Here is a 57,671-nt window from a genome sequence, read left to right on the forward strand (position 1 = left end):
ATTTTATCATAATCTGTACCAAATAACCAATGGGCTTCAATAACTTCTAACCCTTTGTTCATCATTGTCGAAGAATCGATCGTGATTTTTTTGCCCATTGACCAGTTTGGATGTTGCAAAGCTTGTTCCAAGGTGACTGTTTTTAACTCATCTCGTGTTAAGTCTCTAAAGCTACCTCCAGATGCTGTAATGACTAATTCGCGCAAGTTCTCAACTTTTTGACCTTCTAAACATTGAAAAATAGCTGAATGTTCACTGTCCACGGGTAATACCTTAACGTTATTTTTTGCAGCAGCTTCCATGACCCATTGACCTGCCATAACGAGCGTTTCTTTATTGGCTAAAGCAATATCTTTGCCTGACTCGATTGCTTTCATCGTTGGCGCTAAACCCACGCTACCTGATATAGCTGTCAATACAACGTCAACCTCATCAAGCGTTGCAGCTTTTATCAAACCTGATTCGCCGACTCCAAATTCTACTGTTGGAAAACGTTTTGATAGTTCTGCTTTAAGTTTTTGCGAACCCACACCAACAAATTTTGGATTCAATTGCTCAATCAACGCTGTGCCTTTTTCTTCATTAGAATGAAAAGTTAGTGATGTTATCTGAAATAACTCTGGATATGCTGTAACAACCTCCACAGTATTTGTACCGATGGAACCCGTAGCACCTAATAATGCAATTTTCTTCATAGTAAAAAGAAAAACCCTGAACATTCAGAGTTTTCCACCTTCCCTTCTTGTCTAGAAATTAAAATAGTCCGAATAAATGCATGATTGGAAAAACAAAAAGTAAGCTGTCAAAACGATCTAATATGCCCCCATGTCCTGGCAAAATAGTACCGGAATCTTTGACATCGTAGTGTCGTTTAATCGAAGATTCCACTAAGTCTCCAAATTGGCCCACAATTGAAAAGACCACTGTAATGAGTAACATAATTGGTAAATTATACGTAAACAATTCTTTGTTTGGTGTTAAGCTTAAAAATAAAAACGCTACAACCACTGCACATAAAATCCCACCTAATGAACCCTCTATTGTTTTGTTTGGTGAAACCTCTGGCCATAGTTTTCTTTTTCCGAAACGTTTTCCAATAAAATAAGCACCAATATCTGTCGACCAGACAACAAACAACGCATAAAGCAAGACGACTAAACCAGTTTGTCTAGCACTCACAAAATTTTGAAAGCCAACGCCTACATACAAACTTGTAATCACTGGAAAACCAGCTTGAGAGATGGTATACATATTTTTTGAGGCAACTAAGCCACCTAATAAGATCATAACGGTCAGGTAAAATAGAATAAAATTATCAGCTTTGTCTGGTAAGAAGAAAAACCAATGATCTTTTGGCAAAACTAAAAATACTGCACCTAACGCAGACAGCACTCCCTCAAAACTAGCGATTTCTAATCCTTTCATTCTAAATAGTTCATATACTCCCACAACAGCTAAAAGAGCTGCTGCTAACTCAATCACAAAACCTCCGTACCAGATGATTGGTATAAAAACGACTAATGCTACGGCGGCTGTAATAATGCGCTGTCTCATTTTTCTTCCTCCTTAGTTTCTTTTAAGCCGCCGAAACGGCGATTTCTATTTTGAAACGACGCTAAAGCAGTTTCTAATAATTCATCACTAAAATCCGGCCAAAGTGCTTCCGTGAAAAACAATTCACTATACGCGATTTGCCATAGCAAAAAATTGCTGATTCGCTCTTCACCACTAGTCCGAATCAATAATTCAGGATCTCTTAGATTTTCCGGTAAAAATCCTGTCATTAAATGCTCGGCAATTATTGCTTCCGTGATGTCTTCAGGCGAAAGTTCAGCTGCCGCCGTTTTTTGAGCAATCTCTTTTACAGCAGTGATGATCTCAGCTCTTGATCCATAGTTTAAGGCAAAGTTTAAAACCATCCCAGTATTATTCTTAGTTTGTGCAATTGCACGCTTCACCGCATCTTGGGTATGTTCAGGTAAAAATTCCTGATAGCCCATCACATGTACTTTAACGTTTTCTTTGATCAACTCTGGCACAAAGGTATCAAAGAAGTCAACAGGTAACTGCATTAAAAAACTCACTTCATCTGTTGGCCTTTTCCAATTTTCGGTTGAAAAAGCATATAAAGTCAAGACTTTGATTCCTAATTTACTGGCATGCTTCGTTATTTTCTTAACAGTGTTCATTCCTTCTTTATGTCCAGCAATTCTTGGCAATCGACGATTTTGTGCCCAGCGTCCATTCCCATCCATAATCACTGCAACATGCTTCGGTATTGGTCCTTCACTATTAAAAGTAAAAGAACTCTCTTCTTGTATGTATTTATTCTTTTGTGGAAAAAAACGTAACATATTTTTCCCTCCATTCCAAAAATCTATCTAGACTATTATAGCAATATCTTTCAGAAATGCCTATGCAAATGAAAAGATTTCGACATTATTTAATAAATTTTTTGCTGATTTGTTGTAATCTAACCAAAACCGAGGTGTTTTAATACTCATTTTCTGTGCCAAATACTCTAAAACGCTGAAAAAAGAAAAGACTAGGACATAACTCCATGAGTCATGTCCTAGTCTAGTCCCTTGTCATCCTAATCCAATAAAGTACAAAAGTTCATCACTCCGTTGCTTTATCGGCTGATTTATTTTCTTCTGGTTTCAAATTCCCTTTACTGATCCCAATTTGAACAACAGAATTAATTGGGATAAACTCATTATATTGACTCATTTTAACCACCGTTCCTTTGGTTACTGTAGAATCAACATAATAAACTTGATACGTGATATTCGCTCCTTTAGACTGATACTCATCATAGAAAATCTTTTGAAGATCACCTTCCAATGTATTATCACGCAAGTCTTTAATATAAGGTTTTCCAATCGAATAACTAACCTGAATCACCGGTTTTTCGTCTTTTTCAGTATATTTTTTGCCAATTTCTACTGATTGGCTGATGAAACGTCCATATGGTATTTCATCGCTAAAGAATTGTTTCACTTGGACTTGCAAGCCATTTGCTTTGCTTTCAGCTTCTTCTGCTGTATATTGAGAAAAATCTGGGACTATTAAAGCCTTGCCCGTTGAAACCGTAACGGCCATAGAATCCCTTTTGGCAACTTTCGTATCTTTTCCGATACTCTGTGAAATAATCTTTCCATTTTCAATGTTATCTGAATCAGATTCATTTACTTTTAGCGTGATTTCATTCTTTTTGGCCCATTCCGTTGTTTCTTCTTTTGTTTTACCTACAAAATCAGGCATTGCAATATCTTTTTCGAAAACTTCTTTTCCTTTAGAGTAATAAACTTTTGCTTTATCTTTGCGTTTGTAGTTTTCAGCTTTTACATCTTTGTTTGTAATTTCAAACTTGATATAATCCTCAGCTGCTAGTTTATCATTATATTCTTCAATGATAGCCAGATTATCCGCTTTTTGTTCATTGATCCATTTTTTTGCCTCTTTAAGTTTCATTGATTTGAAATCTGGTAGTGAAATAGCTTCTTCAGGATCTGCACCCAAGCTCGCATCAACAACTAATTCGTGCCCTTTTTTGATTTTTTTGTTTTTCACCGTTTGATGAATAATCACATTTGCTTCTTTATCAAAATCGTATTTTTGATCCACCTTAAGCTTCACACCATTATCTGCTGTCCATTCACGAACCTCTGATAATTCTTTTCCTTCAAAATTTGGTACTTTAACATGGCTCATTTGAAAATAAGCAAAGTATAATAGTGCTATTGTTAAGATACTTCCTAGAGCGATTAAACTATACTTTCTAATCTTCTTTTGTTGATAGGTTGGATCCGTTTCAATCACTTCATTTGGATTCTTAGTCTGGTTTTCAGAAACAATAGCTACTGGTACAGACTTTTTTTCGGATGTTCTTTTTTGTTCATTTTTTTTCTTTTTTACGCGTTTTTTGGTATAAATTAGGTCTTCTGGGTGTTTTTTTTCAGTCATCGATTCGTTCTGACTAACTTTTTCAGACATATTATCTGGACTGTTTTTAGGCCCCCATACTAATTCTGCAGAAGGCTCATTTTTCTCTACTACGGGAGATTCTTTATTTATTGAATTCTTGTCAAATTTTAGTTTCTTTTTTATGCTTTGATGATCAGTCTTGCTTTGTTGTTCATTTTTTTCTTGGCGGGTTTTTTCATAGTTTTCACCGCTGAAATTTGATAAGAAATCACTCATACTTTTTTAACACACCTTTTTTTAGGTAATAGGTTTCATCAGACTGGTCTGCAATATCATTTGAGTGAGTTACTACAATAACACATTTATTATGAACCTTGGCAAGATTTTGAAAGATGTCGACAATTTCTTGTTCCATCCCTTCATCTAGATTACCTGTTGGTTCATCTGCTAAAATAATGTCTACATTAGTCGCTAAGGCACGAGCAATCGCTACACGTTGTTGCTCTCCACCAGAAAGCTGATTGACAAGTCGATCTGCTTTCTCACTTGTAATACCAATATAATCTAGAAGATTATAGGCTACTTCTCTTTGGTTAGGTGGCAATTCATTATCCGTAATTGACATTGCGACCAACACATTTTCTAAAGCCGTCAAGTAAGGCACTAAATTGTAACTCTGAAAAATAATACTGATATCGTCACGACGATACTTTTCATAACCAATCGTTTTGATATCTTTGCCTTCCAGTAAAACTTGCCCTTCTTTTGGTGTATCTAAAGCACTGATCAAAGAAAGAAACGTTGTTTTTCCTGACCCTGATTGCCCTAAAATAGTGTAAAATTTTCCTTTTTCAAATGAAACATTAGTATCTTTCAAAATGAACCGACGTTGATCACCATCTTGATAGAAATAGCTAAGATTTTTTGTTTCTAAAATCGCCATTTATCTTACCTCCTACATCATAATTTTCTTTGGATTCAAGCGAACAATATACAACAGTGGTAAAATGGCTGCAAATAATACAGTACCTAACCCAACGACTAAATAAGTGACGATATAGCCTACTGAGAATTTCACTTCATATGCATTCATGATGTCATCTGCCGTAAGCTCAGTAGGACTTAAACTCTCCAAGCCCATAAGCATACCTGCTTGATCATTCGTAGTGCTTAGGATATCGCTATTCAATAGGGACTCTGAGACTAGTTTTCCTAAAAAATTACCTGTGATCAATGACAGAATCAGCGCTATACCACTGATTATCAGCATTTCGATGATAATTTGACCCATAACATGACTTCGTTTATCCCCCAATGACAGATAAATACCTAATTCATGCTTACGATCACGCATAAACAATAAAACTACAAGAGAAATAATAAGCAAGGTTGCAATCACAGCAATCATGACAACATAACCTGAAATTTGCGACATTTTCTTCATGCTTCCGCCAATTTTTTCATATTGATCCGTTGAAGCTCTGACTGTATATAATTTTGGCAAAAGTGGTTCTGTTTCTTGTTTGAAAGCCTCTACATCATCTGGGCTTTTCAATACATAGATTGGTGTATAATATTCACCACTATCTTCGTCTGAACCTTCAAAATAGTGGCTGTCTGGAGCTACTTTTTTCATTTTTTCAAGATAATTTTTATTTGATTCGACGACCGTTTTATTGGGTAAATAAATCGTGTTGATTTGTTGCATCGACATAAATTGCTGATTTATAGTTTGATCTTCTGATTTTTTGTCATCAGTATCTTTCATTTCAATTGTGGTCGGTTCAAATATACCAATAATTTGAATTGGTACATCTAATTTAAATAATTCTTTAGTCCCGCCCTCTTCACCATAATCATTTCCACGCATATCTATAACCATCTGATCCCCTACCGACAACCCATTTTCATCGGCAACTTTAGATGAAATCAAGCCGACGTTCTTGCCATTATCGATGTCTTCTTGCGTAAATACTTTCCCATCCACTAATTTAATTTTCTTTTCTTCAACATCTGAAATTTTAGGATAATTTGATCCTTTTAATGAGAAGCCTTCCATCCCACCGAATTCCTCTGAATCTGAAATAACACTTTTCAAATCCTTTGTTTCGGCCCAGCCAGCTGCATTATAATCAAAATATTTTACATACGGTGATTTACCGATTTCCTTGATCAAATCAACTTTTAGTTGTTCAATTTCACTGCCAGCATTCATGATCTCTTCTTGATTGTTTTCATAATCAATTTCAACCGTTGCCATGGCTCCAAGCTGTTTCTTAACACTTTTTTCAACATTTTGTGTTGACTGTTGGATCGCAATCGATCCTGCAATAACATTACCTAACACAAATATCACTGCAAATAAAATCAGTGATTTCCCCTTTTTTCTAGTAACACTACATAATGCACGTTTAATAAAATTCACTTTCTCATCTCCTTTTAAGAAAAATATAGCTAGTATCATTATTCCATAACGCATAAGGTTTAACAAGATGTTTTTTCTAATCTCACTCAACCTTACAATTTCTATAGATTATAATTTTATAATTATATTTTTTTCATTTTAAATAACAAAATTCTTTAATAAAATAAAAAAAGAAACCCCTACTCGTTAAAGTATGATTTCTTCTTTTGGATTCCTATTGTTAAACTTCTAAAAGTTCTTTCTCTTTTTCAGAAGTGATAGTATCTATATTCTTAACACTATCATCTGTTAATTTTTGTGCTTCTTTTTCTAAACTACGTAACTCATCTTCTGTGATATCATTGCTCTTTTGCTGTTTTTTTAATTCATCAATCGCATCACGACGAATATTACGAACGGCAATCTTTGCATTTTCCGCAGCTTTTTTCACGTCTTTTGCTAATTCTTTGCGACGTTCTTCTGTTAATTGCGGAATTACTAAACGAATCACTGTTCCGTCATTCGTAGGGCTGATACCAATATCACTAGCCTGGATTGCTTTCTCGATATCTTCAAGTGAGTTTTTATCAAAAGGTGTGATCATTAAAACTCGTGCTTCTGGAATGTTGATTCCTGCTAATTGGTTAACTGGTGTAAGTGCGCCATAGTAATCTACTTGAATCCGATCTAACAAACTAGCATTGGCACGTCCTGCACGGATTTGACCAAGTTCACGTTGTAAACTTTGTTCTGCTTTACCCATCTTTTCTTTTGCTGTTGCTAATACAGTTCCACTCATTATTTATTTCCCCCTTACGGTTGTTCCAATATTTTCACCAAGACATGCTCGGCGGATGTTGCCTGTTTCGTTTAGATTGAATACCACTAATGGAATGTCATTATCCATACTAAGAGAACTTGCAGTTGAATCCATTACTTGTAGACCTTTTGAGATAACATCTAAATGCGTTAATTCTTCAAATTTGACAGCATTCGCATCTAGTTTAGGATCGGCAGAGTAAACACCATCAACATTATTTTTAGCCATCAAGATTACATCAGCATCGATTTCTGCTGCACGCAAAGCTGCAGTTGTATCCGTTGAAAAATAAGGATTACCTGTTCCACCAGCAAAAATAACAATACGTCCTTTTTCTAAATGACGCTCTGCACGACGACGAATATAAGGTTCTGCGATTTGGCGCATTTCAATAGATGTCTGAACGCGTGTTGGAACACCTAAATTTTCCAATGTATCTTGTAGTGCTAAAGCATTCATTACAGTTGCTAACATTCCCATGTAATCTGCTTGTGCACGTTCCATACCCATTTGAGCACCGATTTGTCCACGCCAGATATTGCCACCACCAACGACGATTGCCATTTCAATTCCTAATTCATGAACTTCTTTGATTTCTTCTACAATCTCTTTGATTGTTGGAGGTTTAATTCCAAACCCTTCTTCTCCGGCCAAAGCTTCGCCACTTAACTTTAATACAACACGTTGATATTTAGGTTTTACCATTTTTGTTTTCCCTCCACCATTTGTCTAAGAACATTTTAACATACTCTAGGTATTCTGCCAGTCTATTTCTTTTGTTTTGCCTAAAAAAAGGGAGCGCATCTCAATGCGTTCCCAACTGTTACACAAGTAACAGATTTATTTTTTAATTTGGCTCATTACTTCATCAGCAAAGTTATCTTCACGTTTTTCGATTCCTTCGCCAACTTCAAAGCGGATAAATGATTTAACAGTTGCACCTTTAGAAGCAACATATTTTTCAACAGTCATATCAGGATCTTTTACGAATGGTTGATCCACTAATGAAATTTCAGCTTTGAATTTGTTTAAACGTCCGACAACCATTTTTTCAACGATATTCGCTGGTTTGCCTTCGTTTAGTGCTTGTTCAGAAAGAATCGCTTTTTCGTGCTCTAATTCTTCTTGAGGAATTTGAGATTCGTTTACATAACGAGGATTGATGGCAGCTACGTGCATTGCTACGTCTTTTGCAACTTCTTCGTCAGTTGTGCCTTCTAATACAGTCAATACTGCAATACGTCCGCCCATGTGTAAATAAGCACCAAATGCTGCATTATCATCTTTTTCAACCAATTCGAAACGACGGAAACTGATTTTTTCACCAATAACAGTTGTAGCTTCGATCAATTCAGTTTCTAAAGTTCCTTTATCTGTTTTAAGCGCTAATGCTTCTTCCATGTTCGCTGGTTTGTTCGTCGCAATTTCAGTTGCAATTTTTTTAACTAAGTCTTGGAACATTTCGTTTTTAGAAACAAAGTCAGTTTCAGAGTTTACTTCAACGATTGCTGCAAAGTTACCGTTTGAAGCAACGTTTGCTAAACCTTCAGCTGCTACACGGTCATTTTTCTTAGCGGCTTTAGCCATACCTTTTTCACGTAGGTAATCAACAGCTGCTTCCATGTTACCTTCTACTTCTACTAATGCTTTTTTTGCATCCATCATACCGACACCAGTCATGTCGCGTAGTTCTTTTACTAATTTTGCTGAAATATCTGCCATTTTTTGTTCCTCCTAAGTTTTGAAAGCTGAATGAGCTCGTCCAGTCTTTTTCCCGAAAGGCTAGCTCATGAAGCTAGACGATTTAAATTCTAAAATCCGTTTAAAAAAAGCTATCTCAAAGGAGAATCAGGCTTTTTTCGCCTAGCCTTCGAGACAGCTCCGTTATTTTAAATTATTCTGCTGAATCGTTGCTGCCTTCAACAACATCAACGATTTCTTCGATTGAAGTTGCAGCTTCAGGAGCTTCTTCAACAAAGATTTCTTCTACAGCTTGATCTTCACCTTGGTTTCCTTCGATGAAAGCATCAGCCATTTTAGCAGTGATCAATTTAACCGCACGAATTGCATCATCATTCGATGGAATTACTACATCGATTTCATCTGGATCACAGTTAGTATCAACCATCGCTACGATTGGGATGTTCAATTTTTGAGCTTCTTGAACCGCAATGCGTTCTTTACGCGGGTCAACGATGTACATTACATCTGGAATTCTAGGCATATCTTGGATACCACCTAAGAATTTTTCAAGACGTTCACGTTGTTTGTTTAAACCAACAACTTCTTTTTTAGGAAGGACTTCAAAAGTTCCGTCTTCTTCCATTTTATTGATATCTTTCAAACGTTTGATACGTTTTTGGATTGTATCCCAGTTTGTTAAGGTTCCACCTAACCAACGGTGGTTTACGAAATATTGACCTGAACGAATCGCTTCGTCTTTGATCGCTTCTTGTGCTTGCTTTTTAGTTCCTACGAATAATGCAACGCCGCCGTCTTCAGCAACATTTTTCATGTAATCGTAAGCAGCATCTACTAATTTAACTGTTTTTTGCAAGTCAATGATGTAGATTCCGTTTCTTTCTGTGAAGATGTATTTCTTCATTTTTGGGTTCCAGCGACGAGTTTGGTGTCCAAAGTGTACGCCGGCTTCTAGTAATTGTTTCATAGAAATTACTGCCATGGGTTGTTTCCTCCAATTTGGTTTTTATTTGTTCCCTCTCCAGTTCTCGTTTTTATAAGGAACTACTAACAGTAGCACCGCCTTACAAATCAAATCTGGATGTGGATTTAGTGTTTTCACACCGTTAACTAGTATAACTTACTCTAAGAAATAATTCAACAATAAAAAAGTCTTTTTTTTGATTCCGTTATTTTTTTCACACTCGCTATGATGCGCAACGAAAAAGAAAGGGGCAGAATACTAAAATTGTTCCGACAATTTCTAAAAATCCACTAGCAGTCTATCTATAGTAATAGTAACTTTTATTATCAGGAAACATGGTTTGAATATCAGTGATTTCATCGTCAGTTTGATTTTTCACGTCATCTAAAACTTCTTAAAAACTTTATTTTCCTTACTTTATTCAAAAAAACACCAATTACAACAATGCGCCCATCTTGGGCCTGATTAACAAAGTACGCTGATTGATGACAGCAGTACCAGAATCAGTAAGTTGGATACTATGTCATTTTTTTACCTTTGTGATTTACGAATTGTACTCTAGAATGATGTTTCCTTGATCAATCATGTCTTGTGCTACTGATGCTGGAATATCAATTAGGTACTGCATTTTTTCTGTAACTTGTTCCCATTCTTCATACGCATCGTAATCAGAGTGACTTGCTTCTTTTTTTGCACTTTCTTATGTGTGTGAAGTGTTTTCGCTTGTCTTAGTTGCTGTTTGCTGCCTTCAAGCTGTTACAATTAACAATGATGGCAACACCCATAACATTAGCAATGTTTTTTCATATTGTTTCTTTCAACTTTAACGTATTTGATTTAAGTCATGTTTCAGTATAATAACCTAGCAGCGATGATCTGATTATTCTTTACCGATTGCAGTATTATAAGGCTTTCGATCACATTTTTATTCAATTTTATTGTGTAAAAAATGATACATTAAAATACCTGCCGCAATCGCAACATTTAACGATTCAGCTTCTCCGATAATCGGAATGTAAATCGATTGGTCCACCATTGTTAATAGCTCTGCTGAAACACCTTTTCCTTCATTTCCCATGATCAAAGCATACTGTTTCTGGCCTGGTAATGTTTGGTAGCTTACTGCACGTTTATTCAGTTCCGTCCCAAAAACTGGAACGTCATGTTGCTTAAATTGATCCACAATTGTTTTAAGAGGTAACTGGAAAATTGGTAGATGGTAATTACTTCCCTGCATGGCCCGTAACACTTTTGTATTATAAATATCAGCACTCCCATCACCTAAAATGACACCTGTCATTCCAGCTGCGTCTGCTGTTCGAATCATCGTTCCTACATTGCCTGGATCTTGAACATTATCCAACAGCAACCAGCGACCAGAATAGCCTAATGTCGTTTCTACATTAGGCATTTTTACTACCGCCATCATCCCCTGTGGTGCTGGGACTTCAGAAAGTGACGATAGTATCTCCTCAGTAACAAGTAAAAAGCGCTCATCCTCATGTGTAGAAACCCACTTAGACCATTCTTCTATCCCCCGCCGACTACACAATATCCATTCAATCTCAGCGTCCGCCTTGACTGCTTCTTCAACTAAATGAAATCCTTCAATTAGATAGCGCTTTTGTGCTTCTCGATGTTTTTTTATTTTTAATTTTTTGAGTTCTTTCACTATTGCATTTTTAGTAGACAGAATTTCTTTCATTATTACACCTCACTTGCCTATTATATCACGACTTTTGACCATCAAACAATGACTAGTTTTACTTGCCAGATGATCAAAAAATCGCTATCATTGATTTAATTAAAAGCGAGGTGTACGAACGATGAGAAAAGTGCGCATGAATGTGCAAGGACGAGTTCAAGGAGTTGGTTTTCGCTATATGACTAAAATGGTTGCGGATGAGTTAGGTATTTATGGTACTGTATGCAATGAAGAAGATGGTTCCGTTTCTATCGAATCTATGGGTGAAGATGCTTCTATGATTACGTTTATCCAAAAAATTAAAGATTCTCCAAGCCCAGCCGGTCGAGTGACTTATGTAGACATTCAAGAAGTCCCAATGATGGAAGACTATACTAGCTTCAAAGTAACAAATTGATGTCGATGAAGAAGAATCGTACTCAGTCTTGAGACGGATTCTTCTGATTTTTATTGAAAAAAAACGCTTTTTCAAGTATAGTTAACCTTGTGCAAATTTTTTAGAAAAGGAAAGAATAAAATGAGAAAATTAAATAAGTGGCTTCTCGGTTCCGGTCTATTCACTTTAGCTCTATTTTTATCTGGATGTGTAAAAACAGGATCAGATGGTCAGCCAACAGGTGAAGGAATCATCTATAATTTTTTAGTAAAACCAATGAGTAATATGATTACATACCTCGTTGATAATTTCGATTGGAATTATGGCTGGGCAATCATCTTTATCACGATCATTGTGCGCTTGATCATCATGCCTTTAGGATTGAATCAATCCAAGAAAAGTATGATCCAAACAGAAAAAATGCAAGCCATCAAACCTCAAATTGATGCGGCCCAAGCAAAAGTGAAAGAAGCAACGACTCGTGAAGAACAAATGCAAGCTCAGGCTGAAATGCAGCAAGTTTACAAAGAAAACAACATGAGTATGATGGGCGGAATTGGCTGTCTACCATTATTAATTCAAATGCCTATTTTCTCTGCCTTATTCTTTGCAGCTCGTTATACTCAAGGAATTAGTGACGCTTCCTTTTTAGGTGTCAATCTTGGGCAACCGAGTATTATATTTGTCGTTTTAGCTGGTGTTGCTTATTTGATTCAAGGATATCTTTCGACTATTGGCATTCCTGAAGAACAAAAGAAAACAATGAAATCAATGTTGATTGTATCTCCATTAATGATTGTCTTCATGTCAATCAGTTCTCCAGCTGGTGTCACTTTGTATTGGGTAGTCGGCGGGATTTTCAGTAGTATCCAAACATTGATCACAAATCAATTCTTGAAGCCAAGAATTAAAGCCCAAGTAGCGGAAGAATTAAAACAAAATCCGCCGAAACAAGTGATTACACCTCGTAAAGATGTAACACCTACAGAAAGAAAAACAGTTGAAAATAGCGCAACGAAAAAAAATACATCAAAAAAAGGCAGAAATGCTGGAAAACAACAAAATAGATAAACTAAAAGCAGAAACGATCACTGATAGCATATGTGATCGTTTCTGCTTTTAGTTACTTTTTGATGAGACGCCATAAATAAAAAAATCTACAACTTGAGCAATAGACAACGCATGATTGCGTTGCTCTGTTTTAATATAGGGAGACAATGTATTAAGAAAATGTGTTGTTATCATTTCTGTTGATAATCCTCTTCGGATCGAAAAATCACTTTCTTCAAACAGTTGTAACAACGGAGCTTTATAAGATTTGTTCCACAGTACAAACAATTTAAGTTGAGTATCTTCCGTTAATTTAGTTTTAAAATCATGCATCATCAAGTCAAAATCAAAGGGATGTTTTATTTTTAAACACTCGGCAAATTCGGTTAATTTACTAATAGTATCCAGTGCCTGATTTCCAACAATTTCCACTAATTCTTTATTCACATCACTTAATAACGCTTCAATAACCCCCACGTATACCTCTTCCTTATTTTTAAAATGATGATATAAATTGGGTTGCGTTACCTCAGCTAATTGCGCAATTTGTCTTGTTGAAGTACTTTGATACCCATTATCCATAAATAATCGTGTTGCTACTTGAATAATCTTAGTTCGCGTATTTTTCGTTTCTTTCTCCATTACCTAGCCACCTATAGTTGATTTCTTCACTATTTTAACAGAAATAGTAGCAGAAACATATATCAGATAACATTCTTTTGATTTTTTATTTCTTGCACTACTTCGTACAAACAAACAACTACTATGATCACCAAACTGATAATAACTGTTGTGATGATCATTGGGTATTTACTATTCCAGCCATCTGCTGCCTGATGTTTTAGCAAAATACCATAATAAGCCCACAGAGTTGCTAAGCCATAAGCTATATTATGATTACGAAGGATTGTTGTACTAATAATGACTAATCCGACAAGTAAAATAATGACTGTCCACAACACTTGATTATTTTGAAAAAGCGGTATTTCTTTATCAACTAAAAAGGCTGTGATATTTGCAATTGTTGCAATGGTGATCCAGCCAAAATAAATACCAAACGGCACTCTTACACAAATAAAACCAATTACTTTGAAAGACATTTTAGCCAATAAATGATTGATGTAAATCAATACACCCAAAAGTCCTAACATAATGATAACTGACAAGTCAATTTGAAGATACTGCCACGCAAATAGCCAAAGACTATTTAATATGGAAGAAAGAATAAATGTCAGTCTTAACGTTTTACGGTTCTTTTGATCTGAAAAAAATGAGCCAGCAGCTGGTTTTAACCATTGATACACCACAAAAGCACCTAAGAATAAGTAAATGACTGACCAAATTGCAAAGGTTAATCCTGCTGGTGCAAATAAGTTCGGATATGTGTCTGATACCTCTTGCGTTGTTAAGCCATTCAATGGTAATAAAACAGCCGCTGCATTTGTACCCAGCATAATAATATAGCTGAGTGTAACCAACCATTTTGCAATACTAGAATCTTCTTTGTTCATTATCTATTCCTCCTTTTATAAACCTTTTTTTTCAATAAATGGAACAACCTTTAGTGTTTTACTTGCATAGTCAATAAAATCAGGACGGTTCTTGTACTTTTTCTCTAATAACGGAACCCCTGATACAAACAACAGTAACAATGTGATTGTAATTGGTCCAATAATTCCCCACAAATTACGCAATTCATTCAGGCTTATAAGAAAAATGCCCCACCAACTAAATGCTTCACCAAAATAATTTGGATTTCTCGTGACAGACCACACACCTGTCGTTAAAAGTTTGCCTTGATTTCGATGATCTTTTTTAAACTGTGTCAACTCATAATCGCCAATCGTTTCAAAACCAAAACCAATGAACCAAACTATAACTCCTATACTATTCCACCAATAAAAATTTGTAGCTGAACTAGTCATTGTAAAAAGAATCGGCATTGAAACAACAAGTAAAAGAACCCCTTGTAGCACAAATACATTTAGATAGGCTTTTAGCCTTGCAAAATGTTTGCCCCAACGCTTTCTCATATTTACATATCGAAAATCCTCTGGTTTGCCAATATTTCGTTTCGCTAAATGTAAAAATAAACGGATACCCCAGATTGCTACTAAAACTAAAATAATCATACTTGTTAAAGTCTTGTCAGGCATCAGTAAATACCCTGTTATAGCTACGATAACAAAACCCAGGCCTCATGCTAAATCGACTATAGAATTGTTGTGAAGATACTGTGCTAAAAAAATAATGTCGTAAAATAAATTAAAACAACTCATTGGCATTCATTACTAGTAGCCCTTGTGCAGCAAAATTTTGCTTAGAATCAATCACCTCTACCTTTGTATTTTTTTTAGAGATTTTTCTAGCAACTTCTTTGACCATTTGAAAAGTACCACTTAGTTTTTGAGCTACTGTAATCACTAAAATCGACTCGTATTTTGTTTCTAAAAAAGAAAAAGATTCTCTACTGTTTTCATTGTTGGCTGAGAACTCGTTGCTCTTGCTCCTTGTTTTTTGTTCATTTAAAAAACTGACTACTTTGAATCGTTATTTTATCAATGTACCTTGTATCCTCAAGTAAGATATTCATCGGTAAGTCATGAATTTGATTGTCCAATAAATAATCAGCTGGCAAGTCTGCAACTGAATCTGTAACTAAAGCGATAGAAGCTTTTTTATGTTGATTGACTTGATATTGTAACAACATATCATCTGCTTTTTGCTGAATAGGTTGCCCAATCTGGCTTAAATAATTTAATACTTGATCAGGTTCATTGGAATGGATATGGATTCTAGCTTTCTCACGATTGACAGCAATAATGAGTGAATCACCATACACACTTAATCCTTTTTGTATTTCTTGTTTTGTTTGAGTAACATTCTCTAATAAAACTTCTGTACAAAAACTATAAGCAGGTTCTGAGTTATATATGTGTTCTGTTTTAGAAATGCTTATATTTATTGCATCATTTGAACCTATTGTTGATTGAGGAACTGTCGTATGATCGACAAAAGCACTAGTAAATCCTTCAATAAAAAGATAAAATCCTTTTGCTCCAGCATCCACTACTTGATTTTTTTGTAGAATTTTTAATTGTCCAGTTGTGCTGTCAAGCGCTATTTTGGCTTCAGCGAGCGCCGTTGGTAGGCTATTCTCCAAACTTGTCATCTGTTCGCTTCTATCAAGCGCTTCAGCCCAAGACCTAATAACCGTGATGATCGTTCCTTCAACTGGATTTTCAATTGCCTGATAGGCTTCATTAACAGCTGATTTTACACTTTTTATGAAACTGCGAACAGAATTTTTCTCCTCTAAAAGCAATAGATGATTATAAATCCCATTAAAATACTGCGCAAAAATAATGCCAGAATTTCCTTGAGCACCTAATAAAGAGGCTTCAGCAATTTTTTCAAAAACATCCGTCATCGAAGTTGAACGCGCTTTTGTTTCTTCAATGATCGTTTGCATCAAAGAAGCTAAATTGCTTCCAGTATCTCCATCTGATACTGGATAAACATTGATTTGGTTTAATTCTTGCTTTCCATTTGTCAACTGGATCGCACCTTGATGTACCGCAAACAACAACTTATCGTAATCAATCATCTGCTCCTTATTCGCTTGCATAAAGCACTTACCTCCAATTAAAAGTTTGTGCTGTAAAAAAGGTGATCCCACTTGTAGCAGCAGTCACGAATGCTCCCCAGACTAGGTCAATACTTGTGATTAAATATGGCAATCTTTGATTGTTGCAAGATTCGTTAAATCGTAGGTGCCATAACATAATAGCCCTAAAAAAGCGCCCGCCGACAACGCATATGACAAACTATTTTTTTCAAGTGCGGGATAAACAATGAAAAAGAGTATCCCGATAAGATACAAAATTTAGAACAGGGCTGCTGGAATTAGTTTTGTTTGACCTAACAAACCACCTAAATGCTCTTGATACATTTTTTTGGCAATCAAAAGTAACCAAGCAAAATCAAGTACTAACAAAGAAACTGCTGCAATGCTAAATAATTTCAAATAATTAATCATAGTATTCCCTCCAACTAAAAATATGGCATGATTACCTTATCAATCGATAAGGTAATCGTACCATGATTTAAAGAATGATGAAAAGATCTTGCTTGAGGTTTATTTAGACTACTATCTTCTGAGTATGAAAAAGGGCGAGTTCGCTACTTCTAACCGTGGAACTCCCCCTCCCCTTTTTTTTATTATTTTACAATCAACAGATCAAGACTTGCTAATGATAAAGCCATTTTAGCAATTCGATTGAGTTCTTTCAAACGATTCACCTTTATCTGTTCATCTTCGACCATCACCATCGTCTCTTCGAAATATCGTTCAATCAATGGACGTAACTCGACTAACGCTTGATAATTTTCTGACATTGTATTTTCAGTAAATTTTGCTTCAATTTCATTAACTGCCTGATGTAAAGCTTGCTCAACCTCATTTTCAAATAATGATGTATCAACAGGATTATCTTGGTTTACTAGCTCACGACCCTTTTTAGCTAAGTTGATCACTCGTGTCAAGGCTTCCATCGAAGGTCTAAAATCGTCATCCAACAGATGATTTTTCAGAATCGTCGCAGAAGAGAATAATTTTGCCAAATCTTTTTGCTCAGAAGAAATGACAGCATCAATTACATCATGACGTACATTTTTGGTCATTAATAATTGACGTAATCGTGCTTTTACAAAATCTATTACCTCCTCTTGTCCGCTAGTCAATTGAATCCCGTATTTTTGATTGTCTGCATTAACTGCTGCATCAATGTCCATTTGTAGCTGCACTAATGGGAACTGCCATCCTTTATTTTCGATGATTCTAATTACGCCATAGGTTTGACGACGTAGTGCATATGGGTCATTCGAACCGCTAGGAATCATACCTACTGCAAAAAATGCAAAGACGCTATCTAATTTATCAGCTAATGCCAATACCGATCCAATTACAGAAATCGGAAGCTCACCGTCACTTGATACTGGTAAATAATGTTCACGAATCGCTTGTGCTACAGCAGGCTTTTCTCCTTGCAGCAATGCATACGTTTCCCCCATGATGCCTTGTAATTCTGGAAATTCACCAACCATATTTGTAACTAAATCAAATTTATAAATTTCAGAAGCACGTGCTAAATCAGTCAATTCACTTTCTGATAAACCAACTTCTTTTCCAATAATTTGTCCAATGATTCCTACACGTTGCATTTTTTCATAAATAGTTCCGATTTTTTCGTGAAAAGTAACTTGTTTCAGTTTTTCAACACATTCATCAATCGTTAATTTTTTATCTTCACTGTAGAAAAATTCCGCATCTTCTAAACGGGCAATTAAAACTTTTTCATTGCCTTTAATGACATTTTCAATGTGAACACTGTCTCCATTTCTTACAGAGATAAAATAAGGAAGCAATAGTCCTTGATCATTTCGAACCTCAAAATAGCGTTGATGTTCCTTCATCGAAGTGACTAATACTTCATCTGGAACAGACAAATATTTCTCATCAAATGCACCGACAAACGCGGTTGGATATTCCACTAAGTTATTGACTTCTTCTAACAAATTAGCATCCAAATCTAGTTTCCAATTATTCTTTCCTGCCAGTTGATTGGCTTGATCGATGATCATTGTTTTTCTTTCGTTTGGATCAACAATCACAAATTGTTCTTTCAATTTTTCTTCGTATTCTTTTGAATGGTCCAAAACCACATCATCACCTAAGAAGCGATGACCGCGAGTGCTTTTACCTGTTTTCACATCTAAAATAGAAAACGGAATGACTTCCTCATCAAGTAAAGCAACGATCCAATGAATGGGACGTATATATTCAAAATCATAATCAGCCCAATGCATGGTAACTGGAAAAGTTAAACTTGTAATTACATCTTTTAATCCGGCTAATACATCAATCGTTTTTTGCCCTTGATTATGTTTTGTTACATAAACATATTCGACCCCATTCAATTCTTTAAACGAGATTGCATCCGTCGTTAATCCTTGACCTCTAACAAATCCCTCAGCTGCTTTACTCCAATTTCCTTCAGCATCTTGTGCAATTTTTTTTGCAGGTCCTTTGACTTCTTCTTGAGTATCTGCCTGTTGGTCTGGTAATTGTGTCACACGAATCGCTAGACGACGTGGTGTCGAAAAGCTTTGGACTGTTTCATAGCTTAAATTATTTTCATCTAAAAATGCGATTACTTTATTTTCTAATTGTAAACGACTTGGGCTGACAATATGGGCTGGCATTTCTTCCAATCCAATTTCAAGTAATAGGTCTTTTGCCATGTTAGTTTGCCTCCTCAGTAGTTTGATTTTCTTTGTTTAGTAGTGGGAATCCAAGTTTTTCACGTTCTGCTACGAAAATTTTAGCGACAGCTTTCGCCAAATTTCTGATACGCGCTAAATATCCAGCACGTTCTGTTACAGATACCGCACCACGTGCATCCAATAAATTAAAGGTATGACTACATTTCAAAATATAGTCATAAGCTGGATGTACCAAATTTTCGTCAATACAGCGCTTCGCTTCTTTTTCAAATTTATCAAAATTTTCCAGTAACATTTCTTGATTGCTTATTTCAAACGAATATTTAGAATGCTCGTATTCAGGTTGATTAAAAATCTCTCCATATTTGACCCCATGCGTCCATTCTAAATCATATACACTTTCAACTTCTTGAATATAAGAAGCTAGTCTCTCGATCCCATAAGTGATTTCTGACGTCACAGGATAACAAGCTAGACCACCAACTTGTTGGAAATACGTAAATTGGGTGATTTCCATCCCATCAAGCCAGACTTCCCATCCCAGACCAGCACAGCCCATAGAAGGATTTTCCCAGTTGTCTTCAACAAAACGAATATCATGAGCTAATGGATCAATGCCTAATAACACCAAACTCTCCAAGTATAATTCCTGAATATTTTCAGGAGAAGGTTTCATAACCACTTGGAATTGATGATGTTGATACAACCGATTTGGGTTTTCGCCGTAGCGGCCGTCTGCTGGACGTCTTGAAGGTTCTACATAAGCTGCATTCCAGGGTTCAGGTCCGATAGCTCGTAAAAAAGTGTACGGGCTCATTGTTCCTGCTCCTTTTTCTGTGTCATAAGATTGCATTAGCATGCAACCATTTGATGACCAGAATTTTTGTAATGTTAAAATCATTTCTTGTACAGTAAGTTTCTTTTCCATTGTGATCCTCCTTATGTTAAAAGCGCAATGTTTTTTAAAAACAAAAAAGTCCCTATGTCTCTAAGAGACATAGGGACGAATAATCGCGGTTCCACCCTACTTCCGATATCAACTATCGGCAGCTTCGTTCAATCATACTCAAAAGCGCCTTTCAAAAGTTGCTTGTATCTGGCTCTCACTATTCCAGACTCGCTCTGACTGCCTCACTTTTTACTCTTCTTTTTCAACGTATTTATTTAATTCTTCTTTATGATAATCTTTGCAGCGTAAGTTGTCAAATCTTTTTCAGTTATTTTAGTGATCTAGAAGTTTTATTTGTTACTATCTCATTATTTCAAGTTAAATTATTGTCTTCAATTTCAGATTTTTTCTCTCTAATTGGTAATTTCAATGTATCTTCCCAACTTTTCATCTGGTCAATAAATTTTTTGCTCTTCAGCTGAATTCCAACATATTCATCGTATAATTCATCAATTGTTTTTCTAATAGCCGCTTTGGTCTCTGATTTAACATTGATATCTTGCACTTTATCATAGGAGACAGATGAGAAAAGTCGAATAAAATGAATAGCTCTAGGATCAGCATGGTATCGGTGATCATCAAGTGACCAATGACGTTCACACAACACACCACTATATTTTGACGAATAATCAAATTTCCCCTGCGTTTGTTGGCAAACACTACAATGTCTCCACTCGGGAGAAATGCCAAAACGACTTAGCAATTGGATTTCAAAAATATTGGTAACAATCTCTGCATCTTTATTCTCATTTAATAATTTGAGTGCTTGTTGTACAAATTGGTACAAATTAGGATCGTACGTTCGATCTTCAATTGCCGCATCAACTAAATTTAAAATATACGTCGCATATGCATTTATAAAGATATCCTCTTGAATGATTCTCAGTGGATAGACCTCTTTACTTCCATTCAAAAAAGATAACCCATCTTCCCTAAAATCACCGATGTAAACCGCTTCAGTAAAGGGTAAAATGGCGGAACTAATTGGATTGTTTTTGCGATGAGCTCCTTTGACAAAAAACATTAGTTTACCAAAAGATTCAGTAAAAATCTTGACAAGTTTATCTTTTTCCTTGTAGTCTTTCGTAAATAAAATAATTCCTTTTGTTTCTCCTAAGGCCATAGGCTCACCTCCTTGATGTTTACTTTTAGTTTACCAGAGATGGAAATAAAAGAACAATTCTACAATGATGCAGAATTGTTCCTTACTAACTCATTTAATAATCATCTTTACGATAGCCAAAATCCTGTAAATGAACTTTTTTATCACGCCAATCTTTTTGAACTTTTACCCAAAGCTCTAAATAGACTTTGTCATCTAATAAATGCTCAATGTCTTGTCTTGCTTTCGTACCGATCATTTTAAGCATCTTTCCGCCTTTTCCAATGATGATTCCTTTTTGACTGTCGCGTTCAACTATGATCGTTGCTTGAATATGCACTTTGTCATTTTCATTGCGCTTCATTGAATCAACCACTACCGCAACAGAATGAGGGATCTCATCACGTGTAAGCAATAATACTTTTTCACGAACTAATTCAGAAACAATAAAATACTCAGGGTGATCTGTTACTTGATCATCTGGGAAATATTGCGGACCTTCTGGCATTTGATCAACCAACACATCCATCAAACGATCTACATTGTTTCCTTCAGTCGCTGAAATTGGTACAACCTCAGCAAACTCCATCTGACTAGCATAATCGTCGATAATTCCCAAAAGTTGATCTGGATGAACGGTATCTATTTTGTTGATCACTAAGTAGACTGGACTATTCATTGTTTTTAAACGTTCGATAATGAAATCGTCTCCCTTACCTCTTTTTTGATCAGCACTAATCATAAATAATGTCGCATCGACTTCACGTAATGCGCTGTATGCCGTTTCCACCATAAAATCTCCTAGACGATGTTTTGGTTTATGAATACCAGGTGTATCAATAAACACAATTTGCGCCTGTGGTACAGTATAAATCCCTTGGATTTTATTCCTTGTTGTTTGTGCTTTATCACTCATGATCGCAATCTTTTGTCCGACGATACGGTTTAATAATGTAGATTTCCCTACATTCGGTCTGCCTACGATTGCTACAAATCCGGATTTATGTTCTTCTGTCATCGTGTCTCTCCTCTATAAAAAATCTTGTAGTATTTGCCAAATTTTTGGAACAAACAGTAGCAAGCCAACAACGACAGCAAATCCTGTCGTTAAAAGTACTGCGCCGGCCGCCATATCTTTGACTTTTTTACCTATCGGATGAAAATGAAAATCTGTTACCATATCGACAACATTTTCAAATACTGTATTAATGATCTCCATGACTAATACCAGAAAAATCGCCAAGAGTAACCATAACCATTCCCAAGTAGCCAAATGGAAAACAAAGCCAATAATCACAGCGACTATCCCCATAACAACATGCGTCCGCATATTGTGTTCCTCTTTAAACACCGTTTTGATCCCTTGTATAGCGAATTCCAACGATGCTACGAAGTGCTTGTTTTTTTCAGTCCGTTTATCTTTTGAGTCCATAGGCGTCTAAAATCTCTTTCTGTAATCCAAACATTTCCTTCTCATCTTCTGTTTCCATATGATCGTAACCGTTTAAATGTAAAAATCCATGTACCGCTAAAAAACCAAGCTCACGCTCAAAAGAATGCCCGTATTCTTGAGCTTGCTCTGCCGCCCGTTCAGTAGAAATCATGATATCTCCAAGATTTCGTGGGAAGGCCGCATCTTCATCTTCAAAAATAATCGGCACCTCATCCTCCCCTTCTTCTTCCAAAGCAAAACTAATGACATCTGTAGGGACATCTTTTCCGCGATACTCTTTATTTATCACTTGAATACCTGAATTGTCCATAAAAGTCACAGACATTTCAGTATCATCTGATATTTTCAAATGACTCGCTGCAAACTGCAGCAAGTTTTCTACTTCTTCTAAATTATCCTGCGATAGGTTATTTGTTTCATCAATGAATGAAATATCCATTAGTCATCTCTCTTTTCTTGTTCATCTTTCATTTCTTCAGCTTCTGATTTCATTTTTGGATACTTGATTCTTGAATGGAACGTACTGCACAATCCATTGATAAGTGACTTTTCAATAATCCGAATCTCTTTCATTGTTAAACCACAATCGTCCAATTGACCATCAGAAATCCGATCTTGGATCACATTATGAACAAATTCATGAATTTTTTCGTTTGTAGGATTATCCATTGCTCGGACAGCTGCTTCACATGTATCAGCAATACTGACAATTCCAGCTTCTCTTGTTTGAGGTTTTGGTCCTGGATAGCGAAAATCACTCTCTGAGATATCCGAGTTTCGTTCCTTAGCTTTAACGTAGAAAAACTTCATTAAAGTCGTACCATGATGTTGACGACAAATATCGATCACCACTTCAGGCATATGATAGTCTTCTAAAATTTTAGCTCCATCTATTACATGACCAAAAATAATTTGTTTGCTATCTTCTGGCAACAAGAAATTATGTGGATTCTCCGCACCAGCTGGTAAATTCTCAACAAAAAAATTAGCATGTTTAATTTTGCCGATGTCGTGATAGTAACAGGCAACTCGTGTTAATAATGAGCGTCCACCGATTTCAGCTACTGCATTTGCACTTAAACTCGCTACCATCATACTATGATGGTAGGTTCCAGGCGCTTCTTCAAGTAATTGCTTCAAAAGTGGATGATTGGGATTACTCAATTCATTGAGAATAATCACACTGTCATCTGTTACGAGCAATTCTATATAAGGATGCAGTCCCATTGTTGCTAGGAAAGACAATATCGTTCCAGCTAACGCACAAATCATCATTGTCCATGATTTACCATCAAAAAAGTTCATGCCTTGATAAATCATTAAAACAAAGTCCAAACTCACTGGGAAGATGATCACCCAAAAAACAGCAATCAAACCTTGTTCACCAATCCGTGTTCGTTTCACAACTGTTGCTAGTAGACCAGAAAACATATAACTCACGAGAATGATCGTCAACGAGTTCGTTCCTATCGAATTATAAAAAACGAAAAGCGAAAAAATCACTTGGAAGACCGCTGCCAGAACTCCTGCTCTTCTACTGACAAAGTAATTTAAAACAAGCGGTGTAAATGCTGCTGGGAAGAACAACGAGATATACAGCATTTGTTCGCTCTGGAAAATTTGGAAAAACTTCATTAAAACCACACTTAACGACATGGCAACTACATAAAATAAAACAAAGTGTCTACGTCTGCCCTCTTCGGTTACTTGCTTAGTAAAAAACAATAAGACGAAAATTTGTAATACGATAGCTAGAGCTAAAGCAACCATTGGAAATAAGGATGTACTCTGATTTGTCATTCCTAATAATTCAAGTTTTTCCATTGCTTTGCTATCAATTTGTGTGCCTTCCCGAACAATGATTTCACCTTGATAGATCATTGAAGGAGGTACAGCATCCATTGCATTTTGGCGCATTTCTTTGGTTTTTTTATCATTGGCAAAATCGTTAGCCACAATTCCTTCATTGACAATATAGCGAATTTCTTGTTGCATCGTGCTAGTAACATCTAAAAATTGAATTTTTTCGATTGCATTTTGGCGAATCGAATCCAAATCAGCTTCCCGAACATGATCTTTCATCTTTTCATCGACGATTTTTAAGCTCTCTGTCTTCACTTGCTGAATTTGATTAGCATCTAAAGAAAATATATTTTGATAGAAAACATTGGGAAATTTTTGATAAAAAGAAACCTCATCTTGATCCAATGATTCGAATTGAGCTTTTAAATTGGCTACTCTTTCTTCGATTGTTGGTTTAGGGATTGTTTCATCTTTTTTGGCTTTGGCTTTTTTTTCTTCATACTCTTTATCTGTTTTTTCGTTTGCAGTGGTAATCAATTTAAATAATTTTTCAATTCTTTTATGTTGAATGTCTGCCGTGTCTTCTTGATAAATGTATTCAGGTGTGACCGCTTCAGCGGCTAGCTTTTTCTTTTGTGCTGTTTCGTAAGTATTTTCAATATTTTTATTTGCTCGAATCGTATTTTCAGCAAGTTGCCCTTCCTTGATTTCGACTCTTTTTTGGTGAACACTGCCAAACATGATCACAAATAAAAAACAAGAGAAAACGAGTAAAAGTATCGGAATATAAGCTTTCCCTAACCTATCGCGTAATTTCAATAATGAGTATTTCAACGGAATTTTCACTCCTTTCCGCAAATCTAAGACTATTGTTGATTTTCTTTTTCGTAAGCTCGAATAATTTGAGCGACTACTGGATGTCTTACCACATCACTAGCATCAAAATGAACAAAAGAAATTTTTTCGATGGACTGTAACGTTCTTTCGGCATGAATTAAGCCACTCGCTACACCCTTAGGTAAATCGACTTGACTTGTATCACCATTGACAATCATCCTTGAGTTAAAACCTAATCTGGTCAAAAACATCTTCATCTGAGCAACCGTTGTATTTTGTGCTTCATCTAAAATGACAAATGCATCGTCTAATGTTCGTCCCCGCATATAGGCTAATGGAGCAATTTCGATCACACCACGTTCCATCAATCGATTTGTATGTTCCATACCAAAAACTTGGTACAATGCATCGTAAACAGGACGTAAATACGGATCAACCTTCTCTTTCAAATCACCAGGTAAAAAGCCTAGACTTTCACCTGCTTCAACAGCTGGACGAGTCAAAATAATTTTTTGAACTTCGCCTTTTTTTAATGCAGAAACAGCCATAACAACTGCTAAAAATGTTTTACCGGTTCCCGCAGGGCCGATTCCAAAAATAATATCACGTTTTCGAACTGCATCGATATATCTTTTTTGACCGATATTTTTAATCCGAATTGCTCTACCGTGATGATCCTTAAGAATTTCTTCTTCATACATCACAATAAAGGCATCCAAATCATTACTTTTCGCCATTTTCAAAGCTGACACAACATCTGGCGTACTAATTTTGATGCCACGTTTAATCAACACCTGTAATGTACGTAAAACAGAAGCCACCAATTGTACTTCGTTTTCTTCACCTAACAATTGGATTGTTTCACCACGTGTGTTGATTGTGACCGCTGTATTTTCTTCTAAATATTTTATATGTTTATCGTGGTTTCCTAAAAGCATACTCACATCATCAGAATCATTTAGTTTTAATTCCAAAGATATTGGCTGATTTTCTGTCAAAAAATGCCCATCTCCTTTATTTTTTCATTCCTTATAATCATACCATATTATTTATTTATTAAAAAGAGAGTGGATTAAAACAACTATTTCTATCTAAACTTCTCAGGCTGTTATTTAGACAAAAAAACCAACGGAAATCCGTTGGTTTTTTCCTTTGACTAATTCTCTTGTAGTAATTCTTTTGCAATTGCATTGACTTGATTGCCGTCTGCTTTACCTTTTACTTTAGGCATTACAGCACCCATTACTTTACCAAATTCATTTGGTGAAGTTGCTCCAGTCTGATCAATTGCCGTCTGAACAATCTGACGAATTTCTTCTTCTGAAAGTTGTTTTGGCATATATTTTTCAACAATTGCGATTTCGATTTTTACTTTGTCAGCAAGATCGTCACGTCCCGCTTTTTCAAACTCTGACAAAGAGTCTCTACGCTGTTTCATCTCACGAGATAAAACTGTTAACTCTTCTTCTCCGTCCAAATCACGGCCAGCTTTAATCTGCTCATTTTGAATGGCTGCCTTCAGCATACGAAGAACGGATAAAGTCTCTTTATCTTTGGCCTTCATTGCTACCTTGATATCGTCATTCAATGTTGTTAGTAATGACATACAACCAGCTCCAATTCATCGAAAACTAGAATTTTTTACGTTTTCTAGCTGCTTCAGATTTTTTCTTACGCTTTACACTTGGTTTTTCGTAGAATTCACGTTTACGAGATTCTTGTAAAGTACCCGCTTTTGAAACGGAACGTTTGAAGCGACGAAGAGCATCGTCAAGAGATTCGTTTTTACGAACGACAGTTTTTGACATGTTAATTCCCTCCCTCCGAGCTTAAAAAGTAACCGTTTTTTATATTTATGAGTTATTCAACATAAATAAAATACCGTTCTTTTTACATTATATCGAATGGTTATTTTAACGTCAACCATTGTATTGAAAAAATGCATAAAAAAGTGCCAAAATGAGTAAAGTTTTACACACATTTGTAATATTCATGATTTTTTCTGAAAAAAAGGATCATTTACACTCTTCACAACGACCAAAAATCTCAAATCGATGGCCTTCTATTTCACATCCGCTTAATTGTTCTTTAAAAAAATCCATCGGACACATGTGGATTTCTTTTGTTTTTCCACAAACCGTACAAATAAAATGATGATGATGTCCCACTTCTTGACAGCAATGAAAACGAAACTTTTTTTCCCCATTCAAATCAGTGGTTTCTAACAGGTCTAAATTTTCAAAATCATGTAAATTTCGGTAGATCGTATCGTAGCTGACCCCTTGATATTCTTGATTCATGAATTCATATACTTCTCGCGCTGAAATATATCGGTTTCTTCTAATTAGATATGTAATCATTGCTTCTCTTTTTTTTGTGTATTTTAAGCCATGTTCCTTCATCACACTCAGTGATTGCTCTACTTTAGAGTTTGATTGTGCCATTTTATAGCCTCCACCCTTCAAATCAGAATCATTACGAATAAGATCGATGAAGATATGGTATAATAAGTAGATAAAAAAAGCAAGAGAGGAATCACTTTATGACAACTAATGAGCAAAAAAAATGTGTAACGATCTTTGTTATATCAGATTCAGCAGGAGAAACAGCTTCAAAACTAGCCGCAGCTTCGATGGCGCAATATCCCACCGTAGATTTTTCATTATTTAGACGAACCTTTGCTAAAGAGGAAGATAAGTTAAGAAAAGCACTCGAAGATGCAAAACGTGAAAACGCCATGGTTTTACATACTATCGTCAATGAACGGTTAGTAAAAATCGCAAATGATTTTTTTGATGAGCACGATTTATATCACTTCGATATATTAACACCACCTGTTGCAGAGATTGAACGATTGACTGGAATTGCACCTACTAGAGAACCTGGGGCACTCCATCACTTGAATGAAAATTACTTTAAACGAATCGAAGCAATGGAATTTGCTGTAAAATATGATGATGGAAAAGACCCTAGAGGATTTTTGGAAGCAGATGTTCTTTTGCTCGGTGTTTCAAGAACTTCAAAAACGCCTCTTAGTTTGTTTTTAGCCAACAAAAATTTGAAGGTTGCAAATTTACCTTTGATTCCAGAAGCACATTTACCAAAGCAACTATGGGAAACAAACCCTAAAAAAATCGTCGGCTTAACGAATGATCCTGACATCTTGAATGGTATCCGCAAGGAACGAATGAGAACTTACGGATTGCCAGCTGATACATCGTATTCAGACATTGAGAAAATTAGAAAAGAATTAGCTTTCGCAAGTGATTTATATACAAAACTAGGATGTGTTGTCATCAATGTTGCTTCTTTGTCTATTGAAGAAACTGCTTCAATGATTTTAAATGCCTTAAACTTAGAAGACCACAGCTATTATGCTACTGAGTCACCTGAAGCTTAAAAATAAAAAAACTAAAAGTGTTGAGATAATCATTCTCATTACTTTTAGTTTTTTATTCTTTAAAAGACTTGAATGCCTTCTTGATCGATCGATAACACGTGAATCGTTGCAGAAATAGATAATTTTCCTAATTTGCGAACCATTTCATCCGTCTTTTCTTCTGGTGACAAAATTAAAACAGTTGGTCCCGCACCACTCAAGAATGCTCCATACAAGCCCATTTCATGACTGAGCAAACGAATTTGTTCCAAGTGAGGAACTAGATTTTTGCGATATGCTTCGTGCCAACGATCCTTTTCCATCATCCGTCCAGCTAGCGGTAAATTGCCGTTTAAGATTGCCGCAATCATAACATTTGCAATCGAGCTTGCTTGTACTGCTTCTTTATACGGAATCGAAGTTGGTAAAACGCTACGACTCTCACTAGTCAAAAGTTGCATATCTGGGATAAAAGCTATTACATCACACATAGGAAAATGGTGTTTCACTGAATGAACTTCTCCATCAACATAGCTTGCAACAACGAAATCTCCGCATATAGCAGGCGCTACATTATCTGGATGTCCCTCCATCTCAGTTGCGATTTGCACCTTGTCTTTTTGGGATAAATTCAGATTTCCTAAACGATTGGCTAATTCAATACCACCAACGATTACACTGGAACTACTGCCTAATCCTCTAGCCAAAGGGATATCTGAGGTCATTTTCAACACTTTTGGTGAGAGATCAGGCGCTACTTTAAGAGCAGTCTGAATAAGTAAATTTGTTGCATCACTTGGAATATCTGAGCCTAAAGAATGAATGATTTTCCATTCTGCAGCATTTTCTAGTACTTCTATGCTCAAATATTGCGACAAGGCTATGCCACATGAGTCAAAACCCGGACCTAAATTTGCACTGGTAGCGGGGATCCTTATTTTCATAGTTCTGACACTCCATTACGTAAATGAATCCGCATTTCTTCTAAATCACTCATTTTAGATATTTTTACATCTGTTGCATTAATTGCTGTATCAGGATCTTTCAATCCATTACCAGTGAAAACAGCTACTACCGTTTCACCTTGTTTGATTTTACCGCTTTTGACATGTTGAATGATACCAGCTAAGGAAGCCGCTGATCCAGGTTCAACAAAAACGCCGTCTTGTGCTGCTACTTTGCGGTACCCATTTAATATTTCTTCATCAGTTACAGAGTCAATATATCCATTTGACTCGTCTCGTGCTGCTTCTGCTAACTTCCAGCTAGCTGGGTTTCCGATCCGAATAGCTGTTGCAATTGTTTCAGGCTGTTCAATTACTTCACCTTTTACGATTGCCGCAGCGCCTTCCGCTTCAAAGCCATGCATTCTAGGTAAAAGTGTTCCTTTCTTATCGTGCCATTCTTTAAAGCCTTTCCAATAAGCAGAAATATTTCCAGCATTTCCTACTGGAATCGCTAGGACATCTGGCGCTTTCCCAAGTTGCTCGCATACCTCAAAAGCAGCTGTTTTTTGCCCTTCTAAGCGATAGGGATTTACGGAATTTACTAATGCTACGGCTTCTGTTTTAGCAATATCACGAACAGCTTTCAAGGCTTCATCAAAATTCCCAGGAATTGAAATGATATCTGCTCCGTAAATAATAGCTTGCGCTAACTTACCCATTGCGATTTTGCCATCAGGAATAACAACATAGGCCTTAACACCTGCTCTTGTAGCGTAGGCCGCAGCTGCAGCACTCGTATTACCAGTTGAAGCACAAACGATCGCTTTTGCGCCTTCTTCTACTGCTTTAGCTACAGCCATGACCATTCCACGATCTTTAAATGAACCAGTAGGATTCAATCCTTCATATTTTCCATATAAATTAATCCCCAACTCTTTTGATAGGCTGTGTAGCGGGATTAAGGGGGTGTTCCCTTCTGCCAGTGAAATCATCGGTGTTTGGTCAGTGATTGGTAAATACTCTCGATATTGTTTTAGTAGTCCTTCATACATAGATTTAGTCCTCCAATACTTTAAATGTGTTTAATAGTTCGAATTCATAGGTCGATTCGATTTTTTTGGTTACTTGCTTCATTTGGTGTTTGGTGATCATGTGTGTAATTGCGACGATTCTAGCTCTCGTTCCATCAGATTTTTGCTGAACTAGTTGATCGAAGCTGACGTCTGCTTCTGTCATTATTTGCGTTAGTTTTAAAATTTGACCATGTCGATCTGGTACTTCGATCGAGAAATAATATTTCCCAGAAATCGTCTCGTCTTCTGCTAGCTTCGTATCATGTTGATATGCATTGAACATGTGTCCCGTTGTTCCTAAACGAATATTTTTAGCAATTGTGATCAAATCACTAACCACACTCGTTGCAGTTGGCTTAGCTCCTGCACCTGGACCGTAATACATCGACTCTCCTACACCTGAACTTTCAATGAAAACAGCATTAAATTCATTACGAACTGAAGCAATCGGGTGAGATTTTGCCACAAGCATTGGTCCCACTTCGACAGCAATACTGCCATTTTGATTTTCAGAAGAGCCAATCAGTTTCACTTCATAACCTAACTGAGCAGCCATTTCAACATCATCCAACGATAATCCACGAATCCCACGTGTATCTACTTGGTCTAACCGAATATTCATACCAAATGCAAACTGGCTTAAAATAACCATTTTGTAAGCCGCATCGATACCATCCACATCATTAGTTGGATCAGATTCAGCAAATCCTAAGTCTTGCGCTTCTTTCAAAGCCTGATCGTAAGATTTCTTCTCAGAAACCATTTGAGTCAGCATATAGTTAGTCGTGCCATTCACGATCCCTAAAACTTTCTGAATGTTATCTGCTGCTAAACTATTTGCAATCGTCCGCAAAATGGGGATACCACCCGCAACACTTGCCTCATAATATAGATCACAATGATTTTTTTGAGCTAATGCAACTAGTTCACTACCATGCTGTGCCAAGAGATCTTTATTTGCTGTTACAATATGTTTACCATTTTCTAGTGCTTTGGTAATGAAGGTTTTTGCTGGTTCGACTTTTCCTATTAATTCTACAATAATTTTGATTTCATCATCATTGATAATATCTTCAATATTGGTCGTGAGTTGAATATCAAACTTCTCAGCTAAGCGTCTTTTTTCTGCTTCATCACGTACTAATGCTTTTGAAATGATGATTTCCATCCCTGTCACTTGAGAAATTTTTTCTTGATGTTCTTGTAAAATTGTCGGTACACCTGATCCGACTGTACCCAGTCCAAGCAAACCAATCTTTAGTTTTTCCTTCATTCTTCTTCCTCCAACTATAAAATTAGAAACATTTCATTTTTCTCTAATAAAACATGTTTCTAGTATAACGAACTGTCGAAAAAAAAACTACCCTTTTCTGTGAATTTCCCAGAGGAACCATAGAAAAAGGTGAATTATTGGTGTTTGATATGTTCGAACGTTTGATTAAGGATATCAATAACATGATGATCATCCAATGTGTAATAAATTGTTTTACCCTCGCGTCGTGATCTCACTACATGACTGTCACGCAATAACTTTAATTGGTGGGAAACAGCTGATTGTTCCATTGTAAGTTTTTCTCCTATTGCAGTTACATTTAATTCTCCTTTTTTTAATAACAGTAAAATACGCAATCTTGTTGGATCACTCAACACTTTATATAACTGGCTAACTTTTTGAATCTCATCCATTTCTTTCATCGCTGAGCTCCCTTTCCATTGTTCCTCTTGCTTATTATAGCAAATTTTTTTTAAAAATGAATCATTTCTTTCATTAAAATTAAAGAAAGACGACTAGGAGATAAAAGCGTTCCCTACTCGTCTTTCCGTCATTTTAATTAACTATTGGCTTGGTTAACAGCATCGATCACAGCATATCTAAAACCATTTTTCTCTAAAGCTGCAACACCTTTGATTGTGCTGCCTCCTGGTGATGTTACACCATCTTTTAGTTCTCCTGGGTGTTTTTGTGTTTCAAGTGCTAACGTTGCAGATCCTAGCATCATCTGTGCGATCACCTCATAAGAAAGAGCACGAGGCATCCCTTGTGACACAGCACCATCAGCTAATGCTTCCATAAATATATCAACAAATGCAGGACTACACCCTGCAACAGTTCCAAACGTTCCAAGAATATGTTCATTGACCTCTTTTACTTTTCCTAATGATTCTAAAACGTTCAGAGCGTCCGCTTTTAACGCACCCGGCATATCATTGGCGAAAACCGCTCCAATCATACCAGCGTTAACACTTACAGGAGTATTTGGAATAGCATGAACCACATGGATTTCTTCACCTAACACAGCTTGTGCTTCTTCTACTGTATGTCCTGTTGCAACGGAGATAAGAATTGTATTTTTTGCCATAAAAGGAGCTGCTTGTTTTAAAATTTCTAAAACAATTTTGGCTCCTGTAGCAATAAAAATAACCTGACACTCTTTTAATGAAGTGTAGTCTTTGATCAATCGAAACCCCAATTTTTCTTGCAGAGCCTCAGCTGTACCGCTCGAACCACCTTTTACAAATAAGTTCTCTGGGGCTACTGTGTTAGCCTTTAAAAGTCCTTCGATCATTGCACTGCCCATATGCCCTGCTCCGATAAATCCAATATTCATAGTATCACTCCTTATGATTTTCGCAAACGAAGGGACTGAAATAAACTTTTTATTTAGTTTTCAGCCCCAGGTATTGCTATTCAGTTAATGCATTAATTGCTCGTTCAAAATTTTTAATTTTTTGGTCTGCTTCATTTCGTGAAACAGCCTTAGTTGCTAAATAGAACTTGATTTTTGGTTCTGTTCCAGATGGACGGATTGCAATCCAGCTGCCATCTTCCAAGAAGTATTTTAATACATCTGCAGGTGGTGTCGTTAAAGCTTCGACTTCCTTTTCAGCGGATGTTCTCGTTTGTTCTTTGAAATCTTCTGTTTGTATTACTTTGAAACCAGCAAATGATGTTGGTGCTTCTTCACGGAATTTTTTCATTAATGCTTTAATCTTTTCACTGCCTTCGATCCCACTTAATGTCACTGAAATCGTCTTTTCTTCAAAATAGCCGTACTCTTCAAAAATACCTTGTAGACCATCATATAAAGTTTTCCCTTGTTTCTTGTAGAAAGCTGCAACTTCTGCTAACAAAACAAGTGCTTGGATTGCATCTTTATCACGAACAAAGGACTTAACTAAATAGCCATAACTTTCTTCAAAACCAAACATAAATGTTTGAGAATGATCTTCTTCATATTGCTCGATTTTTTCAGCAATGAATTTAAATCCAGTTAAGACATCAACCATTTTGGTATTGTATTTAGTTGTGATTGCTGTAGCTAATTCACTGGACACGATTGATTTCAAGACAACTGCATTTTCAGGTAAGGTTCCTGCTTGCTTGTGTGCTTCTAAAATGTATTGGATCATGATTGACCCCAATTGATTACCCGTTAATACTTGATAAGTACCATTTGGTAAACGCACAGCCGCACCTAGACGATCTGCATCAGGATCAGTTGCGATCAATAAATCGGCTCCTTCTTTTTCGCCTAAACGAATCGCATATTCAAATGCAGAATGCTCTTCCGGGTTAGGAGACTTAACCGTTGTAAAGTCAGGATCAGGAATTGCTTGTTCTGGAACTAAAATAAATTTCTCAAAGCCCGCCTGTTTTAATGCTTTTTCACCTAGCATTTTGCCTGTGCCATGGAGTGGTGTATAAACTAGTTTTAATTCTTTACCCATTTCATTGATCAATTCTTGGTTGATAGTAACCGATCGAATTTCTTTCAAATATGCATCATCGACCTCTGCTCCAATGATTGTAATCAAATCACTAGATTTTGCTTGATCATCTGCTAAAACTTCAACTTTCAATGGGTTCTCAACTTCTCGCACAAATCGTGTCAAAGCATCTGCATCCGCCGGTGGCATTTGTCCGCCATCTGCGCCATATACTTTGTAACCATTGTACGCAGCCGGATTGTGGGATGCTGTGATCATAATCCCTGAAAATGCATTCAAATAGCGAACTGCAAATGATAGTTCTGGTGTTGGCCGTAAACTTTCAAAGACAAATGCTGGAATGCCATGCTGTGCTAACGTTTTAGCAGCCTCCATGGCAAATTCTGGTGACATGTGGCGAGAATCATAAGCAATCGCAACACCACGTTTTTTAGTATCCGCTCCTTCAGCATCCATGAAACGTGCTAAGCCTTCTGTTGCTTGGCGAATCGTAAAAATATTCATACGATTGATCCCCGCACCTAAGATACCACGCATTCCAGCAGTACCAAACTCTAGCGGCGCATAAAAAGCATCTTCACATTTCGCTGGATCTTCTTTGAGATCGTTTAATTCTTTTTTTAAATTTTCTGGTATATTTTCTTCATTTATCCACTGTTCATAGACTTGTTCCCAAGACATGTTCGCACCTCTTTTATCATTTGTTTTCTTACCCACTAGTAAGTATATCATTCCAAAGCTTTTGAGGAAAGTAATCCCTCAAATAAAGCCATGGGTATTTATTTTAATAGGTTTTGGTATCGCAATAACTGATCAGTAAGCATGGTTGGTTCAGTTGCAAAGTAATCAGCAAACTTTTGGCTCCAACGTTTTGTTTCCCTCGCTTCGCCAAACATATCCATTATTTTATTATATTGTTCAATCACCGTGTACTCATACGGCAAATATCTATCATAGTGAACAACAGCAGCTTCTGGTAAGCGTGGCTTGACCTTCATCTCAACGATTGGTTTTCCAATACTCAACCCAAATAAAGGGAATGTACTATCAGGTAACCCTAGTAATTGACTGATCTCTTGACCATGCTTGCGAATACTACCAACAACGACTGTCCCTAATCCCAAACTTTCTGCAGCAATCACAGCATTTTCAAGCGCTAAAGCGGCATCTGTTGTGGCTAACAGGATTGGTTCGATACTTTCGTTAATTGGATAAACACTGCCATGAGCTTCACTAACCATTTTCGTCCGATGAAGATCACCAACAAAAAGTAAAAAAGCTGAACTCTTCAACATATGGGGATTTCCAGGATTCCACTCAACGAGCTGTCCACGAATCTGCTCATCTTGGATCACAATAATACTGTAAAATTGCCCATTCATCCAACTTGGTGCTTGTCTAGAAGAATCCAATATCGCTTGTAGGTCTTGCTTTGGCAGAATGTAATTCTCGTCAAAATCGCGATAGCTTCGGCGGTTCTTCAATAGTTCGATTGTTTTGTTCATATTGATCTCCTCCATTTCCTTCTATTTTATCATAGTGTAACAGAATCCAAAGTAATTTTTTTAGTGATCGTCTTCAATTTGGTTTCAAAGTTAGGTATTTGCTCATGATCGATTCTAGAAAAATTAATCCTAATACTGTCTTGTTTTTCACTAAAAAAGAAACTTGGAGCGATCAATAATCCCTCCTGTAAAAAACACGCCCAATCTTTTTGTTTAAGCCTTCCTTGTTTCCATTTTGCCCATATGTAAAAACCACCTTTAGGCATACTTACTTCCCATTCCGGCATCTTAGCGAGTATATCGAACACCGCTTTGCCTCTTTGTTCCAAACATTGTGTTAAGTTTGAAACTTTTTTAGAAAAGTCTTCATCGGTCAGTGCTAAATTTGCTAATAATTGTGGAAAAATACTTAACGAAAAATCCATCATCTTTCTAGCTTCCGCTAATTGTCGAATCACAGTTGTTGGTGCACTTAACCAACCAATTTTTGTCGTAGAACCAAGAATTTTCGAGAGCGAACCAATGTACAAGACATTTTCAGGATCTATTTTTTTTAATGGTTGGATTTGTTCTGAAGGAATGAAGTTTAATTTTGCAAATACGTCATCTTCCAAAATCGGTATTTGATAATTTTGACAAAGTTTTACTAACGCTTTTCGTCGTTTCATCGACATTGTTTTCCCTGTAGGATTTTGAAATGATGGATTAACCATGACCATTTTCACTCGATGTTGACGGATCACTTTTTCAAGTGAGGTCAAATCGATTCCTTCTTGATCCATGTTCACGCCATACAAGCGAATTCCTGCTGCTTGAAAGATGGGCAGAGCATAAAGAAAAGATGGATCTTCGATTGCAACACTATCTCCAGATTGCAACAATACTTGTAAAATCAAAAATAATGCTTGTTGTGCACCAGAAGTGATCAATAAACTTTCAGAAGGCAAGGAAAAACCGGATTCTTTTTCGGCTTTTTGACTAATTGATTGCCGTAAAGGGAAATAACCTAAATCATCTTGCTGTTCTTCTTCTAAAAAATGTTTCCAAGTCAATGGTGGAAATGAAAAGCTTGGGATTAAATCTAGCGGTAGTTCTCCCGTATATAAATCTAGTGTCTCGTCACTTGCTTGTTTGATCATTTGTTCGATTTGTTCCATAAAAGGATCTACCTTTGCAAAAGCATTTTGTTCCAAATAACGCCGCCAATCTGTTCTTGGCGTCGTACTAATTCCCCATTTCCCTTCATTGACCATCGTTCCACTGCCCTGTTTTCTAACGATCCAGCCTAAAGCAACAAGCTCATCTAATGCATGAACAACGGTAGAGCGATTCACTTGAAAGTAATCTGCTAGTTTTCTCTCCGATGGTAAACGTTCTCCTGGAAGAAGCATTCCATTTTTGATGTGAGCTAGAATCAGCTCAATAATACTTACATAAATTGGAACGCCTTTTTCTTTATTTAGTGACCACATATATTCCCTCCTGTTTGCTGATGTTTTCTTTTGGTTAGTTCTTTTGAGCACCTCTGACTTTGCTCGTCTTGTACTGCTCAACATCAAATCTCTTCGTTCTTTGTGTTTCAAATAACGGAACAACTCTCGCTTTGCTCGTCTTGTACTGCTCAACATCAAATCTCTTCGTTCTTTGTGTTTCAAATATCGGAACAACTCTCGCTTTGCTCGTCTTGTACTGCTCAACATCAAATCTCTTCGTTCTTTGTGTTTCAAATAACGGAACAACCCTCGCTTTGCTCGTCTTGTACTGCTCAACATCAAATCTCTTCGTTCTTTGTGTTTCGCAGCAATTGGATGACCTGAAAATAACCCAATTGGCTGTTTTTGTCAACTGATGTTTGTTTTACAATACAGATATCAAAATATTTTTGAATAGAGGTTGGACAATGATTAAAAAAGTATTGACAGTTGCAGGTTCTGATTCAAGTGGGGGTGCGGGGATTCAAGCTGATTTAAAAACTTTTGAAGAATATGGCACTTTTGGGTTTTCTGCTTTGACTAGTATCGTGACGATGGATCCTGATGAGGGTTGGAGTCATTTGGTTACTCCAATTGCGGCTGAATTAGTAGAAAAACAATTGAAAACCATTTTTGCCGGTGGCGCGCTTGATGCGATGAAAACAGGTATGCTTGGTACTATCGAGGCGATTGAAATTACAAGAGCTTATATTGACAAGTTTGCCATGAACAACATTGTGATCGATCCCGTAATGGCTTGTAAAGGAACCAGTGAACTCCTGCAGCCTGAAAATGTCGCTGCAATGACTCGTTTACTTTTACCGAAAGCGACAATTACAACACCTAACTTAGTCGAGGCTGGGATTCTATCAGGCCTTGGAGATTTAACTTCTGTGAATCAAATGAAGGAAGCTGCAAAAAAAATCATAGATTTAGGCCCTAAAAATGTCGTGATCAAAGGTGGCCACCGCTTAAAAGCAGATAAAGCAATCGATCTTTTTTATGATGGAAATAAATTTACCATTTTTGAAGATGAGTTGTTTTCAACTGATTATAATCATGGGGCAGGATGTACTTTCGCAGCAGCTGTAACTGCTGGTCTCGCTAAAGGCTATTCAGTCGTTGAAGCTGTTGCTCTCGCTAAGCAATTTGTATCAGCCGCTATTAAAAACGGTCAAAAAATCAATCCATTTCTCGGTCATGTTTGGCATGGTGCTTATAATCACGCTGAGAGTCGAATGAACAATAAATAAGGAGTGATTCAATGAATCAGAAAAGTTCAACAAATTCAATTGTTTTCATTGGACTATTTGCAGCTTTAACTGTTTTAGGTACAATGATTAAAATTCCAATGCCGACTGGCGCTTTTGCTCATTTAGGGAATTCAGTTTTATTATTAGCCGTACTTTTGATTGGTTACAAAAAAGGCGCTTTAGCTGGAGGGTTGGGGTTTGCAATTTTTGATGTCTTAAACGGATTTGCTGCTGAGGCTCCTTACTTTATTTTGGAAAGCTTTATTGTTGGTGGAGCGGCAGCCTTAGCGATTTTGTTTTTCCGTCAAAATATTGATACTATTTGGAAAGTTGTAGTGGTCGCTATCGCAACTGGTATTGCTAAAATAGTGATGACTCAATTAAAGAATACTGTCATGGGTCTGCTTGCGGGCGCTGACTTTAACGTAGCTTTTGCAAGTGCTCTATCTAAATTACCAGCAACTCTGATTAATGTTGTTACAACTATTATCATTGTGACACTAGTTTATTTTCCACTAAAAAAAGCAATGACTATTATTTTTTCAAAGCAATCATTTTAACTTTTGATTAAAGAAACTCCGCTCATCTTGGTTATTTTCCAAAATAAGCGGAGCTTTTTTTATTCATCTTTGCTAAAGATACTTTCTAGTATCCAAAAGACGATTCCTGCTATAGGAAAAATCGTCCAGTTTGTTCCCCAATTTCCTAAGATAAATCCTTGGACTAAAAAGATTGCCACAACGATTGGCCAATAAATCTTTTCAAGCGCTTGGAACCAAGCTGGTCTCTTACTATCACGCTCAGCTTTTGCTCTAGGACCAGGCTCATCTTCATCAGAAATAAAATAAGTCTGATCGATCATTTTGGTGAAACTTCCCATAATAACACCACCAAAAATGAAGAAGAAAACCCCCAAAGACACTACTGCTAATAAAAAAGCGATGCTAAACACTTCGGATGCTTCTGAACGATACAATTCTGAAAACACAATCAGAGGAATCACTGAAAGAATACACAATGCCACTCCAGTAACAATACAAAAGACAAACGATCGCTGAAAAAGTTCTTTTCTTTTTTTCATCTCATTTTTCACTTCTATTAAAATAAATCTGTCGTTGAGTTTTTTATTTTCATTCGACATACTTGTTCCAGCAATAATAAAGAGTGGTACACCAATCGCCGCCCCCAACAATACGAATGGTAATCCAAATATCCCACCTATATTTTCACCATAAAAACCCATTGTTGCAAAAAAAAGTGCAACACCTATCATAATTGCCATAACACCTAACCCTATTTGAGTAGCTCCTTTTCGGCGTTTATTAAGAAAAGCAACTGCCTCATCTACCTTAATCGCATCTATTTCAACTCCTTTTTCATCGATAAATTCTTGTTTTATATTCATTTCATCGACTAACTCATCGATAGATCCAAACTCTGAAATCACTCCACCAATGGCTTCATTTTCAGATTTCCCTTGGCTTTTTAAATCTTCGTATCGATCTTCTGCACTTGCTAATAAATCTTCTTTCAATTGTTTTGTTTGATTCGTTTCAGTTACCCCTAAAAATAAACTATCGATATAATTTTTGATGGTTTTCATTATCTTTCCTCCTTGATAAAACGTTCAACAACTTTTTTCGTAAGTGTCCATTCTGCTATTTTTTCTTTCAAATAAGAATCGCCAGAAGCTGTTATTTTATAATAAGTTCTTTTTTTTCCATGAGTAATCTGACCAGGAAATGATTCGATAAACCCATTTTTTTCTAAACGATTAAAGGCTGAGTATAATGTTGTTTCTTTAATTGAATAATTATTTTCAGAAATCTCTGTGATTCGTTTGGAAATTGCATACCCATAAGAATCCCCTTCTTGTAATACAGATAAAATGAACGTATCATTGTAGCCTCTTATTGCATCACTACCGATCATTAAAACACCTCCGATTACTCCATCTAACGTACTACGTCTATCGTTGTAATTATCATACCATGATTACCACGACAGGTAAAGTAAAAATCGAAATAAAAAAAGTCTGAGATATAACTCGTAGAGTTATATCTCAGACTCAAGGGATCCGAATAAACAGTGGAAGCAAAAGCAACTTATTTGGAAACAAGTTGAAATTGTTGCATAACACAACAACGAATGAGTTGATGTTGCACAGTACCTACTTGGTCACAAAAATTTGGAGAGCATCAATTAGAAATCATTCAACATCGATAGTAGAAATTTCATGTTTCTTGTCATTTTAGTAAATTCCCTCTTATTTCTCAGAGTTACTACACTTCTATCCCAGCTTCCTTTTTACAATTAAATTGTATCACCATTAAATATAGAATTCTTAACAATCACATAATCAACTTTGCGAATCGCTTCAAGATCGCGACCGCCTGCATAAGAAATCGAAGATTGTAAATCCTGCTGCATTTCAACTAGTGTATCCGCTAAGCTACCTTTATGCTGAATCCAAATTTTCTTTCCTTCGACGTTTTTCTTTTCACCTTTTTGAAATTCTGAGGCACTTCCAAAGTATTCTTTATAGACAATGCCATTTTCTACTTTTGTTTCACCAGGCGATTCTTCATGTCCTGCAAATAATGAACCGATCATCACCATTGTGGCACCAAAACGAACTGATTTAGCTACATCTCCTGGTGTTCGAATCCCACCGTCTGCAATAATTGGTTTTCTAGCGGCTTTAGCACACCAACGCAGCGCTGCTAGTTGCCAACCGCCTGTTCCAAAACCAGTTTTTATTTTCGTAATACATACTTTACCCGGGCCGATGCCGACTTTTGTCGCATCTGCTCCAGCATTTTCTAATTCACGGACAGCTTCAGGTGTCCCAACATTTCCAGCAATAACAAAGGTGTCTGGTAACAGTTGTTTTAAATGCTGAATCATATTAATCACAGCATTAGAATGGCCATGTGCAATATCGATTGTTACATAATCTGGTACTAGATTGCGCTCTGCCAGCTCTTCTACAAATCCATACTCGGCTTCTTTTACGCCTACACTGATAGATGTGATCAATCCTTTGGCATTCATCTTTTCAATAAAGGGGATTCTAGCCTTTTCATCAAAACGATGCATGATGTAAAAATACTCATTTTTTGCTAAAAACTCCGCAATGTCTTCATCAATAATCGTCTGCATATTTGCTGGTACGACTGGCATTTTAAAGGTATGCTTCCCTAATTTCACGACCGTATCACATTCAGAACGACTGTTCACGATACATTTATTGGGAATCAACTGGACATCTTCGTAATCAAAAACTTTCATACTTTATTGCCTCCTACTAATTTCTATTAAAACACGCAAAAAACGAACATTAAATAAAAAATAGTTCGTATTTTCGAACACCTATGCTAATTTACACTATTCATTTAGAAAAGTCAAAGGTAAATAACGAAAAAACAGCTAATTATTGTTAATAGTTCGTGTTTTCAACAAGAAATCTTTTTTTTATTTTTTATACTGTATTCATTTTCATTCACTTTCTCGCTAGGAAGCAAGCGATTCAATAGTATGGCCGCAATTGATGCGGTTGCAACAGATGAACTGAATAGATACTGCATAAATTGAGGTAATGATTGAATAAACTCTTTCGGAATCAAGGTTAGAGCTAATGTTAAAATCATCGGAATCGCAATCACATACATTTCCTTTTCACTGATTTCTACCTCTTTCATTACTTTGATGCCGCTGATTGAGATAATGCCGCAAACGATAACAAAGACACCACCAATTACGGGAGCTGGAATAGAAGAGATCAATGTTGATAATTTCCCTGACAAACCAAAAACGATAAACCAAGCACCAGCGGCTACAAATACTTTTTTACTAGCAACTCCAGTAATGGAAATGATGCCAGCATTTGTTGAATAGCCAGTGACCGGTGTTGTCCCTAGCATAGACGAAATAAGACAACCGATTCCTTCTCCGACAACACCTTTATTAATATTATCATCGGTCAATGGTGTTTCACAAACATTACTGACTGCAAACCAAGTCCCCGTTGTCTCTGCCATTAATACAACATAGATAATCATCATCGTTAAAATAGACGACCAATCAAATGAAAAATGAACATTCACAAACGGTAATTGCGGAACACTGATTAAAGAAGCATTACTAACTTGAGATAAATCAAGAATCCCCATAAATTGTGCTGCTAAACACCCAATAACTAACGCTAGAATAACCGATGAAATTCGAAAAATCCGACCTTTTCCTGGAAAACGTGAACCGATCATCGCGAATAATACAAGGGATGATGCTGCGATCATTGCTAATAAAATATTTTGTCCTAAATCGCCTGAAGCTGAAAAGATATTGTCATTCAATGCAACTGGCATTAGTGATAAACCAACAATAAAAATAATCGTACCTCCAACAACAGGAGGCACAAAAGCTTTGATCAACCGGTTAAAAATACCCGTTACCCCTAAAATAATAACCAAGATTGCACCAATCAAACTGGCGCCTAGAACTGTCGACCAGCCATTGCCACTTTGATTATTCACAAAATAAATACCGGCAATTGCACCAATCGGAATAAATGACGGACCTTGTGCCACAGGTAGCTTCATACAAAAATAAGATTGAATGATTGTTGCAATACCTGCTGCTATAAAAGTTGATTGAATCAAGACTGAGGATTCCTTCGTCGTCAAGCCAATAATTGAAGCAATAATAAATGGAACGACATAAACATCCATCGCTAAGACATGTTGAACGCCTAAAAAAAGAGACTGCGCATTTGATAAAACATCATTTGGACCTACTGTTAATTTTGATTTTTCCGCTTGAGTATCAGACATTTTACATTTGCACCTCTAATTCTTTCATAGATTTATCATGGACTTTTCTTCCTTGAACCCAGACTTCAACAATATTATCAGGTCGTGATAAATAGAGGAGTTTTTGAAAAATAGCCATTAACGGTTCTTCTTTTGAAAAAATAGGAAGTTCACTACTATCAATAATTTGGATATCCCAAGCGTAATCAACCGCTAATCTGCCAATGGGTAAACTCAGTGCTTGACCGCCACCGGCTGTGGCGAGATAAAAGGCCTCATTTAAGCTGATTCTAGAGTTTGATACACCACGTTTTTCGATGCAACATTCTTTATCGACGCCATCTTCCAACATTCTTGATGACATGACAGCTTGCTTGATATTGTCAAACAAGCTTGGAGAGAAGCCACCAGAAATGTCACTACCTAATCCTATTTCTACTTGATATTGATTTAACAGTTTAGCAATTGGCGTGACTGCATTACCAAAGTAGACGTTCGAAATAGGGCAATGCGCCACTGCTGTCCCTGTTTCGGCAAATAATTTCATATCTTGATCTGATAGAAAACCACAATGAGCCATAACAGATTTTTCGGTCATCAAACCAAAATCATCTAAGGCAAAAGCATCATTTTTACCAAATCGTTTCCGAACAAAATCGTGTGCCCAATCACTTTCACTACAATGAGATTGGATATGGATGTCATATTTCGCGGCTAACGCGCCCAAGCCTTTTAATGAAGCGTCTGTACAACTTGGAATAAAGCGAGGTGTCACAACTGGATACACGCCTTGTGGTGTCCGTTTATTTAATTCAATTATTTCTTGAATGAATAACTCTGTTTCTGCAAGCGCTGTGCTCGGGGACTCATCACGATAATATTCAGGATTTTGTTCAGGATCGTCCATTACAACTTTTCCTACTAAACCTCTTTGGCCTTTTTCACTACATATTTCAGCTAATCTTCGGCTTGCTTGCCGATGAACTGTAGCAAAATACATAGCGGTCGTTGTGCCATTTTTTATTAATTGCGAAACTAAATCTGAATAGACTTGCTCCGCAAATACCAAGTCAGAAAATTTTGCTTCTAGTGGAAATGTATAGGTATTAAGCCACTCATACAAAGGCAAATCTAATGCCGTTCCTGCTTGCGCCCACTGCGGTGCATGAATATGAAGATCAATAAAACCAGGCAAAATGAATTGTCCTTTTTTAAGATTTTGAAATTGATTCTTCATAGAATAAGCTTGGATCGTTGATTGGTATTCTTCGTCCTCTGGTAAAATCACTTTAGCGATTGTTCCGGACTCTGAGATACAAAATAGAGCCTCTTCAAAGATTTCAACATTTTTTGGATCTACACTTGAAAAACCAGTTCCTTTTACAACAAATTTAAACAAAATAACGACTCCTTTCATAACAACTCAAGGACATTATATATAATAATTCGTATTTAATCTATATTTTTATTAAATAAAATAAAAAAACATTCCGAAATAAATCAAAACACGAACTTTATTCGAAAGAACCCCTTAACCAAAAAGATTTTACCTTTCTGTTCAAGGGGTTGCGTTTAAATAAACCGTATATTAATTTCCTATTGCCAAATGCTCTTTTGGATAATTTTGTTTTGGTTGGCTTCTTTTGATAATTTCACCTCAGAAATTTTTGCCTGTACAAACTGTTTTCTTCCGTTCAGAGTTCTAGAATAAATCAAATCACCTCGAACGGAAAAATAATCTTCGATCGCTTTTTGATATAATAACGCTGACTTTTTGTTTTTAGCAAAGACTTCTGGAACACTAAAAAAGCCAGCTTTTTGGGTATAGATAAAATAGCGTGGATTTTTTATTTCAGAAAGTGCTTCCGCCATTGCAGTATAAAATAACCGTTCCTCTTGGTAACTCGCTTGTGCTAGATAACAACTACATTCCTTTTCTGATACTGCCATACTTAATCGGTCCAACGCATCTGAAGCAACCATATTAAGTTTTATCATTGTCTCTGTAATACTAAATGCTAATTGACGAACATGTTTTATTTCTTTTTGCCAGGCTTTTTTTCTATTATACTTACTATATGCTTTAGAAACCTTCTTCTGATTTAATGTAAATAAAAGTGCTGCTCCATCAAGTCCTAGTAACATACTGCCTAAAGTTAAATTGAAGTATGCAACGACTAGACTAGCAGTAGTAAAAATCGAAGCGACAATCCATGGATTTCGTTTTCGTTTAATAGAATTTGGTGCTACTTCAGCTTTCACCACGAAATTCCAGCCTTCAATTGGACCAAGCCGCGATTCTTTCCGAACAATTAGCGGCATAGTTAAATGACTACCTTTTTTAAGTGCTTGTTGCCAAAATGCTGCGAGTTGGCTACGTTGCCCGCTCCAATAAAGCATTTCTTGATTGTATACCGCTATCTCTTTCCCTGAATAAACACTTAACAAATCGAAACGTTCGATACCACTTTCAATGCTTGGATCTGTTTCAAAAGTCAATCCACAGACATAACTCATTCGCTGTATAATTCGATTGACATTAACTTGCTTTGAATAATCAACTCTTGGAATCACAACCGCCAAATGCCAAATATTGGTTGTCTTTCCTTCTTCATTGATTCGCAACCCCCGCCCTCTTAGTTGTTGCGTTTGAACAAAGGAAGCAGAGTGATTGGCTAATACCACAGTGTTTATCGCAGGACAATTCCACCCTTCCCCAAGCAAACTGCTTGTTCCAATTAATAATTGAATTGTTTTTTCATTCACTAATTGAGTTAAAATAGTCAAAGCTTCCGACTGTTTTTTCTCATTTGGGTAAACAATAGCATACCCAGAGAAATAAGGGTGTTCGTCAATTTTGATAGAAATTGGTAAAAAATGCTCTTGCAATGTTTTAGGAATAATCAAAAATTCACCACAAATCACTCCCATTGCTATTTCTTCTTTAAAAAACGGCATTAAACTATCAAAGATAGGAATCAATCCATACTCCAATTCACCATTTTTTCCTAATAGGACCTCTTTTTTTATAAAATCTGTTAAGACCAATCCTGATAGCTCTCTGCCTAATTTCTCATACTCACAAAGTAAAATCTGAGAAATCGCAGTCTTCTTTTCAATTGGCGCTTGATTTAGTATATTTTCAGAAAAATCTGGAAATAATTGCAATTGATTTTGAGCTACCCAGCCTTGTGTTTCTAAGTAATTAAAAATTAGTAAATTGGGGGCTTTTTCATATAAGTAAACTAACAAATCACTCATATGCTGTTTTTCAAACGTTGGAAATGAAATTTTTTCGCCTTGTGCTTTCGTTAGCCCAAGCAACAACCAATGTTCGTCGGTCAATTGATAGCCATGTAATTGCAAAAATAATAGCGCACTTAAATAAACCTCAAAGGATTGATAAATAAAGGCTACTTGATTTTTTGGATCTTGTATAAAGGCTTGTGCTAATAAATAATCTGCTATTTCTACACTGGCTACAATTGCTTCGACCACGTTCGCTTGCTTTTGCAAAAAATTTTCATAACAATTAGTAATCTCACTAGGAGCAGAAACTAGATAGAGGTAATCCTGATGAGGCGCTAGCACTTGCTCTTTAATCAACTCAGGAATCGTGATTTCTTCATCGATTGGACCGTTTAACAATTGGTATTGTTGCCATTCCTGCACATTTGCATCATACGGAGGTGTTGCGGTTAGTGAAACAGTCAGTAGTTGCGGTACTGATGCCTTTAACTTTAGTAAAAATTCACCCCAGCTTTTCTTTAAATGATGTGCTTCATCCAGTACTAACACGTCAATTTTTTTTCTTTCCAAAAAACCTATATCGTCAGCTAGCCGACTGTACACGGTTTGGTATGTTTCAATCGTAATTTCTTTTATTGACTCGATTGAAGTGGATATCTGAATTCTATCAGACTTATTTTTCAAAAAAGCTGTCTGAATCGTATCTGTCCATTGTTGCTTTAATACTAAAGACGGAACTAATATCAACGTTTTCCTATTTAATTGTCGAACTATTTCTATCCCTAAATACGTTTTACCAGAGCCTGGTGGAGCTACTAGATGGATAGATAGGTTCTCTTTATATTTTGGTATTCTAGCAAGCAGCTTTTTTTGATATTCATGCCACTCAATGTTTTCATCTGTTAAAATCGTCATCTTTTGAATCTTAATCCTTTCCCTGACTTGACTGGTCTAAACGATCGATTTTTGCATGAAGTTCCGCAATCGTTTTTTGCATCTCTTCATGCATTGTATCATGTTTTTTATGCAAAGTTGATAGGCTATGGTGAATCAGTGTCCCGCTTCCTGCCGCTAAAGATGCACCTAGAGCACTTAAAACATTGGTATAATTTCCTAAGATTAATTGTACATTCGCAGATGGCTGAACATTTTTTAATGACGGAAGCCACATTGTCAGCACGGCAAAGACTACAAGATAGAAAAAAAGAAATAGATAAATAAAAATGGAGATTTTGCTAGCAAGCAAGGCTGGGATCTGCTCTAAAAACTGATTGATTTTTTTCATTTATGACCAACTCCTTTTCAGATCGATTCTTACTGAGAATCTCTCTTTATTATGAGTGATAGGAAAATAAAAGTAAAACATCCGTAATTTTAACTAACTCCACCTTTTGATTCTACTCTAAATTAGGTTATACTTAGAGAAGAATCTTATTTACTAGGAGGCAAATTATTTTGTTAAAAATCGAACGTATCCCAACTGGTACAATCCAGGAAAATTGTTACTTAATTTACAATGAAACAAGCCTTTTGATTATTGATCCTGGTGCTGAAGCAAAAAAGATTACGGAAATGATCGAGAAAACCGACACTACACCTGTCTCTATTTTACTGACGCATACTCATTATGATCATATTGGTGCAGTTGAAGAACTACGTCATCACTATTCGATTCCTGTATATGTCAGCCCACTTGAACAGGACTGGTTATCTAACCCAATTTTGAATTTATCTGGTTTAGGTCGGCATGATGATATTGCGGATATCATTGTGCAGCCCGCCGACGTAGAATTTGAATTGATTGATTATGATTTAGGCGGTATTCGTTTTTCCGTTGTTCCAACTCCTGGGCATTCGATAGGAAGTGTAAGCTTTATTTTTGACGACTTTGTTGTCACAGGCGATGCGTTGTTTAAAGGAAGTATCGGCCGTACCGATCTTCATACTGGTGATATGCAACAGCTTCTCCACAGTATCACTACGTATCTTTTTACTTTACCCGATGAATTTCCAGCCTACCCTGGCCATGGAGATGCTACAACCATCGAGCATGAGAAAAAGACAAATCCTTTTTTTAACTAAATTCAGACTATTATCAACGAACTTAAATTATTTAAGATGGTAAAAAAGCAAGTTGAAAAGAAGGAATCGTTATTCTATTTATACTATCATGCTTAAAGGCTGATAGAATTTCTCAGCCTTGAGATTTAGGAGGAAAAATTATGAAACCGACAACACTATATATCATTCGCCATGGAAAAACGATGTTCAATACAATTGGCAGAACACAAGGTTGGTCCGATACTCCTTTAACAAAAGAAGGCGAAGAAATCATTCGCTATTTGGGGTTAGGTTTAAAAGATATGGTATTCCAAGAAGCATATTCCAGTGACAGTGGCCGTGCCATGCAAACTGCAAGGATCATTTTGCAAGAACATGAAAATGGTGCTGCCATTCCATACGGAACCGACAGTCGTATCCGCGAGTGGTGTTTTGGCTCTTTAGATGGTGGTTATGATGGTGAACTGTGGGGAGTTGTTCCTAGAATTCTAGCATTTAAAGATTATGAAGATATGATGACCAACAGAATAAGTTATAAAGACTTAGCAGATGCGATTATTGCGGCAGATACTGCAAATTGGGCTGAACCTTATGACAAAATTCGTGAACGTGTTTGGAGTGGCTTTGAAGACATTGCTCATCACCGAGAAAAAAATGGGGGTGGTAATGTCATGATCGTTTCTCATGGCTTGACGATTTCGTTTTTACTATCACTGATCGATAATCGTTTACCAATGCAAATTGGACTGGAAAATGGTAGCGTAACAAAACTCACCTATGAAAATGGGTCATTCACTATTGATACAGTCAACGATACTCATTTTATTGACAATGGACGTGGTATTGCTTCCGCTCATTAAACTCAAAAGAAGCATCTAGAAGAAAACAGCTACGTTTTCTTCTAGATGTTTTTTGAATGGTTGAACAATAGTCTAGTTTAAATCGTTTTTTACGATCTGAACAGCTCAATTATGTGATTGTGGCTATACGCTTTATCTTGATCACTGAACATTGGGTCCCTAAGATATAAACTCCTTCTCTTCTAAGCTCAAATAATATATTTGAAACATGATTTCAAGTATGCTGTCATAAAAAGAAAAAAGGTAAGAAATAACCGTTGAAGTTATCTCTCACACTTTTTAAATCCAGATAGTCGATGGAATCATTGGCAAGACTTTCCTTTTTTAAAGTTACAACTTCACTTGAACAGAATGGGACGTCACCTGATTTCGTCCTAATTAGGCGTTAGCAATACCAATTTCATCTCCTGCACTGACATTACCTATCTTAGTAAGTTCAAAGCTTTTCACCGCATCCATATTCGTAATCACAACAACCATATCGATTGCTTTATCAGCTGACGTTATTGCTTCCAAATCAACTTCCGCAATTAAAGTTTCTTGAGTCACTTTGGCTCCTTCGCTTACTTTTATATTAAAAGGCTCTCCATTAAGTTCGACTGTATCAATCCCCATATGAAGCAAAATTTCTAACCCATTTGCCATTTTCATCCCAACTGCATGTTTTGTTTGAAAAACACTTAAGACTTCTCCAACAATAGGTGAATAAATATCACCTGTCTCAGGAATTACGGCAAATCCATCTCCCATCATTTTTTGAGAAAAAACGGGATCATCGACTTCACTAATAGGAATTAGCTTCCCAGTTGCCACAGCATAAAGCGTTTCATTTAATTGAATTGTTTCTTTCTTTTTTAAAAATCCAAACATTTCTTTTCTCCTCCAATTTTTATGAATAATAATAGTATAGAAAATTCTCAGAATAATTACAACAAAGAATTCATTGTAACTAAATTTTTCTAACACTGATGAAAAGTTAGTTGGTTTTTTTTATATGAAACGGTATACTATTAGTGATTTATTATTTTATTCTAGAAAGGATTGAACCTATGCTTTTATCAAATTTATGGAAAGCAATTATTCTAGGGATTATCGAGGGAATAACTGAATGGCTACCAATCAGCAGTACAGGGCATTTAATTTTAGTGGATGAATTTATTAAAATGAATCTCAGCAAAGATTTCATGGAAATGTTCAATGTGGTGATCCAACTTGGTGCGATTATGGCAGTTGTTGTGCTCTATTTTCATAAGCTGAACCCCTTTTCACCACAAAAAGATGCGACTGAAAAAAAGGATACTTGGATTCTTTGGTCAAAAGTTGTTGTTGCCTGCGCACCGGCTGCGATCATTGGGATACCGTTAGATGACTGGTTGGAGGCAAAATTCCACAACTTTTTTACAGTCTCTTTGATGTTGATTGTTTATGGGATTGCTTTTGTTGTGATTGAAAAACGTAATCGAAATCACATACCAAAATGTACAGATTTACGTAATTTTACTTATAAAGCTGCTGCTGTCGTTGGTTTTTTCCAAGTACTCTCATTGATTCCAGGAACTTCCCGTTCTGGCGCAACCATTTTGGGTGCAATCATTATTGGTGCCTCTCGCTTTGTTGCAACAGAATTTTCATTTTTCCTTGGCATTCCTGTCATGTTCGGTGCAAGCTTTCTGAAAATAGGTAAGTTTATTATGAAAGGTAATTCATTTGGGTTCACCGAAACGTTTATTTTATTAGTCGGTTCGATTGTCGCTTTCGTTGTTTCGATCATTGTAATCAAGTTCTTACTAAACTATTTAAAACGAAACGATTTTACTGCATTTGGATGGTATCGAATTGTACTGGGTGTTTTACTGATTAGTTATTGGTTATTTTCATAGTTTATTTAGAACCGATTTTATCGGTTCTTTTTTTATTTTTCGTGTAGTCCAGTTGTTGGCTTATTTCTATTTCCAATGATAATGATTATCATTACTAATTAGAATAAATATACTTTCAAAAAAACATGAAAGCTTATTTAACAACATTAATGCCAATTGATAATTACTATCGTTCTCATTTAGACATTTCCATTATCATTTAAGATTTATTTATGCTATGCTCTATTTGAGGAGTGATAAAATGAAAATTTCAGAAGAAAAAAAAGCACTACTAGCCACCATACTTTGTCTAATATTTATGGTGATTGGATTTATTTTAGAAAAATCAGGTACAATTTTTTACCCTATTAGTTTTATAGTAGCTATCATTTTTGGCGGGTTTAAACAAACCAAAGCAGGTCTACTAGAAACTGTTGAAAATAAACGTCTTAATGTTGATTTACTTATGGCCTTAGCTGCTATCGGTGCCTGCATTATTGGTAATTGGTTTGAAGGAGCTATGTTGACGTTTATCTTTTGTCTTAGTGGTGCATTAGAAGAATATACGACAAATAAAAGTAAAAAAGAAATCTCCAGTCTAATGAATCTACAACCTGAAATGGCTTTGCTATTAAATGAGCTAGGTAAAACAACTGAAACGCCTGTGAAACAATTAAAAATCGGTGATTTACTGCTTGTTCCTAAAGGAGCACGCATTCCCATTGATGGTATTTTGACCAGAGGTTGTTCAACGATTGATGAGGCTGCGGTCACTGGTGAGTCTATCCCAACTGAAAAATCAATTAATGATCCCTTGTTTGGCGGAACAATCAATCTGGGCGAAGCAATTACAATGACAGTGAATACTACGAGCGAAAATACGCTATTTTCAAAAATCATTCGTTTAGTGGATGAAGCACAAAATACCCCTTCACAGACCGCAAGTTTTATCGAAAAACTAGAAAATACCTATGTAAAAATCGTTTTGATTGCAATTCCTATGATGATTTTAATTCCTTATCTATTTTTAGATTGGTCTTGGAATGAAAGCTTTTATAGAGGAATGGTATTGTTAGTCGTTGCATCTCCTTGCGCATTAGTCGCTTCTGCAACTCCCGCTACATTGGCAGCAATTTCCAATGGGGCAAGAAATGGTGTGTTATTTAAAGGCGGAATTTACTTAGAAAATTTAGCTTCTTTAAAAGCAATCGCTTTTGACAAGACTGGAACTTTAACTCGTGGTATTCCAGTTGTTACGGATAGTGTCTTTTTAAAAAATAAGCAGGAAGGTTTAAATGTCCTTTTAGCAATGGAAAGACAATCCACACATCCCTTAGCTCAGGCAATAATAACCAGATTCGACAATGAGACAACTACACTCTATGATCAGATAGAAGTAAAGAATATCACTGGATTTGGAATGGAAACCACGATTGACTCAACAACGTGGCGGGTGGGGAAAAATACCTTCAACACACAAATAGGCGAAAAAAAGGAATTGGAAAACGAAGTTTCTAGGTTACAAAATGCAGGAAAAACGGTTGTTTATCTATTTCAAGAACAAGAAATCGTCGCTTATTTTGGACTTTTGGATATTCCTAAACCTGAAGCATATAAGGTGATTGCTTATTTTAAACAATCAGGGATTCATACTACAATGATTACTGGCGATCATGAAAAAACTGCCCTTGCTGTAGCATCACAACTTGAAATTGATGAAGTTCATGCTGATTGTTTGCCACAAGACAAAACAACAATCATCAAGCATCAAAAAGAAACTTATGGTGTCAACGGAATGATCGGTGACGGGATCAATGACGCACCCGCTCTTGCTAATGCAGCTATTGGCGTTGCAATGGGTGAAGGGACAGATATAGCGATGGATGTAGCTGATATAATCTTAATACAGAATGACCTAGAAAAGCTACAAATGAGTCATCTTCTTTCTAAAAAATTAAAACGAATCGTCACGCAAAATATTCTGTTTTCTTCTAGTGTCATCCTATTCTTGATACTATCAAACTTCTTTCAAATCATCAATTTGCCACTGGGTGTTATCGGTCATGAAGGAAGCACAATTCTTGTTATCTTAAACGGATTGCGGATGCTAAAAACGATTCCTCTTGAAAAAACAACTATGTCTGAAAACAAATATTCTTCGCAAACAGCAGACTTTGTCCAATAATAAAAAAGACTGCAGCCCATGAAGTGAGCCCCAATAGTTAGACCATAACCCGACCGAAGAAATTTGGTCGGGTTATTATGCGGTCATCCGTTTGCGATATTGAACGGGACTGCAGCCGAGCCTTGTTTTGATTCGGTGATGATTATAGTAATTAATCCACTCTTTAATTGCCCTCTTCAACCTTTTAAAGCTTGTATAAATCACACCATAATAAATTTCTTGCTTTAATAGACCAAAGAAGCTTTCCATCGGTGAATTGTCAAGACAATTCCCTTTTCGGGACATGCTCTGGAATATTTTTTTCTCCGCTAAAGGCTTTCTATAACCATTCATCTGGTAAGCCCAGCCTTGGTCAGAATGGAAAGTCCGACGATAGGGGCAGTCCGCGGTTTGTTCTATGGCTTCTTTTTGAGCATCAAGAACGGCCTTTGCATTTGGTTTTTCTGATATTCGATAGGACAGAATTTCCCCGTTAAACAGATCTAGGAATGGGTCTAAATACAGCTTCTTGATGACAGGTTTTCCGTTCGTATCTTGTTCATAATACTTAAATTCAGAAGTATCAGTTGTAATCTTTTGATGAGGAACCGAGGTAACAAATCGTCTGTGAATCCGATTCTTTGCCACTCGTCCAACAGTCCCTTTGTAGGAATTGTACTTACGTGATTTGCGTGTAAACTTTACGCTCTTCAGCCCAAGCTTACGCATGATTCGACGGATTTTCTTTTGATTTACCTTTACTCCCTGTTCGTTCAGGGCGATTTGAATCCGACGATACCAATAGTTCCCATCGTTTTCTTCGAAGATTTCTTGAATGGTTTCCTCTAGCTTGGCATCTGGATTCCCACGATTCAATCGCTTTTGCCAATACATGTATGTCGCTTTAGGAAATTTTGTCGCTTCAAGAAGAATCGTTAATCGGAACTCCTTTCGGAGTTCGTGGATGATTCGTGCATCTCGTTCTTGAGTCGATCTGGGATATTCATCCCTAAAGCTCGGAGCTTTTTTACGAAGGCCAGTTCTGCACGAAGCAGTTCATTTTCTCGTTCCAGTTCTTGTTCACGCGTTAACGGCCTTTTTGGTATTTGTTTCTTCTTTTTCTTAGTCATTGAAGGCCTTCCTTTCAGTTTCGGTAAGAGACCTTCAATGCCTTCACGCAGAAATAGTTGGTGCCAATGTTGGAGTAGATTTCCAGATGGCAATCCATATTTCAATGCGACATTAAGGTAAGAGTCACCGCTAGTCAAATAATAGTGTATGACATCTTGCTTGAATTGGGAAGAATAAGTTTGTTTATTTTTACGTCGGTTTAAGGCATTAAAGTCCAATTTTTCTACAATCTTTACCCATTTTCTTACTGTTGAATCAGCTGGAATACCGTATCGGCGAGCTAGAGCCACATACCCACCTTCTCCCCTCTGATACGCTTCAACTACTGATTTTTTAAAGTCATAATCATATTTAGCCACTATAAAAAGCCCCCTAAGTTAGATTTTCTGGTCTAACTTAGGGGGCTCACTTCACCCATAATCTTTTGGCTGCAGTCTTTTTTTACTCATTCCACTCTTTCATAAACTCTTTTAAAAATTCTTCTAAAAATACTTGGCGTTTTTGCCCAATTTTTTTTGCGTAATTTGTATTTAGTCCTGTATTTAGCCGTATGATCTTCTCGTAAAAATGGTTGATGACCGTGCTATCTTTTCGATATTCACTTTTTGATTGAAGTGTTCTAGGTAAAATTTTTGGATCATAGATAGGATTTCCTTTATGGCCGCCATAATAGATTGTTCGAGTAATGCCAATGGCTCCCATAGCATCTAAACGATCAGCATCTTGTACAATTTGGCCTTCAATGCTAAGCTTTTCTCTTGTTCCTGTCAGTGTTTGACTAAAAGAAATGTTTTCCACTATATAAATGATTCGTTCAACTACACTAACAGAAATGGTAAGACTAGCCAAAAACTCACTTAGTTGTTTATAAGCATCTTCTGGATCAGAAACTAATTTATCATCCACTGTATCATGAAGATAAGCCGCCGCGATAACAACAAAGTGATCACATTGTTCTGTATCAGCAATTTTATTTGCTAAGCGGACCACTCTATTGATATGATCCATGCCATGTCCCGTTTGGTCTTTTAGCATAATTGCCTTTGTATAGTTTTTGATTGCCTCTATATTTTGATCGCGCATTCTATTCCTCCAAACGATATACCTGTAGGGATGTCGAAACTTTTACCTCGAATTATCATCATTCTATGATTAATAACTCATGGTTAACTATTTTTAATGACTAGTCCACTAATTACATTGACTACAGATTCACTTGCATTTAATAATTCTTCTAATTGATCATAGACATTTTTCCAGCGAATAACCTCAACTGGATTTTGCTCGTTAGTGAATAATTCTTTAAGAGATTCACTATATAATTTATCCGCTTTTCCCTCAATTTCACTTACCTCATTAATCATTGTATGCAGTGTTTTGGAATTCTTAAATTTTGCAAATTCTTTTGTAGCAGTTAAAACACCGGCCGTTGCCTCTACTCCGTAAGTAATAAATACCCTGGCGTTATCATTTAATTCTTTCACAACTAAGCTACTTAACAAATAGGCAATACTGTTGATTGTATCCAAGACATCATCTAAGCGTTGTGTTATTTCAACAATATCTTCTCTATCAATCGGTGTAATAAACGAAATATATAATTCACTTAAAATTTTTTGAACGATTTGATCTCCTTCTTTTTCCAATACGTGAATTTTTTCAGCTTCTTCCTCTAATTTTTCAAGTGAATAATCCATTGCAATCATTTCTAAAAGCTCTGCCGCTTGATGTGCGTTCATTGCCAAACGTTCTAATTCACCAAAATAATCGAATTGCTTTTTTCTAGCCATCTTATTCTCTCCTTAAAATACCGCCATAAATAGTTTCGCCATAACAAAGGCAATGATCCCACAACCTGGAAAAGTCAAAATCCAAGCAATCAGCATCTCTTTTACAATGCGCCAATCGACGCTAGATACACGTTTCGAGGCACCGACCCCCATAATTGCAGTTGTCTTTGTATGTGTGGTAGATACAGGAATTCCAAAAATAGATGCTGCAAACAAACAGACTGATGTACTTAAATCCGCCGCAAATCCTTGATAAAGTTCCAATTTCACCATATCCATTCCAACTGATTTAATAATCCTCATGCCGCCCACTGACGTACCAAATCCCATTGTGACTGAACACAAGACCATGACCCAAATTGGAATAATAAAGCCTGAACCTGACTTTTCTGCTAGATTATTATAATAAAGCCCTAACATAAAGACTCCCATAAATTTTTGACCATCTTGAGCACCATGTAAGAAGGCATTAGCCGCCGCACCGAACGCTTGACCATAGGTAAATACTTTATTAGCAGTTCTTCTAGCTACACCTCTGAAAAGGATTACAATTAGCTTCGTAACAAGAAATCCTCCACCAAATCCCATTACCGTAGAAACCACTAGTCCAACTAATACTTTGGCCCATTCAGTTCCATTGACAGCTCCAAGTCCTCCTAAAGCCATTGCTGATCCCGTCAGACCAGCGATCAATGCATGACTCTCACTTGTTGGAATTCCAAAATACCACGCTGCAACAGACCAAACTACGATCGAAAATAATGCAGCGGCTAACGCTACTTGCGATGCATTTCCATGCGCATCAAAGCTCACGATATTACTAATTGTTTCAGCAACTTGCGCATTAAAGTATGTCATCACCAACGCACCAAAAAAATTCATGACAACAGCCATCCAGATCGCAACATTTGGTTTTAAAACCCGTGTCGAGACAGCGGTTGCAATTGCATTTGGCGCATCTGTCCAGCCATTGACAAAAATAACGCCCATAACAAGAGTGACCGTTATAATT

The 57,671-nt window shown here is 36.5% G+C and carries 56 protein-coding genes and 1 pseudogene (1 of these 57 cut by a window edge); 9 read left to right on the forward strand and 48 right to left on the reverse strand.

Going from position 1 to position 57,671, the window contains the following annotated elements; translation table 11 throughout:
* The 11 genes from IGJ55_RS08885 to IGJ55_RS08935 all read right to left on the reverse strand — a co-directional run.
* Window positions 1-695 carry the 5' portion of a 1-deoxy-D-xylulose-5-phosphate reductoisomerase gene (locus IGJ55_RS08885; protein WP_430606188.1) on the reverse strand. 466 nt of this gene lie to the left of the window's left edge, so 695 of the gene's 1,161 nt are visible here — the first part of the coding sequence; the start codon lies at window positions 693-695; the stop codon falls past the left edge of the window.
* Between the two features lie 58 nt (window positions 696-753).
* Window positions 754-1,554 carry a phosphatidate cytidylyltransferase gene (locus IGJ55_RS08890; protein WP_069640750.1) on the reverse strand — a complete coding sequence of 267 codons (801 nt, stop codon included), beginning with the start codon at window positions 1,552-1,554 and terminating at the stop codon, window positions 754-756.
* Window positions 1,551-2,354: an isoprenyl transferase gene (locus tag IGJ55_RS08895; RefSeq protein WP_429949708.1), complete on the reverse strand. Its 804-nt coding sequence runs from the start codon at window positions 2,352-2,354 to the stop codon at window positions 1,551-1,553. The genes IGJ55_RS08890 and IGJ55_RS08895 overlap by 4 nt, the downstream gene beginning before the upstream one ends.
* 265 nt (window positions 2,355-2,619) lie before the next feature.
* On the reverse strand, window positions 2,620-4,203 hold the full coding sequence (locus tag IGJ55_RS08900; protein WP_430606190.1) for a PASTA domain-containing protein: 1,584 nt from the start codon (window positions 4,201-4,203) through the stop codon (window positions 2,620-2,622).
* On the reverse strand, window positions 4,196-4,870 hold the full coding sequence (locus tag IGJ55_RS08905; RefSeq protein ID WP_069640753.1) for an ABC transporter ATP-binding protein: 675 nt from the start codon (window positions 4,868-4,870) through the stop codon (window positions 4,196-4,198). The genes IGJ55_RS08900 and IGJ55_RS08905 overlap by 8 nt, the downstream gene beginning before the upstream one ends.
* Before the next feature lie 12 nt (window positions 4,871-4,882).
* Window positions 4,883-6,352, reverse strand: coding sequence for an ABC transporter permease (locus tag IGJ55_RS08910; protein WP_429949706.1), 1,470 nt, complete (start codon window positions 6,350-6,352; stop codon window positions 4,883-4,885).
* 220 nt (window positions 6,353-6,572) lie between these two features.
* A complete protein-coding gene (gene frr / locus IGJ55_RS08915) occupies window positions 6,573-7,130 on the reverse strand; it encodes a ribosome recycling factor (protein WP_069640755.1) in 558 nt (185 codons plus the stop codon).
* Window positions 7,131-7,133: 3 nt separating this feature from the next.
* Window positions 7,134-7,856, reverse strand: coding sequence for a UMP kinase (pyrH, locus tag IGJ55_RS08920; RefSeq protein WP_010761216.1), 723 nt, complete (start codon window positions 7,854-7,856; stop codon window positions 7,134-7,136).
* 135 nt (window positions 7,857-7,991) lie between these two features.
* Complete coding sequence (gene tsf, locus IGJ55_RS08925; RefSeq protein WP_430606192.1) at window positions 7,992-8,873, reverse strand: translation elongation factor Ts; 882 nt, start codon at window positions 8,871-8,873, stop codon at window positions 7,992-7,994.
* 172 nt (window positions 8,874-9,045) lie between these two features.
* Window positions 9,046-9,834, reverse strand: a complete 789-nt coding sequence (rpsB, locus tag IGJ55_RS08930; protein ID WP_069640757.1) for a 30S ribosomal protein S2 — start codon at window positions 9,832-9,834, stop codon at window positions 9,046-9,048.
* Between the two features lie 907 nt (window positions 9,835-10,741).
* Window positions 10,742-11,521, reverse strand: a complete 780-nt coding sequence (locus IGJ55_RS08935; RefSeq protein ID WP_430606193.1) for a TrmH family RNA methyltransferase — start codon at window positions 11,519-11,521, stop codon at window positions 10,742-10,744.
* Between the two features lie 121 nt (window positions 11,522-11,642).
* Between IGJ55_RS08935 and IGJ55_RS08940 the strand changes: the two genes are divergently transcribed.
* Both IGJ55_RS08940 and yidC read left to right on the forward strand, forming a co-directional pair.
* A complete protein-coding gene (locus IGJ55_RS08940; RefSeq protein WP_069640759.1) occupies window positions 11,643-11,918 on the forward strand; it encodes an acylphosphatase in 276 nt (91 codons plus the stop codon).
* Window positions 11,919-12,038: 120 nt separating this feature from the next.
* Window positions 12,039-12,968 (forward strand): membrane protein insertase YidC, encoded by a 930-nt coding sequence (gene yidC, locus IGJ55_RS08945; RefSeq protein WP_207120285.1) that lies wholly within the window; start codon window positions 12,039-12,041, stop codon window positions 12,966-12,968.
* A gap of 48 nt (window positions 12,969-13,016) precedes the next feature.
* On the opposite strand, the gene IGJ55_RS08950 is transcribed toward yidC, so the two are convergent.
* From IGJ55_RS08950 to IGJ55_RS09030, 17 genes and pseudogenes are all read right to left on the reverse strand, one after another.
* Entirely contained in the window at window positions 13,017-13,589 is a 573-nt protein-coding gene (locus IGJ55_RS08950; protein WP_430606195.1) for a TetR/AcrR family transcriptional regulator, read from the reverse strand.
* Window positions 13,590-13,651: 62 nt separating this feature from the next.
* Window positions 13,652-14,458 (reverse strand): tryptophan-rich sensory protein, encoded by an 807-nt coding sequence (locus IGJ55_RS08955; RefSeq protein WP_207121823.1) that lies wholly within the window; start codon window positions 14,456-14,458, stop codon window positions 13,652-13,654.
* Between the two features lie 15 nt (window positions 14,459-14,473).
* The gene (locus IGJ55_RS08960; protein ID WP_430606197.1) at window positions 14,474-15,103 is read right to left on the reverse strand and encodes a DUF1295 domain-containing protein; all 630 of its coding nucleotides are present in this window, start codon (window positions 15,101-15,103) and stop codon (window positions 14,474-14,476) included.
* Window positions 15,104-15,212: 109 nt separating this feature from the next.
* Window positions 15,213-15,371, reverse strand: a complete 159-nt coding sequence (locus tag IGJ55_RS08965; protein ID WP_340689707.1) for a DegV family protein — start codon at window positions 15,369-15,371, stop codon at window positions 15,213-15,215.
* 97 nt (window positions 15,372-15,468) lie between these two features.
* The gene (locus IGJ55_RS08970; protein ID WP_429949700.1) at window positions 15,469-16,575 is read right to left on the reverse strand and encodes a DegV family protein; all 1,107 of its coding nucleotides are present in this window, start codon (window positions 16,573-16,575) and stop codon (window positions 15,469-15,471) included.
* A 7-nt stretch (window positions 16,576-16,582) separates the two neighbouring features.
* Window positions 16,583-16,986 (reverse strand): annotated as a pseudogene (locus tag IGJ55_RS08975) (DUF2177 family protein).
* A gap of 182 nt (window positions 16,987-17,168) precedes the next feature.
* Entirely contained in the window at window positions 17,169-19,250 is a 2,082-nt protein-coding gene (glyS, locus tag IGJ55_RS08980) for a glycine--tRNA ligase subunit beta (protein WP_430606199.1), read from the reverse strand.
* A 1-nt stretch (window position 19,251) separates the two neighbouring features.
* Window positions 19,252-20,160: a glycine--tRNA ligase subunit alpha gene (glyQ, locus tag IGJ55_RS08985; RefSeq protein ID WP_207121821.1), complete on the reverse strand. Its 909-nt coding sequence runs from the start codon at window positions 20,158-20,160 to the stop codon at window positions 19,252-19,254.
* A 334-nt stretch (window positions 20,161-20,494) separates the two neighbouring features.
* On the reverse strand, window positions 20,495-21,304 hold the full coding sequence (gene recO, locus IGJ55_RS08990) for a DNA repair protein RecO (protein ID WP_069640767.1): 810 nt from the start codon (window positions 21,302-21,304) through the stop codon (window positions 20,495-20,497).
* A 94-nt stretch (window positions 21,305-21,398) separates the two neighbouring features.
* A complete protein-coding gene (era, locus tag IGJ55_RS08995) occupies window positions 21,399-22,301 on the reverse strand; it encodes a GTPase Era (protein ID WP_207121819.1) in 903 nt (300 codons plus the stop codon).
* A gap of 12 nt (window positions 22,302-22,313) precedes the next feature.
* The gene (locus IGJ55_RS09000; RefSeq protein WP_204638592.1) at window positions 22,314-22,715 is read right to left on the reverse strand and encodes a diacylglycerol kinase family protein; all 402 of its coding nucleotides are present in this window, start codon (window positions 22,713-22,715) and stop codon (window positions 22,314-22,316) included.
* The gene (gene ybeY / locus IGJ55_RS09005) at window positions 22,699-23,175 is read right to left on the reverse strand and encodes an rRNA maturation RNase YbeY (RefSeq protein WP_429949694.1); all 477 of its coding nucleotides are present in this window, start codon (window positions 23,173-23,175) and stop codon (window positions 22,699-22,701) included. Before ybeY ends, IGJ55_RS09000 begins: the two co-directional genes overlap by 17 nt.
* A complete protein-coding gene (locus tag IGJ55_RS09010) occupies window positions 23,175-25,373 on the reverse strand; it encodes an HD family phosphohydrolase (protein WP_069640771.1) in 2,199 nt (732 codons plus the stop codon). Before IGJ55_RS09010 ends, ybeY begins: the two co-directional genes overlap by 1 nt.
* 32 nt (window positions 25,374-25,405) lie before the next feature.
* The gene (locus IGJ55_RS09015; RefSeq protein ID WP_429950055.1) at window positions 25,406-26,314 is read right to left on the reverse strand and encodes a PhoH family protein; all 909 of its coding nucleotides are present in this window, start codon (window positions 26,312-26,314) and stop codon (window positions 25,406-25,408) included.
* A gap of 218 nt (window positions 26,315-26,532) precedes the next feature.
* The gene (locus IGJ55_RS09020; protein ID WP_429949692.1) at window positions 26,533-26,982 is read right to left on the reverse strand and encodes a GatB/YqeY domain-containing protein; all 450 of its coding nucleotides are present in this window, start codon (window positions 26,980-26,982) and stop codon (window positions 26,533-26,535) included.
* Window positions 26,983-27,007: 25 nt separating this feature from the next.
* On the reverse strand, window positions 27,008-27,184 hold the full coding sequence (gene rpsU / locus IGJ55_RS09025; RefSeq protein ID WP_002356740.1) for a 30S ribosomal protein S21: 177 nt from the start codon (window positions 27,182-27,184) through the stop codon (window positions 27,008-27,010).
* A 207-nt stretch (window positions 27,185-27,391) separates the two neighbouring features.
* The gene (locus tag IGJ55_RS09030) at window positions 27,392-27,820 is read right to left on the reverse strand and encodes a Fur family transcriptional regulator (protein WP_069640774.1); all 429 of its coding nucleotides are present in this window, start codon (window positions 27,818-27,820) and stop codon (window positions 27,392-27,394) included.
* A gap of 98 nt (window positions 27,821-27,918) precedes the next feature.
* Here IGJ55_RS09030 and IGJ55_RS09035 point away from each other — a divergent pair, with 98 nt between their 5' ends.
* Window positions 27,919-28,776, forward strand: a complete 858-nt coding sequence (locus IGJ55_RS09035; RefSeq protein ID WP_069640775.1) for a pyruvate, water dikinase regulatory protein — start codon at window positions 27,919-27,921, stop codon at window positions 28,774-28,776.
* 59 nt (window positions 28,777-28,835) lie between these two features.
* Here the strand turns inward: IGJ55_RS09035 and thrB are convergent, their stop codons facing one another.
* The 8 genes from thrB to IGJ55_RS09075 form a co-directional block, all read right to left on the reverse strand.
* Window positions 28,836-29,699, reverse strand: a complete 864-nt coding sequence (thrB, locus tag IGJ55_RS09040) for a homoserine kinase (protein ID WP_069640776.1) — start codon at window positions 29,697-29,699, stop codon at window positions 28,836-28,838.
* Window positions 29,696-30,754, reverse strand: a complete 1,059-nt coding sequence (gene thrC, locus IGJ55_RS09045; protein ID WP_429949689.1) for a threonine synthase — start codon at window positions 30,752-30,754, stop codon at window positions 29,696-29,698. Before thrC ends, thrB begins: the two co-directional genes overlap by 4 nt.
* A 4-nt stretch (window positions 30,755-30,758) precedes the next feature.
* Window positions 30,759-32,048, reverse strand: a complete 1,290-nt coding sequence (locus tag IGJ55_RS09050) for a homoserine dehydrogenase (protein WP_430606202.1) — start codon at window positions 32,046-32,048, stop codon at window positions 30,759-30,761.
* A 134-nt stretch (window positions 32,049-32,182) separates the two neighbouring features.
* Window positions 32,183-32,470: an ArsR/SmtB family transcription factor gene (locus IGJ55_RS09055; protein WP_069640779.1), complete on the reverse strand. Its 288-nt coding sequence runs from the start codon at window positions 32,468-32,470 to the stop codon at window positions 32,183-32,185.
* A 137-nt stretch (window positions 32,471-32,607) separates the two neighbouring features.
* Complete coding sequence (gene proC / locus IGJ55_RS09060; protein ID WP_069640780.1) at window positions 32,608-33,384, reverse strand: pyrroline-5-carboxylate reductase; 777 nt, start codon at window positions 33,382-33,384, stop codon at window positions 32,608-32,610.
* 76 nt (window positions 33,385-33,460) lie between these two features.
* Window positions 33,461-35,185, reverse strand: coding sequence for a phospho-sugar mutase (locus IGJ55_RS09065; protein WP_429949686.1), 1,725 nt, complete (start codon window positions 35,183-35,185; stop codon window positions 33,461-33,463).
* Window positions 35,186-35,283: 98 nt separating this feature from the next.
* The gene (locus tag IGJ55_RS09070) at window positions 35,284-36,009 is read right to left on the reverse strand and encodes a nitroreductase family protein (RefSeq protein WP_069640782.1); all 726 of its coding nucleotides are present in this window, start codon (window positions 36,007-36,009) and stop codon (window positions 35,284-35,286) included.
* Between the two features lie 29 nt (window positions 36,010-36,038).
* Window positions 36,039-37,481 (reverse strand): PLP-dependent aminotransferase family protein, encoded by a 1,443-nt coding sequence (locus tag IGJ55_RS09075; RefSeq protein ID WP_069640783.1) that lies wholly within the window; start codon window positions 37,479-37,481, stop codon window positions 36,039-36,041.
* Between the two features lie 428 nt (window positions 37,482-37,909).
* Here IGJ55_RS09075 and thiD point away from each other — a divergent pair, with 428 nt between their 5' ends.
* Complete coding sequence (gene thiD / locus IGJ55_RS09080; RefSeq protein WP_429949684.1) at window positions 37,910-38,734, forward strand: bifunctional hydroxymethylpyrimidine kinase/phosphomethylpyrimidine kinase; 825 nt, start codon at window positions 37,910-37,912, stop codon at window positions 38,732-38,734.
* Between the two features lie 11 nt (window positions 38,735-38,745).
* Complete coding sequence (locus tag IGJ55_RS09085) at window positions 38,746-39,294, forward strand: ECF transporter S component (RefSeq protein ID WP_069640785.1); 549 nt, start codon at window positions 38,746-38,748, stop codon at window positions 39,292-39,294.
* A gap of 59 nt (window positions 39,295-39,353) precedes the next feature.
* On the opposite strand, the gene IGJ55_RS09090 is transcribed toward IGJ55_RS09085, so the two are convergent.
* The 7 genes from IGJ55_RS09090 to IGJ55_RS09120 form a co-directional block, all read right to left on the reverse strand.
* Entirely contained in the window at window positions 39,354-40,337 is a 984-nt protein-coding gene (locus IGJ55_RS09090) for a permease prefix domain 1-containing protein (RefSeq protein ID WP_207121625.1), read from the reverse strand.
* A complete protein-coding gene (locus IGJ55_RS09095; protein ID WP_069640787.1) occupies window positions 40,337-40,666 on the reverse strand; it encodes a PadR family transcriptional regulator in 330 nt (109 codons plus the stop codon). Before IGJ55_RS09095 ends, IGJ55_RS09090 begins: the two co-directional genes overlap by 1 nt.
* Before the next feature lie 381 nt (window positions 40,667-41,047).
* Window positions 41,048-42,025: a GMP reductase gene (gene guaC / locus IGJ55_RS09100; protein WP_069640788.1), complete on the reverse strand. Its 978-nt coding sequence runs from the start codon at window positions 42,023-42,025 to the stop codon at window positions 41,048-41,050.
* A gap of 164 nt (window positions 42,026-42,189) precedes the next feature.
* Window positions 42,190-43,566, reverse strand: coding sequence for a uracil-xanthine permease family protein (locus IGJ55_RS09105; RefSeq protein ID WP_430606204.1), 1,377 nt, complete (start codon window positions 43,564-43,566; stop codon window positions 42,190-42,192).
* A 1-nt stretch (window position 43,567) separates the two neighbouring features.
* Entirely contained in the window at window positions 43,568-44,944 is a 1,377-nt protein-coding gene (gene guaD, locus IGJ55_RS09110; RefSeq protein WP_430606205.1) for a guanine deaminase, read from the reverse strand.
* Between the two features lie 197 nt (window positions 44,945-45,141).
* Window positions 45,142-47,709 (reverse strand): DEAD/DEAH box helicase family protein, encoded by a 2,568-nt coding sequence (locus IGJ55_RS09115; RefSeq protein WP_430606206.1) that lies wholly within the window; start codon window positions 47,707-47,709, stop codon window positions 45,142-45,144.
* Window positions 47,710-47,719: 10 nt separating this feature from the next.
* On the reverse strand, window positions 47,720-48,079 hold the full coding sequence (locus tag IGJ55_RS09120) for a hypothetical protein (RefSeq protein ID WP_069640792.1): 360 nt from the start codon (window positions 48,077-48,079) through the stop codon (window positions 47,720-47,722).
* A 170-nt stretch (window positions 48,080-48,249) separates the two neighbouring features.
* On the opposite strand from IGJ55_RS09120, the gene IGJ55_RS09125 reads away from it, so the two are divergent.
* Window positions 48,250-48,876 (forward strand): MBL fold metallo-hydrolase, encoded by a 627-nt coding sequence (locus tag IGJ55_RS09125; RefSeq protein WP_430606207.1) that lies wholly within the window; start codon window positions 48,250-48,252, stop codon window positions 48,874-48,876.
* Window positions 48,877-49,013: 137 nt separating this feature from the next.
* Window positions 49,014-49,715, forward strand: a complete 702-nt coding sequence (locus IGJ55_RS09130; protein WP_430608144.1) for a histidine phosphatase family protein — start codon at window positions 49,014-49,016, stop codon at window positions 49,713-49,715.
* A gap of 378 nt (window positions 49,716-50,093) precedes the next feature.
* Here IGJ55_RS09130 and IGJ55_RS09135 read toward each other — a convergent pair whose 3' ends face one another.
* Window positions 50,094-50,585, reverse strand: a complete 492-nt coding sequence (locus IGJ55_RS09135) for a PTS sugar transporter subunit IIA (RefSeq protein WP_430606208.1) — start codon at window positions 50,583-50,585, stop codon at window positions 50,094-50,096.
* Window positions 50,586-50,764: 179 nt separating this feature from the next.
* On the opposite strand from IGJ55_RS09135, the gene IGJ55_RS09140 reads away from it, so the two are divergent.
* Together IGJ55_RS09140 and IGJ55_RS09145 are read left to right on the forward strand one after the other, a co-directional pair.
* The gene (locus IGJ55_RS09140; RefSeq protein ID WP_207121621.1) at window positions 50,765-51,595 is read left to right on the forward strand and encodes an undecaprenyl-diphosphate phosphatase; all 831 of its coding nucleotides are present in this window, start codon (window positions 50,765-50,767) and stop codon (window positions 51,593-51,595) included.
* Between the two features lie 241 nt (window positions 51,596-51,836).
* Entirely contained in the window at window positions 51,837-53,759 is a 1,923-nt protein-coding gene (locus tag IGJ55_RS09145; RefSeq protein ID WP_207121620.1) for a heavy metal translocating P-type ATPase, read from the forward strand.
* A 75-nt stretch (window positions 53,760-53,834) separates the two neighbouring features.
* Here IGJ55_RS09145 and IGJ55_RS09150 read toward each other — a convergent pair.
* From IGJ55_RS09150 to IGJ55_RS09165, 4 genes are all read right to left on the reverse strand, one after another.
* Window positions 53,835-55,228, reverse strand: a protein-coding gene (locus tag IGJ55_RS09150) for an IS3 family transposase (protein ID WP_430606211.1) whose coding sequence is annotated in 2 segments (ribosomal slippage) — window positions 53,835-54,688 and window positions 54,688-55,228 — 1,395 coding nt in all. Because the reading frame shifts where the segments join, the coding sequence is not laid out codon by codon here.
* An 82-nt stretch (window positions 55,229-55,310) separates the two neighbouring features.
* On the reverse strand, window positions 55,311-55,952 hold the full coding sequence (locus IGJ55_RS09155; RefSeq protein WP_430606212.1) for an HD domain-containing protein: 642 nt from the start codon (window positions 55,950-55,952) through the stop codon (window positions 55,311-55,313).
* An 83-nt stretch (window positions 55,953-56,035) separates the two neighbouring features.
* Window positions 56,036-56,659 (reverse strand): DUF47 domain-containing protein, encoded by a 624-nt coding sequence (locus tag IGJ55_RS09160; protein ID WP_207121582.1) that lies wholly within the window; start codon window positions 56,657-56,659, stop codon window positions 56,036-56,038.
* 12 nt (window positions 56,660-56,671) lie between these two features.
* Window positions 56,672-57,649: an inorganic phosphate transporter gene (locus IGJ55_RS09165; RefSeq protein WP_430608145.1), complete on the reverse strand. Its 978-nt coding sequence runs from the start codon at window positions 57,647-57,649 to the stop codon at window positions 56,672-56,674.
* Window positions 57,650-57,671: the final 22 nt, after the last annotated feature.

Origin of the sequence: Enterococcus sp. AZ170, assembly GCF_050545135.1 — a bacterium.
In the GTDB taxonomy this organism is placed as follows: domain Bacteria; phylum Bacillota; class Bacilli; order Lactobacillales; family Enterococcaceae; genus Enterococcus_L; species Enterococcus_L ureilyticus.

Coding starts and splice junctions, on each gene's coding strand:
- IGJ55_RS08905 (WP_069640753.1), bottom strand. CDS start 4,870: ATGGCGATTTTAGAAACAAAAAATCTTAGCTATTTCTATCAAGATGGT.
- glyQ (WP_207121821.1), bottom strand. CDS start 20,160: ATGGAAAAGAAACTTACTGTACAAGAAATGATTTTAACATTACAAAAA.
- pyrH (WP_010761216.1), bottom strand. CDS start 7,856: ATGGTAAAACCTAAATATCAACGTGTTGTATTAAAGTTAAGTGGCGAA.
- IGJ55_RS08895 (WP_429949708.1), bottom strand. CDS start 2,354: ATGTTACGTTTTTTTCCACAAAAGAATAAATACATACAAGAAGAGAGT.
- yidC (WP_207120285.1), top strand. CDS start 12,039: ATGAGAAAATTAAATAAGTGGCTTCTCGGTTCCGGTCTATTCACTTTA.
- IGJ55_RS08960 (WP_430606197.1), bottom strand. CDS start 15,103: ATGCCTGACAAGACTTTAACAAGTATGATTATTTTAGTTTTAGTAGCA.
- IGJ55_RS09070 (WP_069640782.1), bottom strand. CDS start 36,009: ATGAACAAAACAATCGAACTATTGAAGAACCGCCGAAGCTATCGCGAT.
- IGJ55_RS09095 (WP_069640787.1), bottom strand. CDS start 40,666: ATGATCGGTAGTGATGCAATAAGAGGCTACAATGATACGTTCATTTTA.
- frr (WP_069640755.1), bottom strand. CDS start 7,130: ATGAGTGGAACTGTATTAGCAACAGCAAAAGAAAAGATGGGTAAAGCA.
- IGJ55_RS08970 (WP_429949700.1), bottom strand. CDS start 16,575: ATGCAAGCGAATAAGGAGCAGATGATTGATTACGATAAGTTGTTGTTT.
- rpsB (WP_069640757.1), bottom strand. CDS start 9,834: ATGGCAGTAATTTCTATGAAACAATTACTAGAAGCCGGCGTACACTTT.
- IGJ55_RS08935 (WP_430606193.1), bottom strand. CDS start 11,521: ATGAAAGAAATTCTGTCTACTAAAAATGCAATAGTGAAAGAACTCAAA.
- IGJ55_RS09055 (WP_069640779.1), bottom strand. CDS start 32,470: ATGAAAGAAATGGATGAGATTCAAAAAGTTAGCCAGTTATATAAAGTG.
- proC (WP_069640780.1), bottom strand. CDS start 33,384: ATGAATATTGGATTTATCGGAGCAGGGCATATGGGCAGTGCAATGATC.
- IGJ55_RS08900 (WP_430606190.1), bottom strand. CDS start 4,203: ATGAGTGATTTCTTATCAAATTTCAGCGGTGAAAACTATGAAAAAACC.
- IGJ55_RS08890 (WP_069640750.1), bottom strand. CDS start 1,554: ATGAGACAGCGCATTATTACAGCCGCCGTAGCATTAGTCGTTTTTATA.
- IGJ55_RS09035 (WP_069640775.1), top strand. CDS start 27,919: ATGACAACTAATGAGCAAAAAAAATGTGTAACGATCTTTGTTATATCA.
- IGJ55_RS09140 (WP_207121621.1), top strand. CDS start 50,765: ATGCTTTTATCAAATTTATGGAAAGCAATTATTCTAGGGATTATCGAG.
- IGJ55_RS09135 (WP_430606208.1), bottom strand. CDS start 50,585: ATGTTTGGATTTTTAAAAAAGAAAGAAACAATTCAATTAAATGAAACG.
- IGJ55_RS08955 (WP_207121823.1), bottom strand. CDS start 14,458: ATGAACAAAGAAGATTCTAGTATTGCAAAATGGTTGGTTACACTCAGC.
- IGJ55_RS09075 (WP_069640783.1), bottom strand. CDS start 37,481: ATGTGGTCACTAAATAAAGAAAAAGGCGTTCCAATTTATGTAAGTATT.
- IGJ55_RS08950 (WP_430606195.1), bottom strand. CDS start 13,589: ATGGAGAAAGAAACGAAAAATACGCGAACTAAGATTATTCAAGTAGCA.
- IGJ55_RS09160 (WP_207121582.1), bottom strand. CDS start 56,659: ATGGCTAGAAAAAAGCAATTCGATTATTTTGGTGAATTAGAACGTTTG.
- IGJ55_RS09105 (WP_430606204.1), bottom strand. CDS start 43,566: ATGTCTGATACTCAAGCGGAAAAATCAAAATTAACAGTAGGTCCAAAT.
- IGJ55_RS09020 (WP_429949692.1), bottom strand. CDS start 26,982: ATGTCATTACTAACAACATTGAATGACGATATCAAGGTAGCAATGAAG.
- IGJ55_RS09115 (WP_430606206.1), bottom strand. CDS start 47,709: ATGACGATTTTAACAGATGAAAACATTGAGTGGCATGAATATCAAAAA.
- IGJ55_RS09085 (WP_069640785.1), top strand. CDS start 38,746: ATGAATCAGAAAAGTTCAACAAATTCAATTGTTTTCATTGGACTATTT.
- thrC (WP_429949689.1), bottom strand. CDS start 30,754: ATGTATGAAGGACTACTAAAACAATATCGAGAGTATTTACCAATCACT.
- IGJ55_RS09155 (WP_430606212.1), bottom strand. CDS start 55,952: ATGCGCGATCAAAATATAGAGGCAATCAAAAACTATACAAAGGCAATT.
- IGJ55_RS09065 (WP_429949686.1), bottom strand. CDS start 35,185: ATGTCTTGGGAACAAGTCTATGAACAGTGGATAAATGAAGAAAATATA.
- thiD (WP_429949684.1), top strand. CDS start 37,910: ATGATTAAAAAAGTATTGACAGTTGCAGGTTCTGATTCAAGTGGGGGT.
- IGJ55_RS09000 (WP_204638592.1), bottom strand. CDS start 22,715: ATGGACTCAAAAGATAAACGGACTGAAAAAAACAAGCACTTCGTAGCA.
- glyS (WP_430606199.1), bottom strand. CDS start 19,250: ATGGCAAAAGACCTATTACTTGAAATTGGATTGGAAGAAATGCCAGCC.
- IGJ55_RS09145 (WP_207121620.1), top strand. CDS start 51,837: ATGAAAATTTCAGAAGAAAAAAAAGCACTACTAGCCACCATACTTTGT.
- IGJ55_RS09165 (WP_430608145.1), bottom strand. CDS start 57,649: ATGGGCGTTATTTTTGTCAATGGCTGGACAGATGCGCCAAATGCAATT.
- IGJ55_RS09120 (WP_069640792.1), bottom strand. CDS start 48,079: ATGAAAAAAATCAATCAGTTTTTAGAGCAGATCCCAGCCTTGCTTGCT.
- IGJ55_RS08940 (WP_069640759.1), top strand. CDS start 11,643: ATGAGAAAAGTGCGCATGAATGTGCAAGGACGAGTTCAAGGAGTTGGT.
- rpsU (WP_002356740.1), bottom strand. CDS start 27,184: ATGTCAAAAACTGTCGTTCGTAAAAACGAATCTCTTGACGATGCTCTT.
- thrB (WP_069640776.1), bottom strand. CDS start 29,699: ATGAAAATAAGGATCCCCGCTACCAGTGCAAATTTAGGTCCGGGTTTT.
- guaC (WP_069640788.1), bottom strand. CDS start 42,025: ATGAAAGTTTTTGATTACGAAGATGTCCAGTTGATTCCCAATAAATGT.
- IGJ55_RS09050 (WP_430606202.1), bottom strand. CDS start 32,048: ATGAAGGAAAAACTAAAGATTGGTTTGCTTGGACTGGGTACAGTCGGA.
- IGJ55_RS09030 (WP_069640774.1), bottom strand. CDS start 27,820: ATGGCACAATCAAACTCTAAAGTAGAGCAATCACTGAGTGTGATGAAG.
- IGJ55_RS09090 (WP_207121625.1), bottom strand. CDS start 40,337: ATGAAAACCATCAAAAATTATATCGATAGTTTATTTTTAGGGGTAACT.
- IGJ55_RS09015 (WP_429950055.1), bottom strand. CDS start 26,314: ATGCTTTTAGGAAACCACGATAAACATATAAAATATTTAGAAGAAAAT.
- ybeY (WP_429949694.1), bottom strand. CDS start 23,175: ATGGATATTTCATTCATTGATGAAACAAATAACCTATCGCAGGATAAT.
- recO (WP_069640767.1), bottom strand. CDS start 21,304: ATGGCCTTAGGAGAAACAAAAGGAATTATTTTATTTACGAAAGACTAC.
- era (WP_207121819.1), bottom strand. CDS start 22,301: ATGACAGAAGAACATAAATCCGGATTTGTAGCAATCGTAGGCAGACCG.
- tsf (WP_430606192.1), bottom strand. CDS start 8,873: ATGGCAGATATTTCAGCAAAATTAGTAAAAGAACTACGCGACATGACT.